General features: G+C 62.6%; 42 protein-coding genes, 1 pseudogene and 2 riboswitches (1 of these 45 only partly in view). Of the genes and pseudogenes, 18 read left to right on the forward strand and 25 right to left on the reverse strand.

The features are described 5' to 3' along the window. The 3 genes from ACN0X0_RS16785 to cobF all read left to right on the forward strand — a co-directional run. Window positions 1-715 carry the 3' portion of a ThiF family adenylyltransferase gene (locus tag ACN0X0_RS16785; protein WP_417280087.1) on the forward strand. Its footprint begins 200 nt before the window's first position, so the window shows 715 of its 915 coding nt (coding positions 201-915); its start codon lies beyond the left edge, outside the window; its stop codon occupies window positions 713-715. 90 nt (window positions 716-805) lie between these two features. Beyond that, window positions 806-1,033, forward strand: a riboswitch (cobalamin riboswitch). A 30-nt stretch (window positions 1,034-1,063) separates the two neighbouring features. Continuing rightward, window positions 1,064-1,729 carry an energy-coupling factor ABC transporter permease gene (locus ACN0X0_RS16790; RefSeq protein ID WP_417280088.1) on the forward strand — a complete coding sequence of 222 codons (666 nt, stop codon included), beginning with the start codon at window positions 1,064-1,066 and terminating at the stop codon, window positions 1,727-1,729. Window positions 1,730-1,792: 63 nt separating this feature from the next. Further along, entirely contained in the window at window positions 1,793-2,554 is a 762-nt protein-coding gene (cobF, locus tag ACN0X0_RS16795) for a precorrin-6A synthase (deacetylating) (protein WP_417280089.1), read from the forward strand. A 15-nt stretch (window positions 2,555-2,569) separates the two neighbouring features. Here cobF and ACN0X0_RS16800 read toward each other — a convergent pair whose 3' ends face one another. Genes ACN0X0_RS16800 through cbiE form a run of 4 tightly spaced genes read right to left on the reverse strand, consistent with a single transcriptional unit; the run spans window position 2,570 to window position 6,208 of the window. Further along, window positions 2,570-3,901, reverse strand: a complete 1,332-nt coding sequence (locus ACN0X0_RS16800; protein ID WP_417280090.1) for a cobyrinate a,c-diamide synthase — start codon at window positions 3,899-3,901, stop codon at window positions 2,570-2,572. Next, a complete protein-coding gene (gene cobM, locus ACN0X0_RS16805; protein WP_417280091.1) occupies window positions 3,898-4,695 on the reverse strand; it encodes a precorrin-4 C(11)-methyltransferase in 798 nt (265 codons plus the stop codon). The genes ACN0X0_RS16800 and cobM overlap by 4 nt, the downstream gene beginning before the upstream one ends. Next, window positions 4,692-5,021: a cobalamin biosynthesis protein gene (locus ACN0X0_RS16810; protein WP_417280092.1), complete on the reverse strand. Its 330-nt coding sequence runs from the start codon at window positions 5,019-5,021 to the stop codon at window positions 4,692-4,694. Before ACN0X0_RS16810 ends, cobM begins: the two co-directional genes overlap by 4 nt. Beyond that, window positions 5,018-6,208: a precorrin-6y C5,15-methyltransferase (decarboxylating) subunit CbiE gene (gene cbiE / locus ACN0X0_RS16815; RefSeq protein WP_417280093.1), complete on the reverse strand. Its 1,191-nt coding sequence runs from the start codon at window positions 6,206-6,208 to the stop codon at window positions 5,018-5,020. Before cbiE ends, ACN0X0_RS16810 begins: the two co-directional genes overlap by 4 nt. On the opposite strand from cbiE, the gene ACN0X0_RS16820 reads away from it, so the two are divergent. Further along, complete coding sequence (locus tag ACN0X0_RS16820) at window positions 6,207-6,977, forward strand: cobalt-precorrin-6A reductase (RefSeq protein ID WP_417280094.1); 771 nt, start codon at window positions 6,207-6,209, stop codon at window positions 6,975-6,977. The genes cbiE and ACN0X0_RS16820 overlap by 2 nt on opposite strands. Here the strand turns inward: ACN0X0_RS16820 and cobJ are convergent. From cobJ to ACN0X0_RS16860, 8 genes are all read right to left on the reverse strand, one after another. Next, window positions 6,938-7,687 (reverse strand): precorrin-3B C(17)-methyltransferase, encoded by a 750-nt coding sequence (cobJ, locus tag ACN0X0_RS16825; protein WP_417280095.1) that lies wholly within the window; start codon window positions 7,685-7,687, stop codon window positions 6,938-6,940. The two genes, ACN0X0_RS16820 and cobJ, sit on opposite strands and share 40 nt — an antisense overlap. Further along, entirely contained in the window at window positions 7,684-8,430 is a 747-nt protein-coding gene (locus ACN0X0_RS16830) for a precorrin-2 C(20)-methyltransferase (RefSeq protein WP_417280096.1), read from the reverse strand. Before ACN0X0_RS16830 ends, cobJ begins: the two co-directional genes overlap by 4 nt. 3 nt (window positions 8,431-8,433) lie before the next feature. Further along, entirely contained in the window at window positions 8,434-9,063 is a 630-nt protein-coding gene (locus ACN0X0_RS16835; protein WP_417280097.1) for a precorrin-8X methylmutase, read from the reverse strand. Then, window positions 9,063-10,223, reverse strand: a complete 1,161-nt coding sequence (gene cobG / locus ACN0X0_RS16840; RefSeq protein WP_417280098.1) for a precorrin-3B synthase — start codon at window positions 10,221-10,223, stop codon at window positions 9,063-9,065. The genes ACN0X0_RS16835 and cobG overlap by 1 nt, the downstream gene beginning before the upstream one ends. Then, window positions 10,220-13,465, reverse strand: coding sequence for a cobaltochelatase subunit CobN (gene cobN / locus ACN0X0_RS16845; protein ID WP_417280099.1), 3,246 nt, complete (start codon window positions 13,463-13,465; stop codon window positions 10,220-10,222). The genes cobG and cobN overlap by 4 nt, the downstream gene beginning before the upstream one ends. Beyond that, window positions 13,465-14,520 (reverse strand): cobalamin biosynthesis protein CobW, encoded by a 1,056-nt coding sequence (cobW, locus tag ACN0X0_RS16850; RefSeq protein WP_417280100.1) that lies wholly within the window; start codon window positions 14,518-14,520, stop codon window positions 13,465-13,467. The genes cobN and cobW overlap by 1 nt, the downstream gene beginning before the upstream one ends. A gap of 4 nt (window positions 14,521-14,524) precedes the next feature. After that, window positions 14,525-14,893, reverse strand: coding sequence for a DUF1636 family protein (locus tag ACN0X0_RS16855; RefSeq protein ID WP_417280101.1), 369 nt, complete (start codon window positions 14,891-14,893; stop codon window positions 14,525-14,527). Between the two features lie 121 nt (window positions 14,894-15,014). Beyond that, a riboswitch (cobalamin riboswitch) is annotated at window positions 15,015-15,239 on the reverse strand. An 83-nt stretch (window positions 15,240-15,322) separates the two neighbouring features. After that, window positions 15,323-16,021, reverse strand: a complete 699-nt coding sequence (locus tag ACN0X0_RS16860) for a hypothetical protein (protein WP_226553917.1) — start codon at window positions 16,019-16,021, stop codon at window positions 15,323-15,325. Between the two features lie 576 nt (window positions 16,022-16,597). Between ACN0X0_RS16860 and ACN0X0_RS16865 the strand changes: the two genes are divergently transcribed. Next, complete coding sequence (locus tag ACN0X0_RS16865) at window positions 16,598-17,902, forward strand: AAA family ATPase (protein ID WP_226553918.1); 1,305 nt, start codon at window positions 16,598-16,600, stop codon at window positions 17,900-17,902. Then, window positions 17,899-18,996 (forward strand): ParB N-terminal domain-containing protein, encoded by a 1,098-nt coding sequence (locus ACN0X0_RS16870; RefSeq protein WP_417280102.1) that lies wholly within the window; start codon window positions 17,899-17,901, stop codon window positions 18,994-18,996. The genes ACN0X0_RS16865 and ACN0X0_RS16870 overlap by 4 nt, the downstream gene beginning before the upstream one ends. A 68-nt stretch (window positions 18,997-19,064) precedes the next feature. Here ACN0X0_RS16870 and ACN0X0_RS16875 read toward each other — a convergent pair whose 3' ends face one another. Further along, on the reverse strand, window positions 19,065-20,111 hold the full coding sequence (locus ACN0X0_RS16875; protein WP_417280103.1) for a tyrosine-type recombinase/integrase: 1,047 nt from the start codon (window positions 20,109-20,111) through the stop codon (window positions 19,065-19,067). Between the two features lie 126 nt (window positions 20,112-20,237). On the opposite strand from ACN0X0_RS16875, the gene ACN0X0_RS16880 reads away from it, so the two are divergent. Both ACN0X0_RS16880 and scpB read left to right on the forward strand, forming a co-directional pair. After that, on the forward strand, window positions 20,238-21,122 hold the full coding sequence (locus ACN0X0_RS16880; RefSeq protein ID WP_417280104.1) for a DUF1403 family protein: 885 nt from the start codon (window positions 20,238-20,240) through the stop codon (window positions 21,120-21,122). A gap of 2 nt (window positions 21,123-21,124) precedes the next feature. After that, window positions 21,125-21,718 carry an SMC-Scp complex subunit ScpB gene (gene scpB / locus ACN0X0_RS16885; protein ID WP_417280105.1) on the forward strand — a complete coding sequence of 198 codons (594 nt, stop codon included), beginning with the start codon at window positions 21,125-21,127 and terminating at the stop codon, window positions 21,716-21,718. A gap of 438 nt (window positions 21,719-22,156) precedes the next feature. Here the strand turns inward: scpB and ACN0X0_RS16890 are convergent, their stop codons facing one another. The 4 genes from ACN0X0_RS16890 to ACN0X0_RS16905 all read right to left on the reverse strand — a co-directional run bounded on the left by ACN0X0_RS16890 (window position 22,157) and on the right by ACN0X0_RS16905 (window position 24,738). Next, window positions 22,157-22,291, reverse strand: coding sequence for a hypothetical protein (locus ACN0X0_RS16890; protein WP_417280106.1), 135 nt, complete (start codon window positions 22,289-22,291; stop codon window positions 22,157-22,159). A 108-nt stretch (window positions 22,292-22,399) separates the two neighbouring features. Continuing rightward, entirely contained in the window at window positions 22,400-24,037 is a 1,638-nt protein-coding gene (gene groL, locus ACN0X0_RS16895; RefSeq protein ID WP_417280107.1) for a chaperonin GroEL, read from the reverse strand. Between the two features lie 44 nt (window positions 24,038-24,081). After that, on the reverse strand, window positions 24,082-24,369 hold the full coding sequence (locus ACN0X0_RS16900; RefSeq protein ID WP_417280108.1) for a co-chaperone GroES: 288 nt from the start codon (window positions 24,367-24,369) through the stop codon (window positions 24,082-24,084). 132 nt (window positions 24,370-24,501) lie between these two features. Next, a complete protein-coding gene (locus tag ACN0X0_RS16905; RefSeq protein ID WP_417280109.1) occupies window positions 24,502-24,738 on the reverse strand; it encodes a hypothetical protein in 237 nt (78 codons plus the stop codon). Window positions 24,739-24,888: 150 nt separating this feature from the next. Between ACN0X0_RS16905 and ACN0X0_RS16910 the strand changes: the two genes are divergently transcribed. Continuing rightward, entirely contained in the window at window positions 24,889-25,623 is a 735-nt protein-coding gene (locus ACN0X0_RS16910; RefSeq protein WP_417280110.1) for a Crp/Fnr family transcriptional regulator, read from the forward strand. 58 nt (window positions 25,624-25,681) lie between these two features. On the opposite strand, the gene ACN0X0_RS16915 is transcribed toward ACN0X0_RS16910, so the two are convergent. The 3 genes from ACN0X0_RS16915 to ACN0X0_RS16925 all read right to left on the reverse strand — a co-directional run bounded on the left by ACN0X0_RS16915 (window position 25,682) and on the right by ACN0X0_RS16925 (window position 26,915). Continuing rightward, window positions 25,682-25,870 carry a hypothetical protein gene (locus ACN0X0_RS16915; RefSeq protein ID WP_417280111.1) on the reverse strand — a complete coding sequence of 63 codons (189 nt, stop codon included), beginning with the start codon at window positions 25,868-25,870 and terminating at the stop codon, window positions 25,682-25,684. 143 nt (window positions 25,871-26,013) lie between these two features. Continuing rightward, window positions 26,014-26,493 (reverse strand): hypothetical protein, encoded by a 480-nt coding sequence (locus ACN0X0_RS16920; protein ID WP_417280112.1) that lies wholly within the window; start codon window positions 26,491-26,493, stop codon window positions 26,014-26,016. Beyond that, window positions 26,490-26,915, reverse strand: a complete 426-nt coding sequence (locus tag ACN0X0_RS16925; protein ID WP_417280113.1) for a hypothetical protein — start codon at window positions 26,913-26,915, stop codon at window positions 26,490-26,492. The genes ACN0X0_RS16920 and ACN0X0_RS16925 overlap by 4 nt, the downstream gene beginning before the upstream one ends. A gap of 277 nt (window positions 26,916-27,192) precedes the next feature. Between ACN0X0_RS16925 and ACN0X0_RS16930 the strand changes: the two genes are divergently transcribed. From ACN0X0_RS16930 to ACN0X0_RS16965, 8 genes are all read left to right on the forward strand, one after another. Further along, window positions 27,193-27,501, forward strand: coding sequence for a hypothetical protein (locus ACN0X0_RS16930; RefSeq protein ID WP_417280114.1), 309 nt, complete (start codon window positions 27,193-27,195; stop codon window positions 27,499-27,501). Next, window positions 27,498-27,884: a hypothetical protein gene (locus tag ACN0X0_RS16935; protein WP_417280115.1), complete on the forward strand. Its 387-nt coding sequence runs from the start codon at window positions 27,498-27,500 to the stop codon at window positions 27,882-27,884. The genes ACN0X0_RS16930 and ACN0X0_RS16935 overlap by 4 nt, the downstream gene beginning before the upstream one ends. Beyond that, complete coding sequence (locus ACN0X0_RS16940; RefSeq protein ID WP_417280116.1) at window positions 27,881-28,354, forward strand: hypothetical protein; 474 nt, start codon at window positions 27,881-27,883, stop codon at window positions 28,352-28,354. Before ACN0X0_RS16935 ends, ACN0X0_RS16940 begins: the two co-directional genes overlap by 4 nt. A gap of 192 nt (window positions 28,355-28,546) precedes the next feature. After that, the gene (locus tag ACN0X0_RS16945) at window positions 28,547-29,224 is read left to right on the forward strand and encodes a transglutaminase-like domain-containing protein (RefSeq protein ID WP_417280117.1); all 678 of its coding nucleotides are present in this window, start codon (window positions 28,547-28,549) and stop codon (window positions 29,222-29,224) included. Window positions 29,225-29,547: 323 nt separating this feature from the next. Next, window positions 29,548-30,039 (forward strand): hypothetical protein, encoded by a 492-nt coding sequence (locus ACN0X0_RS16950; RefSeq protein ID WP_417280118.1) that lies wholly within the window; start codon window positions 29,548-29,550, stop codon window positions 30,037-30,039. An 82-nt stretch (window positions 30,040-30,121) separates the two neighbouring features. Beyond that, window positions 30,122-31,189, forward strand: a complete 1,068-nt coding sequence (gene hflK / locus ACN0X0_RS16955; protein ID WP_417280119.1) for an FtsH protease activity modulator HflK — start codon at window positions 30,122-30,124, stop codon at window positions 31,187-31,189. Beyond that, window positions 31,186-32,205, forward strand: coding sequence for a protease modulator HflC (gene hflC / locus ACN0X0_RS16960; RefSeq protein WP_417280120.1), 1,020 nt, complete (start codon window positions 31,186-31,188; stop codon window positions 32,203-32,205). Before hflK ends, hflC begins: the two co-directional genes overlap by 4 nt. Window positions 32,206-32,224: 19 nt before the next feature. Then, on the forward strand, window positions 32,225-32,536 hold the full coding sequence (locus ACN0X0_RS16965; RefSeq protein WP_138865809.1) for a hypothetical protein: 312 nt from the start codon (window positions 32,225-32,227) through the stop codon (window positions 32,534-32,536). A gap of 161 nt (window positions 32,537-32,697) precedes the next feature. On the opposite strand, the gene ACN0X0_RS16970 is transcribed toward ACN0X0_RS16965, so the two are convergent. The 4 genes from ACN0X0_RS16970 to ACN0X0_RS16985 all read right to left on the reverse strand — a co-directional run bounded on the left by ACN0X0_RS16970 (window position 32,698) and on the right by ACN0X0_RS16985 (window position 44,410). After that, entirely contained in the window at window positions 32,698-34,479 is a 1,782-nt protein-coding gene (locus ACN0X0_RS16970; protein WP_417280121.1) for an SLC13 family permease, read from the reverse strand. 133 nt (window positions 34,480-34,612) lie between these two features. Beyond that, the gene (locus tag ACN0X0_RS16975; RefSeq protein WP_417280122.1) at window positions 34,613-35,485 is read right to left on the reverse strand and encodes a transglutaminase family protein; all 873 of its coding nucleotides are present in this window, start codon (window positions 35,483-35,485) and stop codon (window positions 34,613-34,615) included. 72 nt (window positions 35,486-35,557) lie between these two features. Continuing rightward, window positions 35,558-44,182, reverse strand: coding sequence for a GH36-type glycosyl hydrolase domain-containing protein (locus tag ACN0X0_RS16980; protein WP_417280123.1), 8,625 nt, complete (start codon window positions 44,180-44,182; stop codon window positions 35,558-35,560). A gap of 96 nt (window positions 44,183-44,278) precedes the next feature. After that, on the reverse strand, window positions 44,279-44,410 hold the full coding sequence (locus ACN0X0_RS16985; RefSeq protein WP_417280124.1) for a hypothetical protein: 132 nt from the start codon (window positions 44,408-44,410) through the stop codon (window positions 44,279-44,281). A 672-nt stretch (window positions 44,411-45,082) separates the two neighbouring features. Between ACN0X0_RS16985 and ACN0X0_RS16990 the strand changes: the two are divergent. Beyond that, window positions 45,083-46,242, forward strand: a pseudogene (locus ACN0X0_RS16990) (transposase). Window positions 46,243-46,425: 183 nt separating this feature from the next. Here the strand turns inward: ACN0X0_RS16990 and ACN0X0_RS16995 are convergent. Then, complete coding sequence (locus tag ACN0X0_RS16995) at window positions 46,426-47,964, reverse strand: Fic family protein (RefSeq protein ID WP_417280125.1); 1,539 nt, start codon at window positions 47,962-47,964, stop codon at window positions 46,426-46,428. Between the last annotated feature and the right edge of the window lie 373 nt (window positions 47,965-48,337).

The raw sequence follows: 48,337 nt of genomic DNA on the forward strand, positions 1-48,337 counted from the left end.
GCTTTTCCGGATGAGCGATCTCGGCCAGCCCAAGGCCCAGATCGCCGCAGATACGCTGACCGGTCTGAACCCCGATGTCACTCTGGAGGCGCATGTCGCCCGGTTGACGCCTGCCAACCTGCCGCACTGGTCGCGGGATGTCGATCTGATCGTGGATGCCGCCGACAGTTTCGCCACAAGCTATGCGCTCTCAGATCATTGCCACCAAAGCGGACAACCGCTGATCAGCGCCTCCGTGACCGGCAGGCAAGGCTATGTCGGCGGCTTTTGCGGCGGGGCCCCCAGCCTGCGCGCGGTGTTTCCCGACCTGCCGGACGTCATGGGGTCCTGTTCGGAGACGGGTGTCATGGGGCCGGTGGTCGCCAATATTTCGGCACTGCAAGCCCAGATGGTGCTTGCCGTTTTGCTGGGCCAAGACCCCTCGCCGCTGGGACAGTTTCTGTCGGTGGATCTGATGGGCTGGCGCGTCAACGGGTTTCGGTTCGACAGCGCGCCGGAGCCGTCTCGGGCCAGCCCCGCCGTTTTGGCGCTGGAACAGATCACGCCAGACGATCTGGTGATCGACCTGCGTGACACGCCCGACGTGGTCCCGACCCCCGCCCCCGGCCAAAGGGTCGTCCTTGTCTGCGCATCGGGCCTTCGGGCCTGGCGCGCCGCGCGCGGCTTTGCCGAGACGTCTGAGGCCCATGTCGCCATCGTCGGGGTCGGCACATAGGACCTTAGCGTCGGTCACCTTATGGGAAAATTTCGAACATCTATCGCCCGGGAACGCGATCTTCACTTGACCTCATTCCCCGTCCCGCGTTTATCTGAACCCCTGTTTGGTGCCTGATGACGCGCAATGCTGAGGGCTCAATCGGGAACGGGGAAGGATGTCGCGACACGCAGCACCCAAAGCCCCGGCCGCCCCCGCGACTGTATGCGGTGAGCGCGCTCCCACACACCACTGGAGAGCCCCGTCGGGATCTCTGGGAAGGGGGAGTGGCGCTTTGACCCGCGAGCCAGGAAACCGGCCAGCAGCCACATCAACCGCCGTCGGGTGTGACGGCAAGGAGTACGCGATATGCATATTGAACCGGGCATCGTCACGGGTGCCAAAATCGTCTTGAGCTATGCCACTGCGGCAGGCGCAGGGCTCTATACCCTCAAATCCGCCATTGAGACGATCCGTCAGCAAGGGCTTGTCTCTCTGGCCGGGCGGGCGCTCATTGCCACCGCCGCCGTCTTCACATTCTTTCAGGTCCTGCCACATCATCCGGTTGGCGTGTCCGAGGTGCATTTGATCCTCGGCTCAACGCTGTTTCTGATCCTGGGCGCAGCGCCCGCCGCCATCGGTCTGGCGCTTGGGTTGCTGGCGCAGGGGCTGTTCTTCGCGCCCTTCGATCTGCCGCAATACGGGATGAATGTGACGACGCTTCTGGTGCCGCTCTTCGGGCTTCAGATGCTGGCCAAACGCGTGATCGCGCCCGGCACCGCCTATGTCGATCTGAAATATTCACAAGCTCTGGCGCTCTCGACCGCCTATCAGGGCGGGATCGTCCTTTGGGTGGCTTTCTGGGCGATCTACGGTCAGGGCGTGGCCAATGTGAGCCAGGTGATGAGCTTTGGCGCCGCTTACATGACGGTGATCCTGATCGAACCGCTTCTCGATCTGGCCGTTCTGGCGCTGGCGAAACGGGCAAAATCCCTGCAAGGCAGCGGGTTTGTTACGCCGCGCCTTTATGCCTGAACTCAACCGTGAAAAGACGGAATACGAGGGGGGCTTCGGCTCCCCTTTTTTGAGAGGCCTACCATGATCGACTTGAGCTTGATCGGCATCGGCACCGGCAATCCCGATCACATCACCCATGAGGCCATCGCGGCGATGAATGCCGCCGATCTGATCCTCATCCCTTTGAAGGGCCCGGAAAAGACCGAGCTTGCCGAGCTGCGCCGCGCGCTTTTGGCACAGCATCTGACCAATCCCGCCACGCGTCTGGTCGAATTCGATCTGCCGCACCGCGATGCCGAGGGCGCGCCCTACGCGCGGCGCGTCTCGGACTGGCACGACGCGATTGCCGAAGCCTGGGAGCGCGCGATCGCGGCGGCTCTGGGACCGGACCCTGAGGCGAAAGTGGCGCTTTTGATCTGGGGCGATCCGATGCTTTATGACAGCAGCCTGCGCATCGCCGACCGGCTCAAGACGCGACGGCAAATCACACCGCGCGTCATCCCCGGCATCACCGCGATTCAGGCGCTCTGCGCCGCCCATGCCATACCATTGAACAGTGTTGGAGACCCCGTCACCCTCACCACCGGGCGGCAAATCCGAGATCACGGCTGGCCCGAAGGCGCGCAAACCGTTGTCGTCATGCTCGACGGCGATTGCGCCTTTCGAACCCTCGACCCTGAAGGGATCGAGATCTGGTGGGGCGGCTGCGTGGCCATGCCTCAGGAACGTCTCGTCGCCGGGCCGCTGCGCGAGGTGGGCGAGAAAATCGTCACCACCCGCGCCACCCTGCGCGCAGACCTAGGCTGGGTGATGGACATTTACCTCATGCGGCGAAACGCGTGAGCCAACCGTTTCACCTCACTGGCTGGCCTCGGCGATCAGGTGGAAAAACGTGCCGGTGACGCGACCGCCCTCAGGCATCACGCGGACAGACCCCGTTTCGGGCACCTCCGCACCATTCGGATCAACGACGCGCGCCAATGGGGCGTCGGGTTGCGACAGAATATTCGCATAGTGGAACTCATGCCCGCGCAGCGCGTGGCCTGTGGCGAACCCGGGCATCGGCGACATCAGATCGGCACGGCGATACCCCAGATGCATCTTGCGCTTGGCAAAGCTGGTCTCCAGACCGAAAAGCCCCAGCATTTCGTGGCGCTGCCCCTCGGCATCGACGATCCCGGCGCCAAGCGCCATATAGCCCCCGCATTCGCCATGCACCGGGCGAGTTTGGGCAAAATTCCGCACCCCCTCGATGAAAGTGCGATTGCCGGAAAGCCGCCCGGCATGCAGCTCGGGATAGCCGCCGGGCAACCAGCAGACATCCGCGCTTGGATCAGGCGCCTCATCGGCCAGCGGCGAGAAGGGCAAGATGCTGGCCCCGGCGGCACGCCAAGCTTCCATCAAATGCGGATAGACAAAGGAAAACGCCGCATCCCGCGCCAAAGCGATGCGCTGGCCGGGCGGAGGCGCGGGCCTATAGGGGGCAAACGCCCCCCCTTGCGCCGTGGCACACCCCATGATCGCGTCGAGATCGCAATGCTCGGCCACGATCTCGCCCGCATGAAACAGCAATCGCTCCAGTTCTCCGGTTTCCTCCGCCTGCACAAGGCCCAGATGCCGAGACGGCAGTTCGATCCCGGCGGCGCGCGGCAGAACGCCCAACACAGGCAGTCCAATGCTCTCGAACCCACGCCGAACCAAGGCCTCATGCCGGGGCGAGGCGATTTTGTTCAACACAACACCTGCCACCGTCACGTCCGCGCGAAACTGCGCGAGGCCCAAGGCCACCGCCGCCGCCGTCTGCGCCTGTCCCGAGGCGTCGATCACCAAGATCACCGGCCAGCCCATCAGCGCGGCAATATCGGCACTGGCGCCTGTCCCGGTTTCGCCCGGCACGGCCACGCCATCGAAAAGCCCCATCGAGCCCTCGGTCACGATAAGATCGACGGGGAAATCGGTGGTTCGCGCGGCGAGCGCAGCGATCTGCGCCGGCGTCATCGCCCAGGCATCGAGATTGACCGAACTGCGCCCCGCCGCCGCCGCGTGAAACGCCGGATCGATGTAATCCGGCCCACATTTCAGCGGTTGCACCGCAACACCACGCGCCCGCAGCGCCGCCAATAGACCCAGCATCAGCGTGGTCTTTCCCGTGCCCGAAGAGGCCGCCGCAATCACCAGACCGGGCGTCATGCGTCACCGCCTTTTGCGGTTTCAGGAAAGCGCGGATCGGTGCCCACGGGACGATAGCGCCGGTCGTAATCCCCCGCATAAAGCCGACTTTCGGAAAACTCTTCGGCCCCGATGGACCGCCCCACCAGAATGAGCGCCGTGCGCTCCATCTCCGCGCCGATGGCTGTTTTCAGGGTGCCAAGCGTCGCGCGCACCACGCGCTCGTCGGGCCAGCTCGCGCGCCAGACCACCGCGACCGGACAGTCCGCGCCGTAATGCGGTGTCAGCTCTGCGATCACCTTGTCGAGCACATGCACCGACAGGTGAATCGCCAGCACCGCGCCGGTCTTGGCAAAATTCTCAAGCGTCTCACCCGGCGGCATCGCCGTCGCTCGCCCCGAGGTCCGGGTCAGCACCACGGATTGCACGACACCGGGGAGGGTCAGCTCAGCACAAAGCGTCGCGGCGGCGGCGGCGAAACTCGGCACGCCGGGGGTGACGTCATAGGGGATGTCCAGCGCCCTCAGACACCGCAGTTGCTCCCCCATCGCCGACCAAACCGACAGGTCACCGGAGTGTAGCCGGGCCACGTCGTGCCCCGCCCTATGGGCCGTGGCGATTTCATCGATGATCTCATCAAGGCTCAGGGGCGCCGTGTTGACGATCCGCGCACCTTCCGGGCAATGGGACAACAGGGCCTCGGGCACGAGGCTCCCGGCATAGAGACACACCGGGCAGGCGGCGATCAGGTCCCGACCGCGCAGCGTGATCAAATCCGCCGCTCCCGGCCCCGCACCGATAAAGTGAACCGTCATCTTCCGTCTCCTTCTGCGACAGCGATGGTCACGCCGCCGATGATTTTGCGTGTGTTCAAAAGTCGCGCGTTCCGCCCCGCCACCACGAGCGCGGCGGCTTCGGCCACCGATCCTGTGCCATGGGCGGCAAGGGAAGCCTGCGACATTGTCGGCGTCGAGATGCCCGCGACCTCGGCGCTCTCGACATCGCGTCCCAAAGCCTGCGCCAGCGCCGCCGCTTTCGGGGCTGCTGTGGCCACACGGTCGACCGCCTCGACTGAGGCAAGTGCTGTGCGCAAGGTCTGAGGCGTCGCGGTGCTTTGAAAGCCCATGCCCGCGACCCTCATCGTGTCACACTCCACTGCACCACAGGTCGCGCCGCCGACCAGCCGCGCATCCGGCCAAGCCCTTCGGCACGCGACAGCTCGATGCGCATAAGCGATCCGCCATGGCGGGCGTGCAGCCCCGCCAAAAGCGCCTCGGTCTCAAGCGTTACCCCATTGGCCACGATCCGTGTCTCCTCGGACAGATGCGTCCAAAGCCAATCGTAGAGCGCCTTTGTGCCGCCGCCTCCGATGAAAACGGCGTCGGGCAAAGGCAAATCGGACAGGACGTCGGGCGCGCGACCTTCAAGGACGCGAATGTGCCGCGTCAGGCCAAAACTCTCGATATTGCTTTGAATATTGGCGATCCGGTCGAGACGCGGCTCAATGGTGATGGCCCGCCCACCGGTCAGCCCCCACTCGACCGAGACCGAACCGGACCCGCCACCGATGTCCCACAAAAGCTCTCCCGGACGCGGCGCGAGTGCGGCCAGCGTAAGTGCCCGGATCGGGGATTTGGTGATCTGGCCGTCGTGGGAAAAGCGCTCTTCGGAAAGACCCGGCACATGCGGCAGACCTGCGTCACGGGGCAAATCCACCCCATCGAGCGCGACCGCCACGGGGGCCTCAATGGCGGACAGATCGAAACGCTCCGCCTGCGTGACCCGCACCCGCTGATGCGGCCCGCCCATGCGTTCGAGCACATACATCTGAACTGTACCAAAGCCCTCTTGCACCAACCAGTCGGCCAGCGCGCGCGGCGTGTCCCCACCCCTGAGCGTCGCGACGACTTTTGCGCCGGGATGCAACGCCCGGCGCAGCGCAGCGAACCCCGCCGCGTGAAGCCCCAGCGCCGTGACCTCTTCGATCCGCCACCCGAGATGGGCGCAGGCAAGTGACACGACCCCAGCCACAGGGAAGGCGCGCCATTCGCCGGGCGAAAGCTGCGCGGCAAGCGACCCACCGGCGCCGAACCAGAACGGATCGCCAGAGGCCAGAACCACCGCCTTTTGCCCGCGACAGGCCAGCACCGGGGCGATGTCAAACGGCACGGGCCAAGCCTGCCCTCGCCCCCCTGCCCCAGCCAGTTCCAGATGGCGCGGCCCGCCGAAAATGACCTCGGCCTCCTCCAAGGCGGCGCGGCTTGCATCCGACAGGCCATTCAGGCCATCTTCGCCCAGACCGACGATGCTCAACCACGGATCAGCCATGACGCGTCTCCTTTTGCTGGGCGGCACCACCGAGGCCAGCCGACTGGCGCAACACCTCGCGGACTGCGGGATGGATGCGGTGTTTTCCTATGCCGGGCGCACGGCCCATCCGGTGGCGCAGCCCTTGCCGACACGGATCGGTGGCTTTGGCGGCGTGGAGGGTCTGGCGGCCTATCTCGCACATGAACGCATCAGCCATGTGATCGACGCCACCCATCCCTTCGCCGCGGGCATGAGCCGCAATGCGATCCTTGCTTGCGAACAAACCGGGGTGCCTGTGTTGGGCTATGAACGTGCGCCGTGGCGGGCAAAAGAGGGCGATCACTGGACCCATGTCGCCGATATGGAGGCTACTTGTCAGGCCCTGCCAGACCGTGGCACGCGGGTGTTTCTGGCGATTGGCAAACAACAGTTGGCGGGGTTTGCGACGAAGCCTGAGAACCATTACCTGTTGCGCCTTGTGGATGCGCCAGAGGACGCCCTGCCCCTGCCCGACGCCGAGGTCATTATCGCGCGAGGTCCCTTTGACGCGGCGGGCGATCTGGAGCTTTTGCGTCGTCATCGGATCACCCATGTCGTGGCGAAAAACGCGGGCGGTGCGGGCGCGGAGGCCAAATTGATCGCAGCGCGCAGGCTTGGGCTGCCGGTGATCATGGTCGATCGTCCGGTGCTGCCCGCGCGCGAGGTTCGTGACACAGTGGAGGGCGTGATGACGTGGCTCAAAAAGCATCACGCGGTTCCTGCCAACACAGTGCCGCGCGGCGTGTAGACCCAGCGGCCGACCCGACGCGTGCTGGCATTGCCGACCAGAACCACCGTGCGCATATCGGCCATCTCCGGGCGCGCCTCCGACAAAGGCACCACGGTGATGTTTTCCTCAGGCGTTGACACAGCGCGGGCAAAAAGGATCACCCGCCCGGCCTCGCATTCCTCGCGCAGAATCTCGAGCACGCGGGCGAATTGATGCGGGCGCGATTTGGAGCGCGGATTGTAGAAGGCCATCGCGAAATCGCCCCGTGCGGCATGGCGCAAACGGCGTTCGATGAGATCGAAAGGCTTTAGATTGTCGCTCAGATTGATCGCACAAAAATCATGACCCAGCGGCGCGCCCGCGCGGGCGGCGGCGGCGAGCATGGCGGTGATGCCGGGCAGGATGCGAATGTCCGTCTCGGCAAACTCCGGCGCGGCCTCCAGCCGCTCAAAGAGCGCAGAGGCCATGGCAAAGACCCCCGGATCACCCGAGGAGACAATCACCACACGCCGCCCTTCGGAGGCCATTTCCAGTGCCTGCAACGCGCGGTCAAGTTCGACGCGATTGTCGCTGGCGTGCAGCGTCAGCCCCTCGCGCCGGGTGACGCGGGCGACGTAGGGGATATAACCCACGATATCGGTGGCCTCCGAAAGCGCGGCCTGCACCTCCGGCGTGACCAAGTCCTCAGCACCGGGCCCAAGCCCCGCAACCGTCACCCAGCCGCTCATTGCGCGGCCTCCATGCGCACGGCCTCGGGTCGCCGTCCCTGCCCATGCACCAGAACGATGGCGAAATAGGGACAATCCGTCACCTCCGTCTCGGTCAGCCGCACGATGCGTTCGCCCGCCATCGTGCCACGCTCGACCAGCCAAGCCGCGTCAAGCCGCCCGGCGCGGGCCAAGGCACATTTGACCTTTGGCAGATTGCGCCCTGTCTTCATAACCACCAGCGCGTCCGAGGCCGCCATGCGCGCGACCATATCCTCCTCATCCATCGTGCCCATCAACACCGTCAACACGTCATCGCCCCAGGTGATCGGCGTGCCGGTCGCGGTCCAGCATCCGGTCATGCCGGTGATGCCGGGAATAACCTCGATCTCCACCCGGTCGCGCAGCCGCGTATAAAGATGCATGAACGAGCCGTAGAAAAACGGATCGCCTTCGCAGAGCACGACAATGTCCGTGCTCTGCGCCAGCGCCTCCAGACGCGCCGCCCAATCGTCGTAAAACGCGGACAAAAGCGCGTTGTAGTCGGGGCTGTTGAACGGCACCTCGGTGGTGACCGGATATTCCATCGCCAGCTCAATGGCACTCTCAGCGAGCAGCCCCTCGACGATCTGACGCGCCTGCCCCTTGCGGCCTTTCTTGCGGAAATAGGCCACATGGCGCGCGTTCCGCACCGCACGTTCGGCACGGCGCGACATCAGATCGGGGTCGCCGGGGCCTAGCCCTGCACAGATGATCCGTCCCATAGCTTACTCCTTTCGCGAGGCAAGCGCGTTGATCGCCGCCACGGTGATGGCCGAGCCGCCCAGACGGCCCTCGACGATCAGCGAGGGCACGGGGGCGGCTTGGATAAGTGCATCTTTCGATTCCGCAGCCCCGATGAAGCCGACCGGACAGCCGATGATCGCCGCAGGCCGTGGGCAGGCGGGGTCTTCGAGCATGTTCAAAAGGTGAAACAGCGCGGTGGGCGCATTGCCGATCGCCACCACCGCGCCTTCGAGATGCGGACGCCAAAGCTCCAGCGCCGCCGCCGAGCGAGTGTTGCCCATCTCTTTTGCAAGCCCCGGCACAACGGGGTCGTGCAGGGTGCAGATCACCTCATTTTCCGCCGGCAAGCGCGCCCGCGTGATGCCTTCGGACACCATCCGCGCGTCGCAGAGGATCGGCGCGCCGCCTTCCAACGCGGCCCGCGCCGCAACGGCCATGCCGGGGGTAAAGCGAATGTCCCGCTCCAGCCCCACCAAGCCGCAGGCGTGGATCATCCGCACGGCGACGATCTCTTCTTCCGGGGTAAACCGGGCCAAATCGGCCTCCCGGCGGATGGTGGCGAAAGATTGTTCGTAAATCTTCGCGCCATCCATTTCATAGGTGTAGGGCATTAGAAAAACTCCGAAATATGTCTTGGTTCAGAGGGGGAAATCACGGCTGTCTCAGGCGTGTCCGAGGCTCGCCCGTCCCGGATCACGGACAGTCCCGCAGGCGTTGCCACAAGCGTCAGATCGGCAGACAAAGGCCAGGCACAGCCCTTAGAACAGCCCGAAACATGCAGCGTTCTGCCCTCTGGCAGATGGGACGCGAGACTGCGGGCCAGATCGCGGGTCGGGCCATGCGCCTGAAGACAGCTGGGCGCGCCGGTGCAGGCATGGACACGCAAAAGCGGATCGGTCGGATCGGAGATCAGCCCCGGCAGATTGGGCATCCACGGCAGGCCTTCGATCAAGATCATGCGCCACGGGGTCACCCGCAGGGGCCCAAGCGCGGCAAGCGCCCCCAATGTGTCCGCGTCGATCTGGCCAAAGGCGAAGGCGACCAAAGCCCCCTGTTTCACGATCCCCGGCACAGGCTGAGACTGCGCCTGAGATTGGGCCTGAAACTGGGCGGACGCGGGTGCAATCGCGGGGGCAAGCTGGCCTTCGGGGCGGGCACCCGTTGCGATCAGCTGCGCCATGCGGCCGCGCCCGTCGGTGACGCCGCCCGCCTCAAGGAACCACTGCGCCAGAGCCAGTGCGGCCTCCGCCGCCGCCGCCTCAGTCACGGGCGCGCCCAGATCACAGCCCGCCGCACGCAAAAGCAGCGTGCCATCCGCCGCTCGCTCAAACCGGATGTCGGCCTGCACATCCGTCATCACCGGCGCAGCCCCGCAATCGAGGATGAACCCGAATTTTCCGGGCAGCTCAGGCGCGTCCCCCAAGGCGCGCTGCAAGGCCTCCGCCAAACGATATGTTCTGGCATCGGCAAAGGGCGTGACGATGATGTTCCGCCGGGTTTCCGCGGCGACATCAGCGTCGATCAGATCGTGCTTTCGGAGCGTCGAAATCAAAGGGGCATGGGTCTCTGGCGTCACGCCCCGGATTTGCACATTCGCCCGCCCCGACAGGTCGATCACCCCATTGCCGTAGCGCTGTGCCACCTCCGCAATGCCGCTCGCCTGCCTCTCTGTCAAACGCCCGGACGGCGGGCGCACCCGCACCACCAAGCCGTCGCCAGACGCCATCGGACGCAATGCGCCGGGGCACCAGCCCTGCACCTTGAAACTCATCTGTCCTCCTCCAACGTGGTCGCGATGGAATTGCGCCGCGTCTGCCAAAGTCCGGCCTCCGCCAGCCGCGTAAAGAGCTCGCGCATGGCCTGCAAAGCGCCGGGATTTTCGCGATCCAGAAAAGCCACAACCTCCGCGCGCCCTAGAGTGGCCTCGTGATAAAGATCGAACAAATGCGCGGGCACGACCTGTGCCAGATGCGCGAAAGCCGCGAGATGATCCAATGTGGCCGCGATCTCCGCCCCACCGCGAAACCCGTGCCGCATCATGCCCGCCGCCCAGGCCGGATCCGTGGCGCGGGCGCGCACCGTGCGGGCGATCTCTTCGGTCAGGCTGCGCGCGCGGGGGCGGTCGGGCTGGGTCGCGTCCAAGTGGTAAAGCGCAGGCCTCTGCGCCCCGAGCCGTGCCAGAGCGGCGGCAAATCCAGCCTCATGGGCGGCATAATCCGAAGCCATGAGCACATCGCTTTCCGGCAGGTCCTGCGCATGGACAAAACTGTCCGCGCCCCGCATACGGGTTTCGAGCGCTGTGCGATCAGGCGCAATCTCGCCCGTTTGCGAAATCGTGTAAGAAGACGCGGCCAGCCACGCCTCTCCCGCCATCTGGCGCGCTTCGGGGGTAAATTGATCGAGGGAGCCCCCCATGCCCAGACCGTAGTGCCCGGGTTTGGGGGCAAAGACCCGCGCGATCCGCGTCAGGTAAGGATTGTCAGCGACATCTTCATCCCGCCGCGCCAGAGCATCGGCGCCGGTTTCGAAAAGCTGCGCCAGACCGGGGAAAATATCGCGAAACAGGCCCGAAACCCGCAGGGTCACGTCGATACGGGGGCGGTCCAAAAGCGCCAGCGGCACGATCTCAACGCCGGACACGCGGGCCGCATTCTCGTCCCAAACGGGTTTCAGCCCCGCCAGATGCAACGCCATGGCGAACTCTTCGCCGCCTGTGCGCATCGTGGCCGAGCCCCAGAGATCGACGACCAGCCCCTTGGGCCAGTCGCCATGATCCTGCAAATGTTTGCGCAACAGCTCCTCGGCCAGTTTCACACCCTGCGCATGGGCCACGCGGGTCGGCACGGCGCGTGGATCGACCGCGAAAAGATTGCGTCCGGTGGGCAGGACATCCGTCCGCCCGCGTGCCGGGCTACCCGACGGCCCCGGCGAGACACGGCGACCAGAGAGCGCGGCGCTGATCCCCGCACGCTCCTCTGCGGCGCACTCCCCCTGCCCGTAGACATGCAAGCCGTCGCCGAACTGGCTCTCCTTGATGTCGCAGACAAAGCGATCAATCCGGGTGAGCACTTCGGCGGCATTGGCCTCATGCGGGATTCCGAGGTCTTCGGAAACGCCGCTGGCCTGTGCCTCAAGCTGAATATCGGCGATCAAGCGATCGCGGCGCGCCGGGTCGAGACCGTCTGCGGTGGAATATTCATCGAGCAACTGTTCGAGATGTCGCAGCCCGGCGGGCACTTCTGCCGCACGCATCGGCGGGGGCATGTGTCCCAAAGTCACGGCCCCGATCCGCCGTTTGGCCTGTGCCGCTTCGCCGGGGTCGTTGACGATAAAGGGATAGATCATCGGCAAAGGCCCCAACAGCGCCTCGGGCCAGCAGGTCGCACTCAGCGCCACCGCCTTGCCCGGCAGCCATTCGAGCGTGCCATGCGCGCCCATATGCACCATCGCGTGAAGCCCCTCTGCCCGCAGCCAGAGATAAAAGGCGACATAGGCATGGCGGGGAATGCGGTCGAGGTCGTGATAGCTGTCGTCGCGATCTCGTGGATCGCCGCGTTCGGGTTGCAGCGCAATGAGGACATTGCCACGCTTCATCGCCACGAAGTGGAAAGCATCGTCCTTGACGGCAGGATCGCGTTCAGGAAGGCCCCAAGTGGCGTTCAGATCCTTCTGAAGCTGCTGCGGAAGCTGTGCCAACGCCGCATGATAGGCGCTCAACGGCCACGACAGGCGCGCGGTGGAAAGCGCCTCTGGCCCCGGCCCGTCACCGACCAGATACCCCTCGCTCTGCACCTGCTCCAAAAGCGCTTCCGTCGAGGCCAACGCGTCGAGACCGACCGCATGGGCCATTTGCCACGGACGCCCCGGATAGGTCGAAAGCACCACGGCCAACTGGCGGTGCTGCGCCTCCGTCGAGGCCAACCGATGCCAGTTTTCGATCCGGTTCAATGCGGCGGCGATCCGCTCTGGATCGGCACGATGGACAAAGCGGGAATATTCGAGATCGGGATCGCGCGGCTCTGGCGCTTTGAACGACACGACGCCCGCGTGCAGCCGCCCGTCCACCTCCGGCAAAACAACATGCATCGCCAAATCGGCGGGCGACAACCCACGCTCGGCCCCGGCCCATTCTTTGCGCCGCGCGGTGGAAAGCGCGACCTGAAACACTGGGCACTCAAAGCCGTCGAAGGGCGTTTGTCCCTCCGGATTCTGCGCAGAAAAGGCGGTGGCATTGACGACGAAGGCGGGCCTGCGCGGGCCGAGGGATCGGCTCAGCCAAGCGCCAAATCCCGGTGCTTTGAGCGACTGCGCAAAGACTCCGTAGGCGGCAAATCCCCGCGCGCGCAGGCCGGTGATCAACGCATCAATCGGCGCAGTGTCGGCGGCGGCCAGATAGGAGCGGTAGAAACTCACAAGCACCAGCGGGCCTGTGTTTCCAAGGGTTTCTATCGGACCCGCGTCGGGACAGTAAAACCCGTGGGGGGGAATTTGCGTTTCCCCCGTCACGGGCGGGACTGAAAGCTCCGAGGCCCTTGCAAGTTCCGCCAAAGCCGTCTGTGCCGCGACCGCACCGCCCGCATCGCAGAGGGTTTTGAGCCGTCGCAAAACCGGGATCGGCACCGTCGACAGCGCATCGAGCCGCGGATCGTCGCGCCCGTCGGCGGGCAGGATCGCCAGCGCAATCCCCTTGCGTCGGGCGAGGTCCTGTAGACTGGCAAGGCCATAGGGCCAATAGGCCTCGCCGCCGATCAGCCGCACGAGAATGCCTTTGGCCCCCGAGAGCGTATTTTCCACATAGGTGTCGACCGACACCGGATGGCGCAGATTGACCAGATTGGCGAGGCGAAGCGTTGGCAAGCCGCGCTCGGCCCCTGCCCGCCGCCAGCCCGCCGCGAAAGCCCCCAGATCACTGTCAGAGAACGACAGCACCACCAGATCGGCAGGGCGTTGCCCCAGATCGGTCGGCACCTCGGTCTCCTCAAGGCCGTGGCTTTCGCGGAAGGTAACGTGCATCAGGCGGGAAACCCAAGCAGTTCGGCGCGGATCGCCGCTTCGTTCACGTCGTCATGTTCGCCGATCACCACCAGCGCAGAGCGGCGCGGGTCGGCGCCCCAGGGTCGGTCGAACTGGTGGCGCACCCGCGCGCCCACCGCCTGAACCAAAAGGCGCATCGGCTTGCCGGTGATGGCGATATGACCTTTGACGCGCAGGATGTTCTGCTCGCGCGCGAGGCGCTCGATGGCGGCAATCAATGGGGCCGGATCGTCGATCTCCGGCAGGTCGATCACCACCGTGTCGAAATCGTCATGCTCGTGGTCATCCGCCCCGTCATGATGCGAGGGGCGCGCGGCCAGATCGTCTTCGGCAGCGGCGTTGAGGCCCAGCACGATTTTCGGGTCGATCACACCTTCGGTCAGCGGCAGGATCGGCAGTTTGCGCGGCACTTCGGCCTCGATCACCGCGCGCGCCGCCGCAAGACCCGCCTCCCCTGCCAGATCGGCCTTAGACAAGAGCACCAGATCGGCGCAAGAAATCTGATCCTCGAACACTTCAGAGAGCGGGGTCTCGTGATCGAGACTGTCATCGGCCAGACGTTGCGCATCGACGGCGGCCACATCGGGCGCAAACCGTCCGGCGGCGACAGCTTCGGCATCCGCGAGCGCAATCACCCCGTCCACGGTGATTTTCGAGCGGATCGCAGGCCAGTCGAACGCCTTCAGCAGCGGTTTGGGCAGCGCAAGCCCGGAGGTTTCGATCAGAATGTGATCAGGCTTTTGCGGCCGCGCCATCAACGCCTCGATCGTCGGGATGAAATCATCCGCCACAGTGCAGCACAGGCAGCCATTCGCCAGCTCGACGATGTTCTCATCAGGGCAATTCTCGTCAGCACATTGCCGCAGAATGTCGCCATCGACGCCCACGGTGCCGAATTCATTGACCAAAACGGCCAATTTGCGCCCGCCCGCATGGGCCATCAGGTGGCGCACAAGCGTGGTTTTGCCCGCGCCGAGAAAACCGGTGATCACGGTGACCGGGATTTTGGCCAAATCGGAATTAGGATTGGTCATGACATTACTCCTGCTCAAATGTCGGGAAAGGGGGGATGCGCGCGAGGCTTTGTTTGCGAAAGATCACAGGGCGCTCGCGCCACGGGACAAGGCCGTTTTCAGTGGCGGCATAGGCGGCGGCGCCGGCCAGAATGTCGGGGGCATCGGCGGCGGTCATTCGACCGTAGACATAGGACCATTTGCCCGGCTCACTGAGCGCCACAGCGCAGCCGTTTGAACAGGCGGAGAGACAGGAGACTTCGCGGATCACCACATCGTCCGGGGCGCCATGATCACGTAGAGCCCGCAACAAATACGTACCCGGCCGCGTCTCGTCCGTGGGATCGGCATCGTCACGCTTGCAGGTGGTGCAAACAGATAAAATCGTTGGCATTTTGCCCGTTCCTCTCGCCAATGGCCTTCCGGTGGCTTTGGGAGAAACGCGCCAGTGGACAGGGAACAAAGGTCAAGATCACGACCGGCCCTCTCCTCCCGGTCGCGAAACACCCCGTTCGCCGGTCATCATCAACATTGGCAGGTCTCCCGGCTTGCGGATTTCGAACGCCTCTGTCGCGTTCTGCGGTTGCTTCACCTTCCCAGCTCGAAAGCCAGTGGCCCAAAGCACCCTTTCCGGTCACGGTCGCGGGGGCGGCTGCGCTTGGGTCCTCGTTTTGACAAAGACCCTGTCACATTCCCTTTTCACCTGCCAAACGGCAGGAACCAATGCACCCTTTGATTGAGTGAGTTGCGTTCTATTGTCAAGCGATCGAGCAATCCGTGGCGTAAACAATAGACGCGGCAAGCCTCTACGGCCCTCTCGGTCTTACCCGAGGATGATCACCTCATCCACATCGCCATCGACCTGTTTGACCGCGCTTAGGCAGAGTGCATTGAGATGGGTGGCCACATAATGCGCATGAAAGCGGCTCGGGGCCGTGAGGTAGAGCCTGCGTCCAACCCTTTCGCCACGGCTCAGGGCGGCGATCCAGCTCGCATAGCGTGCGGGGTCTTCCGCATAGATCAAACTGCGCGCCAGCCCCCATTCCGTTGAGCTATCGACCTCAGGTGCCGCGACCGCCCTGCCCTGCGGTTGAAGCGGCACGACTTTCGCATCGGTCTCTGGCGGGGTGTCCCCTCGCCCTTCCATCCTCTGTTCGAAATCCGGCCCGACGTCGGCCCAGATCGGCCGCGTGTCCTCAAGGATCTTTTCAAAAGCCAGCGCATATTGCGTCACCCGTCCCCGCGCGCCTTGACGCTTGACGAGGAGCCATTCCATGGCGCGGAGCTTGGCCATCTCGCGTTTGACGGTCCGTTCCTCGACGCGCCACATCCGCGCGATTTCACGTTGACCGATGGCAAGCTCGTTGCGCTGCCAATTGTAGCGTGCTGTGATGAGGGTCATGAGACGGAGACAAAGCACTTGTTTGCCCTTAGGCTGAGAGAGCGCATAGGTCCCGAGTGCTGTGAGCACATCGTATTTGACTGCGGCGGCCTGCGGACCCACCGGTTTGATCGACAACATCTGTCTCGCCCTTCGCAGAGGTCTCTCTGCTTTTATCCGTCGCCGCATCCGTGTCTCGTGTCGGGATACGTCTTTGCCTCAATCATTCCGAAGAATGTTTCCCGAGATGTCCGCGTCAAAGGTGAAACCCTCCGAACAATCGCGCTCTCGGCGTTTTTTATGATCTTGAAACAATTTGCGTTGAGTTCGTCGATTCTGTCAAGCGACTCCTGTTGGCATCATCCCAACCAAATTCCTCAAAAAAAGAAAAAGAAAGGTATTAATGGTATAGGGGGACACGCTGGTTGTCCCCTATTTGGGGGCAAAATGTCCCCCAATAGATAGCGGAAGACCCGAAGCTGACCCCCTATTTAGCGGGTTATCCCCGAGAGGTTCCGCCCCTGACGCTCATGCTCACGGCCTCTGTTCCGAATCAGACAGCACCTAGGGAGCGGTAGAAAACACAGGGGTTTTCTTCAATTCAGCGCTTTTGACGCTTTTACTTTAATTTACGCTTTTAGGTTTTGCAATTTTTCTATTTTCCGCGTAAATCCGAAACAGATAATAGAAAGCGTCCCCGCGGGGACAGGAGGCACAATGTTTACCCATGAAGACTTGTCGCGACTACAGGCCCAGTCGCTCAAGATGCAGGGATTTATCCGGCAGCAGACTTATTCCCCTGAGCGCGAGAAGACGCTCCGCAGATTTTCGAGCTGGGAGGTGGCGGAGCTCATCTTCAAGGTCAACCAATCCACCATGCGCGGCCGTCTGGCTGCCGACCCGTCCCTGCCGCAGGGCTATGTCGAAGAGGACGGGCGTCAGCGCTGGTACACACTCGAAGAGATCAACGAGCTGCGCCGCCGTCTTAAGGTGAGCCGCAAGTCCCTCATGCCGACCCGTCCGGCGGGCAAGCGGGCGATCCGCGCGGCGATTGCCAACTTTAAAGGCGGCGCGGGCAAATCCACCGTGGCGCTTCACTTCGCTCATGCCGCCGCGCTCGATGGCTACCGTGTCCTTTGTGTCGACTTCGATCCGCAGGCGACGCTGTCCCACTCCATGGGGCTTTCGGATGTGGCTGAGGAGTTCACCGTTTGGGGCATCATGGCGCGCGACCTGATCAATGAGACAGAGCGCATGAATGCCGCGACCCGTGGCGCAGAGAGCGGTTCCGCCCTGCCCCAACGCCGCCTGCCCTCTTCGATTACCGACATGGGTCTCGCGGACCTGCGCGTCGCGGACTTTATCAAGCCGACCAATTGGCCGACCATCGACATCATCCCGTCCTGTGCCAATGCGGCCTTTGTCGAATTCGCCTCTGCGCAATATCGTCACCTCAATCCGGAGTGGTCGTTCTTTGCCGCCGTGAGCCGCTATCTCGACGCCCTGCCCGCCGACGCCTACGACATGATCATCTTCGACTGTCCGCCCGCGATCGGCTATCAGTCGATGAATGCGGTCTTTGCCGCTGATGTGCTTTATATCCCCTCGGGCCCGGGCTACTGGGAATATGACTCCACCACTTCTTTCATCGGTCAGCTCGCCGAAGCGCTCGAAGATCTCTCCGCCTTCAACGGTGTCGTCCCCGCGGGTACAAGCAATCTGCCGAAGGTGTTTCACGACATCCGCTTTCTGCTGACACGGTTCGAAGCCGGCAATGAGTTGCACCGCGCGATGCGGGAGGCTTTTGAAAAGGTGTTCGGGGATAGGCTCACCCAGAACCCGATTGAGATGACCCGTGCCGTTGAGCAGTCCGGTCGCTTTCTGTCGTCGATCTATGAGACCGATTACCGCGACATGACGCGTGAAACCTGGCGCCGTGCACGGTCCTCTTTCGACAATGCGTATGAAGAATTCCGTGGGCACCTTCTCGAGGCCTGGGGCAATCTGGAGGATGAGACATGAGCAAGAAACGCCGCGTCTTTGATATCGACTTCCCGACCGATCCGGTCGAGGAGGAAACCGCCACGCCTGTCCCCGCGGGGACAGAGGAACCGGACACGCGTGAGGCCCGCCGTGGTCCGATGGCCAGCGCCATTCAGGAAAACGCTTCCGCCCTGCGCGAACGCCAAGCTGCCGAGGCCGCGATCCGCGAAGAAAACGACCGCCTCGCCCATGATTTCGTGCGGATGAAAAAGCAGGGGTTGATCGTCGATCTCGTCGCGATTGACGCCGTGTCCACGTCGAAACTGACCCGCGATCGGAGCATCACGCGCGATCCCGAGTTGGACGAGTTGAAAATCTCCATTCGCGAACTTGGCCTCTCGAACCCGATCCGCGTGGAACAAGTTGGCGAAGGATACGAACTTGTGCAGGGCTTCCGCCGTCTCACCGCCTACCGCGAACTCTTCGCGGAAACGGGGGACGAACGTTTCGCAAAAATACCGGCGGGCCTGATGTCGAGCGGCGAGGCCCTCGATGGACTTTACCGTCGGATGGTCGATGAGAACCTCGTGCGCCGCGATATTTCTTTTGCGGAAATGGCGGCGCTTGCACGGGCCTATGCCGCCGATCCGGAGACCGAATGCACGAGCGTTGAGGAGGCCGTCGCCATTCTCTACGCCTCGGCGAACCGGCAAAAGCGCAGCTACATTCGCCACTTTGCGACGCTCTTGGATCATATCGGTGGCGCGCTCAAATTTCCGGAAGCGATCCCGCGTGCCCTTGGTCTCGATCTTGAGAAAAAGTTCGCGGATGATGCGGCGGCGGTGACGCGCGCGAAATCGCGGCTCGCGGCGGCGATGGCGACGACGGCAGAGGCCGAGATTGAGGTGCTGCGTGGTTTGCTCATCGAGGTGCGCAAAGCCGAAAAGAAAGCGCCGGCGGGACAAGCCAACACGCTCAAAACCACGTTCCGCATGACTGTCCCCGCGGGGACAGTGCGCTGTGCGGTGCAGGATGGCCGGCTTGAACTGCGGTCTGACATGGACTTTGGTCAGATGGAAAAGCAGAAACTGGAGGCCGCGCTGGCTGCGTTCTTTGCCGAACTGGACAGCTAAAGCACCCGATCAGATGACATGAGAAAGGCGGTCCAAGTGGCCGCCTTTTTCGTTTTCCGATCTAGCGTTTAAAGCCCGGCGGCTTTCGTCAGATTGATCCGGAACCGATCCCGCCGCCGCTGATACCTGCGCGTCATTTCGACCGAGGCGTGGCCGAGGTGTTTCTGAACGTACCGCTCGTCGACCTCGGCGGAGCTTGCCAGACCCGCGCGAAGGCTGTGACCGGAGAACAGCGCGAGACGCTCTTTTTCCGGAAGCTCTGCGCGCAGGCCTGCTTTCAGAACCGTGTGCTTGATGAGACGCGCGACGTGTTTGTCGCTGAGGCGATCCTCCAAAGCGCGTTTGCCATCGCGGGAGGTGCGCACGAACACAGGCCCGAAGCCGATCTTCGCGAAGTGCAGCCATTGTTCCAACGCATGAACTGGGCAGGTCGCGTCAGTTGAGCCGCGCCCGATTTCGACCTCACGCCAACCGGTCTTGGAATTGAGTGTCAGGAGCGCACCTTCCTCATAGATCGTGACCCAGCCGCCGCTGTCCTCTGTGTCGTCTTTGTGCACGTCGAGGCAGACAATCTCGGTCCGGCGCAAGCCACCGGCATAGCCCAAAAGCAAGATCGCCCGATCCCGCAGCCCGCGCAGATCATAGGGCAGGGTGGCGACCATGGCCTGAATGTCCTCCGGAAAGATCGCTTCTTTTTGAACCGGCGGCCGGGCGTGTTTGCGTTTGATGCCCGCGAGGATGCGGGCGATGTGGCGTTCCTTGCGGTTCAGAGCCAGGCCGCGCTGCGCGTAATTCCATGAGAGACCGGAAAGGCGACGCTCGATGCTTGCCACCGTCAGAGGGGCGGTCTTGTCCGAGGGATGTGCGAGGTCGGTGAGATAGAGGCCGATGAGTTCCGGTGAGGGGGGCAGGGTGTCCGCTCCTTTCATCCGACACCAGCGCGAGAAATGCGCCCAGTCGGCGGCGTAGGCTTTTGCTGTGTTCTCCGCAACGGTGGCCTCCGCATAGGTGCGCGCGGTTTTCACCAGGCGCTCAAGCGAACCTGATCCTGCCACGTGATCGGGCAAGTCAATTTCCACGTCTTTAGGCGGTGGGTTTGCGGGTGTTTTGGCCATGTTTCGGAGCCTATAACTATTGTGTCCGATAATGCAAATGTATTGGACATAATATGATCGTAAAAACTGCGGCGGTTTTAGGGATATTTTCTGGAAGAAAGCGCCGCGCTGGTCTAGGCTCCGGTCATGAAAATGACTCCGCCAGACATCGCATCAGACCCGAGAACCATAGTGCCTTTGCCGCGCTGGGTCACCGCACGGCGAACTGAAACCTTTGAAGATGTGGCTTTTTTGTCGGGTTATGCCCTTGGACATCTGCAGTTGGTGGCGGGGCAGCCCGAGGTGCCCCATGCCTTGTTGCGAGAACGGCTTGCGTTGCGTGCAGCGGAGGCCTGTGTGGCTTTTTCCGGTCGGATTGAGCGGGCTGCGGATCTGCGCGACAGCTATCATTTGTTGCGTCCCGGAGACCTTCCCGGCCCTGCGGGAGAGGTCTATTTGCAATGGCGTCGGGCAGTGGAGCGGCCTGTGTCCTCGCGGGGTCTGCATCGTGCTTTGCCCGATCTTGATGCGATGGATGTCGCGGTGTGGCTCGATGCGGGAGAGGGGGTGCCGCTTCGACGGGCGGCGGCGGTGTTGGAGACCGTGCTGACAGAGCGACCCCGTGCGCGGGCCGCGGCGTTGATCATGGCCGACGCCGCATTCGCTCAGGGGATGGGGGCCACGCATGTCTTGCCGTTGCTCGCGCTCGGGGTGAAGCGGGCGGATTTTAATGCGACGGGCGAAGATTTGGTCGAGGCCTGCCATCGCGCGGTGCTTTCTGCGGTGCCCGAGGTTCTGACACTTGCCGCCGATCTCACGCGCCGGGCGGCGCATCTCAGGGCGATTGCACCGAAACTTCGGGCCAAAGGGGCAGGCGAAGCGGTTGCGATGTTTTTGACGCGGGATGCGGTGGCCCCTGCGGCGCTACCGCTGCCGGATCGAGCCGCGCGGCGGCTTTGCGATCGGTTGGTCGAGTTGGGCGCGGTGCGCGAGCTCACCGGACGCGACACCTTCCGGCTTTACGGGGTGTAGCGATGGCGAAGGATCGCTCTGACCCCGAACTGGATCGCGAGTTGTCCGACCTGCCACCCGATCTGCGCTGGCGGGAATGGATGCGCCGGATCGAGGCGGTGTTGTTTGCTTCGGCCTCGCCGGTCCCGCGCGAGGATCTGGCCCGGGTCGTGGGGCAGGGGGCCTCGGTCGATTTGCTGGTCGAGGATTTGGCCGCTGATCTCGAGGGCCGGGCCTTCGAGATCGCCCACGTTGCTGGCGGCTGGATGTTCCGCACGCGTGCCACCTACGCCCCCGCGATCCGCGCGGCGGCAGATGTCGGGGATCAACGGCTGGACCTGAGTGAATTCGACGTCGCTGTCCTGGCGGCCATCGCCTATCACCAGCCGATCACGCGCGACGGGCTCAAGGATATCTTCGGCAAGGAGATTAGTCGCGACCTGATCGGGCGGCTGCATGCACGCAACCTGATCGGGACTGGGCCAAGGTCGCCCCGGCGAGGGGCCCCCTATACCTTCGTCACCACCGAGCAGTTCCTTGTTGCCTTCGGGTTGGAGAGCCTTCGCGATCTTCCCGATCGGGAGCAGCTGGTGGATGCTGGGGTAACAAGCTCATAGCCAAAGGATTGCAGGTTCACATCCCTCCCCCGCAACAAATTATCTCGAGAAACCAAATTAATTTCAGTGGCTTGGTGAGCGACGAGAATTTGTTGTTCATTCGGCTCTATCAATATCAATGACTTAGATCCGTAGGTTCAAATCAACTCGCAACCAACTGTGACGGAGTAGAGCAGCGCCGAATCGGCGTCGCTTTCGTGATTGATCGTAGCGATTTAGTTACAATTTCGGTGGACTAAAGAATTTCCTGTGCAGCGTGTGTTCAGATTTCGATCTCGTGATCTCGTGCCTGCTTCGACAGTCTTGTTTATCCGCTGCCGAGCGACACCGCGGGTCACTCGGCTAGAGACTAGACAGCCTTCACGGCGAGGAAGATGTGACGTAGGGAAAGCAAGCCTTAAGGCGGCTCAGCTCATCGTGTGGGACGTCCACAAGCGATTATTTCTTCTTGTGCTCGCCAAGACTGGTCAAAGGTTTGCCCTTTGTTAAGTCGGTTGCTGCGACGACCTTTTCCTTCACCTTTTTGGGCTTCTTCGCTTCTCTATTACCGCGCTTCTTGTCACCTTTTGACACGTTAGATCCTCCTGATCCATATTTCTGTTTCTGATGCCGTTCTCGTCTTTGGTCTTCGTCAGATTGCGATTTGGCGCCCCACGGGCCCTGCCCGTTAGAAGTGGGCGCTCACATCATCCCGCCCATAACACCCATGTCGGACATTTCGGTACCGGCCCCTGCTTTCTCAGGCTTTTGCGCGACCATCGCTTCGGTCGTGATCAATAGCCCAGCGATCGATGCGGCGTTTTCGAGTGCGAACCGGACGACTTTCGTCGGATCAATGACACCGGCCTTCAGCATGTCGACGTACTCCTCGGCCTGCGCGTCGAAACCGAAGCTCCGGCTGTCGTTCTCGATGACCTTGCCAACAATGACCGATCCGTCGACCCCGGCATTTTCGGCAATCTGGCGCAGCGGTGCCTGGATCGCGCGGCGGACGATCTTGATCCCGGCATCTTGGTCGCCGTTCTCGCCCGTCAGCGTCGCCAGCACCTTGCCAGCGTGAACCAGGGCCACGCCGCCACCGGGCACGACACCTTCCTGAACCGCAGCGCGAGTAGCATTGAGCGCATCGTCGACGCGGTCCTTGCGCTCTTTCACCTCGATCTCGGTTGCCCCGCCGACCCGGATCACGGCGATTCCTCCGGCAAGCTTGGCCAGCCGTTCCTGCAGCTTCTCCTTGTCGTAGTCCGAAGTGGTTTCCTCGATCTGCGCGCGAATCTGTGTGACGCGCGCCGCGATCGCATCCTTGTCGCCGGCACCGTCGATGATCGTCGTGTCATCCTTTGTGATCGTGACCTTTCTGGCGGACCCGAGCATGTCCATGGTGACATTCTCCAGCTTGGTGCCCATTTCCACGGAAATCACCTGACCGCCCGTCAGCACGGCGATGTCTTCCATCATCGCCTTGCGGTGATCCCCGAAGCCCGGTGCCTTGACGGCCGCCACCTTCAATCCGCCGCGCAGCTTGTTGACGACCAGCGTCGCCAGCGCCTCGCCTTCGATATCCTCGGCCACGATCAGCAGTTGCTTCTCGGCCTGGATCACGGCCTCCAGCAACGGCACCATTGAGGCGAGCGAGGTCAACTTCTTCTCGTGAAGCAGGACGACGCAGTCATCCAGCTCGACGACCATCTTCTGGGCGTTCGTGATGAAGTAGGGACTCAAATAGCCGCGGTCGAACTGCATGCCTTCGACCACTTCGGTCTCGGTCTCCAACCCTTTATTTTCCTCGACGGTGATCACGCCTTCCTTGCCGACCTTGGCCATCGCGTCGGCGATCTGCCGACCGATCTCGACTTCGCCATTGGCCGAAATGGCGCCGACCTTGGCAATCTCGTCGCTATCGCCCACAGGTCGGGACATGGTCTTGATCTCGGCCACGACTGCGGCCACCGCCCTGTCGATTCCGCGTTTGAGATCCATCGGGTTCATGCCGGCCGCAACCGACTTCATGCCTTCCCGGACAATCGCATGGGCGAGTACGGTTGCCGTGGTGGTTCCGTCGCCGGCCTCGTCGTTCGTGCGCTGCGCGACCTCCTTGACCATCTGGGCGCCCATGTTCTCGAAATGGTCCGAAAGCTCGATCTCCTTGGCGACGGTCACACCGTCCTTGGTGATGCGCGGCGCACCCCAGGATTTATCGAGAATGACGTTTCGGCCCTTGGGGCCGAGGGTGATCTTGACGGCATTTGCCAGCGTGTTGATGCCTTTCAGCATTCGGTCGCGGGCGTCGGTACTGAATCGAACTTCCTTGGCGGACATGGGTGTGAGTTCCTGAGACTGGGGTTGACGGAAAGGTTTCGGGCTCAGGCGATCACGCCGAGAATGTCGCCCTCCTTCATGATCAGAAGGTCTTCGCCATCGAGTTTGATCTCTGAGCCGGACCATTTTCCGAACAGGATCCGGTCGCCGGCTTTGACGTCCATCGGGATGCGTTCGCCGTCCTTGCGCCTTCCCCCAGCGCCGACGGAGACAACTTCGCCTTCTTGAGGCTTCTCCTTGGCGGTATCTGGAATGATGAGGCCGCCCTTGGTCGTCTCGTCGCCTTCAATGCGGCGAACTAGGACCCGGTCGTGGAGGGGAGTGAATGACATCGACGTGCTCCTTGTCGAGGATTGTCGGGCGTAAGTGCCTTGTTCGAATGCCCGGCTTCGCTGCGCGCAAGGCGGCGACAACCTGGTGGGGCTATTCTTCGAGATTGCGGATCAGACCGCCGCGGTATTGCATCACGGGCGTCGAAAGGAGTTCCCGCCAGCTATGATCGAATTGATCATTTCGGCGACGGCCCGGTGCATTTCCATTTCGAGTTCGGTGCCAACGGCATTTTCATGGGTCGCTGCGGCGTCGCGAAGAACCCCCACGATCTCGTGCTCCGGCAGCAGTCCGCGATCGTTCAAGGCAAGCAGGAGCGCCTCGCAGATTGACAGGGCGGCCTGGCCTGCATGTTCGCTCACTGTGGGCATCTGAGTTACCTTCCTTGGCATCCTGATCCCCGTGGAAGGCGAGGTTCAGATACATCCGTACTTCTCGCAGGAAGTGCTCTATGCTGGACTGATCCAGAGCAGTGTCCGGTCCGATTTCCGCTCCTGGGTCACGACACGCGAGGAGCCTCCATGACATCAGCCGAACACAGCCCTTTGACCCGCAAGCTCTCGGCCTTCGTCGCTCTGTCGGAGGTCGAACTGGCCGTCCTTGAACGACTGCACCAGCGTCGCCGCTCCTTCGTCTCGGGGCGTGATATGGTGCATCAGGGCCAATCGGCCCAGGCCGCATACATTCTGTCGTCGGGTTGGGTCTGCTCCTACAAGCTGCAGGCCGACGGGACCCGGCAGATCGTCGATTTCCAGGTGCCGGGGGATTTTCTGGGATTGCGCAGCGTCCTGTTGCGCACGTCGGATCACAGCTTCGAACCTATAGTGGACATCGTGGCCGCCGAAGTGCTGGCGAGCGATCTTCTCGATACCTTCGCACGGACGCCGCGTCTTGCGACGGCCATCCTCTGGGCGGCGTCGCGTGATGAGGCGATGGTCGTGGAGCATCTCGTCGGGATCGGTCGACGTGATGCGGACGCCCGAATGGCGCATTTCCTGCTCGAACTGGGATCGAGGCTTGCGCTGGTTGGAATAGGCAGCAAGGAAGGATTCGACTGCCCTCTGACGCAATACCATCTCGCCGATACGCTGGGGTTGAGCGCGGTCCATGTGAACCGCGTCCTACGGCAGCTTCGCGAGAGTGGTTTGGTGACCTTTCGGGACGGCCGCGTGACGTTTCACGACTATGGCGGGCTGGTGGAATTTGCCGAGTTCGATCCGGCATATCTGGATCAGACCGGGCCGCTCCTGAAATGAGAGGGCCGCCCTCTCTTGCTCGGCAGGCGGCCCCGGTGATCACATCAGACGCCGGAGGTTAAGCGAGGGCGTGGGTCGCCGCATCGAGTTCCTTGTTGGTCTCGGCGTCGTTCTTCGCGGTGTTGGCCTTCTCGGCTGCCTTGTAATGCTTCAGTGCAGCGTCCTTCTTCGGGCCGGAGGGCGCCTTGTCCCACGCGGCCTTCACGGAGGTCATCTTCTCGGCAGTCTTGGTCTGTTCGGGAGTCATTGGGATTGTCCTTTCCTGGACACTCCGAGAAGAAGAAGCGCGCCGACATGCCAGCCCTTTGGGGATTGGCACGTCCACACGCTTCTCTGGTACTCGGAAAAAACCCACCACACATTCGGCGGGCATTTCTAACCTAACCAATGTCAGCCCTCGCCGCACTGAGGCAGGTTAGTCCCGACGTCTGTGGTCGGTCGATTGCCTTGTCGGCGTTCCATCATCGCAGTTTGCTGGTGGGAAATTCTCAGCCATCTGTCGTCATCGTTGAGGTAGGTCGAGGCACAGAGGGCCTTGTAGGTCGGCACATCGGGTTTTTCTGCCGAGACGCGATAGGTGAGAATGGCGATGTCATGACACCGCATTACGCGCCGTTCGGCCATGACAACGGAGCGCCAGCCAGTCCTCTGCCGAAGATGGTTCCAAATAAGGTCACCCTGGAGGATGCCGGGGGGATAGGGGAAGACCATGACGGCGTTGGACGCAGTCGTTGCCCGCGCGTTATCGGCGCCACTTGTCCAGAACTGTTCCTCCATGTCCCAAAGAACGCCCTGTTCGCGAGGCGATAGCGTGCCGGACTTGTGTGCCGCATGTGCCGGTCTGCCCAAGGTTGTGGTTCGTGAGGTCATTCGCTTGACCCCAACCCGCCGACCATGAACATCTGAAACAGTACAAAGATGATCGTCAGCACCGCCCAGATCGCTCCGCTTGTCCCCGGGCGGTCGCCGGTCACCGTCGGGGCAGCTCGCTTCAGGCTACCTGACGCCCGGCCTTCGGGAAGCAGCTGGCTCAGGTCTCGTGCGACCTTGCGGTGATCGCTTGCGAGCGCAGGAACGTCCCGAAATCGGGCAAGAAGCGTTCCCAAGCGTGCCCGCGCGGCGTCGCGCCCCAGCGTGACCAGTTCAGCTGTTTCATTCCATGGATCGAGGCCAAGCCGCGCGAGCGTGGAGAGCACAGTCACGGCATAGCCGTTCCGGTCCTCGCCGACCGACGCATAGAGAAACCGATCGAACTCGGGCGGGTGCGGGTTGAGAACATTGGGGTCGGCCATTGCCAATCCTTTCAAGGTTTGCAGGAACGCAGATCGCCCCCGTTTCCCAAAGGATACGCGCAGGGCGGTCTCCCCGCCCTTACACAGGTCAGTGCGGACGACTGCCCACTCGGGAAGGTAGCCGGTTCGGTGCCCAAGACTAACATGCGTCAGCACCAGTCGGACGATCCCGAGGTACAAGACACTCAATCGTTCGACTGGTCCGTCCCGGACTCCAAGGGGCCGTCAACAGTGGTGAGCGACGGATCTACCAACATCGCGGAGACCAGAGATGAACATGCGGTCGACCAGATCGACGGTGACGTTTTCGAACCCGTTCACCTTGCCGGGATACCCGGGCGATCTGCCCGCGGGCGATTACGAAGTTCTCGTCGAAGAGGAGCTTCTTCAGGGGCTGAGTTTCGAGGCGTATCGCCGGACGGCGACCTACCTGACGGTGCGCGGAAGGGGCGGTCATGCGGGACGCACAGAGTTACGGGCGATTTCCGACAGAGACCTGAAAGAGGCGCTGAGCCGGGATCGGGCCGCGACTGAGAAGAACAATCACGGCGAGGCGGCGCCTTCTCCGCAGGAGGACTTGAAATGAATACTCCCGAATGGCTCAAACCCGGCATCTATGGTGCCGTGATCGGTGCGGTTTTCGTCGGCGTGGTCGGTTTTACCTGGGGCGGCTGGGTGACCGGCGGAACCGCGAACGAAAGGGCAATGGCGATGTCCCAAGACGATGTCGTCGCTTCCATGGTGCCGGTCTGCCTTGAGATGGCACAGTCTGACCCAGCAAGGGCCGAAAAGCTTGAAACGATCCGGGCCGCCTCGACCTATCAGCGGCGCGATGCCCTTATGGAGGCGGGCTGGGCGACGGTGCCCGGAACAGATGCTCCGAACCGCGATATCGCGCAGGCCTGCCTCGCAGCCCTTGATGTTGACTCGTTGCCGGAGCGCCCGGAAAGCGCGGTCGATGAAGGATGAACCGCGCCATGCCGATAGCTTCACCCGAGACCACCGACCTCGAACGGCGTGTGCTGGCTCATGAACGGATCTTGCAAGCTCTGATCGCCTACATGGCCCGTACCGAGCCGCGTTTCGTGGACCACCTTCGAGAACGCTTCGTCGAGCCGATGAGTATGGCCAGGCACGAACACGACCACCGCGAAACCGACGACTACGCGGCAGAATTCATTCGCGCCGTGATGCTCCTCGGAGAAGCGCGCGTGCCAAAGGCGAAGGAGCCGGAAATGACCGACATGAAACCCGTGCCGCCGAAAAGCAGAGGAGCACAAGATTCTTCCATGAACCGGCCGACGCAGCGCAGTGGGGTTCAGGTGAGCGAAAGAAACGGCATCTGGGAAGTGCAGGTCGACGGCAAGTTCCGCGGCGACTACCACCAGAAGGAACATGCTCTTGCCGCTGCGGCCTTGCACAAATTGTCGCCCCGATGACCGTTAGTACTCATCCGACAGTCCCACAGGACTTCTCGATCCAGGTGGCCGAGAACGAAGGCATGCCATCGAGATCGAACTCCAGAGGCTCCCCGCCACTGCCCGCTCGACGGTTGACCGGAACGCTGACGCTAGGGTTATCGAAGACCCGCGGCAACCCGCGGACTCTGGTCCGTCAAGGAGAAAGCGGCGATGAGGCAACCTCTGGCGAGCCTGATTGCGACTACGGCAGCTATGGCCGGTGTGATCGCGTCATTCGCCTTCCCCGTGCTTGCGCAGGATGGCATCTTCCGCGACACGGGCCAGCCTGATCCCACGATGCCCGGCGCGCGGCAGCACGCGGTTCAGGATCTTCCTTTCGAGACGCTCGTGTTTTTGCAGGGCAGCCGGTATTGCAACACCGACCTTCTGTCGGAGGAGGCGTGGCGCCTTTTCGAGACCACGGACCCCGGATGGTCACGCGTCCAGGCGATCTGCGATTTCGTGCATGGGCATGTCCGTTTCGACTATATGCAGGCGAAGGCGACCCGCACCGCGTCGCAGACCCTCGCCGAGAGGCAGGGTGTCTGCCGCGACTTTGCCCATCTCGCCATCGCGCTGTGTCGTTGCATGAACATCCCGGCCCGCTACCGCACCGGATATCTGAGCGACATCGGTGAACCTATGCCGCATCCGCCGGGGGATTTTGCCGCGTGGATGGAAGTCTTTCTCGATGGTCGCTGGTGGGTCTTCGATCCGCGCAACAACACGCGGCGCACCGCGAGGATCCTGATAGCGCGCGACCGGGATGCAGCCGATGTACCTTTGACGCAGACCTTCGGACCGAACACGCTGCTGGAGTTCCGGGTCTGGACCGATCAAGTGACCTGATCGGGCCTCAATCTAAGTGGCCGGCCATCGTAAATTAGGGTGCCAATCCCCATATCTGTGCTAGGCCCCCGAGTTTCCGTTCAGGAGCGCCCAAAATCGGGGGGAATCGATTTTGCGCCGTTCGAAGCTCTGCCATTCGGTTCGGCGCACCTTCTGCGAAACGCTCTTCCGCTATCTCGACGAAGCCTCGGAGATTCGGCCATCCGACGAGTACGGCTCTGATCCTTTCTGAGGCAAGGCTCTGGATCAGTAGTTCTTCCAATGAAAGGGAGGCCGCTGGCAGAAAATGAGATCACCGTATTGACTGAAAAAGGAGGACGCAGATGGAATACCCCAAACTAAAGAGCGTTGCGGTCTTTTCGAGACCGTTCAAGGTCCCGGGCTTTGACGAAATGCTGCCGGCCGGAACCTATGACATCGAAACCGAGCTGAGTGCGCCGCCCGATGACCGCAACCCCGATGCCTGGAAGGCCTCGGTTCTGGTAAATCTGCGTCCGCGAACTTCACATCCTGGGCTGTCAAGGACGTTGATGGTTTCTCTGGCCGACCTCGATGCGGCCCAGGCAAAAGACGAACTTACCGGGAAAGAACTCACGGAGTTCTTCCTCGAAGAGATGTTGGCCGACCCGATGGTGCAGCTGGTTATGCAGGCCGACGGTGTCTCTGAAATGCAGCTTCGGCATCTCTACTCAGGCAAACGTTCGTCTGAGGTCGGCTCTGATACCGTGACACCCATCCGGGAAGCTAGAACTCCGCAGGACAAGTCTGCGATTCAGGCTGCGGAGAACGAAGGAATGCCGCCGCGGTCAAATTGAGCCGCGCGCCGTAGTATGCACGCCGACACTTCGGCTCCCGGTCTCCCCTGAGTTGGCTGTGGTAGAAAAAGAGGAAAACAACATGCCTGTTCATGATGACGGCCCGGAAGATCAAGGGCCTTGGAACACCCGACAGAAGCGTGCTCCACCAGAGATCGATGCCATTCTTCGCCATGGTCGCGAGCGCTTGGGTGGCCTGTTGCCAGGTGGGCTGCCGCCCGCCACGAGCATCGCGGTGGTGGGGGCCGTTGCTTTTTTCGCAGTTGTAGCCTGGTCGTCCTACTATACCGTTCCAAGCGACTCCGTCGCAGTCGTCCAGCGATTTGGAAAATACACCGCTGAGGTTCCGCCGGGGCTTCATTTCAAATTTCCGCTTGGGATCGATTTGGCGACGCTGGTTCCCGTGAAGCGTCAGCTGAAACAGGAATTCGGCTTCACAACGCCGGGCGCGAGTGATCCGTTTCAAAGTCCGGTCGATGGCCGCCGCGAAACCGAGATGGTAACCGGCGATCTGAACGCCGCTCTCGTGGAGTGGGTGGTGCAATACCGGATTTCGGAGCCGCTGAAATTCCTCTTCGAGGTGCGTCAGCCGGGCGCGACGCTTCGTTATGTTTCCGAGTCTGTTATGCGTGAGGTGGTCGGCGACCGCACGGTCGACGAGGTCATCACCATAGGCCGACAGGAGATCGAAAGCGAAGCTCTTCTGAAGATGCAGGCGCTGACGACCAAGTATGCGATGGGGATCAGCATCGATCAGGTGCAGCTCAAGAACATCAACCCGCCCGAACCGGTTCAGGCCTCCTTCAATGAGGTCAATCAGGCCCAGCAGGAGAAGGAGCGCCTGATCAACGAAGCGCGTCGCGAGTACAACAAAGTCATTCCACTGGCCGAGGGCGAGAAAGACCAGCGCATCCGGGAGGCCGATGGCTATCGCCTGAAACGCATAAACGAGGCTGAAGGCGACGCCGCACGGTTCACCGCGCTTCTGACCGAATACGTGAAGGCGCCCGAAGTCACGAGACGGCGCATCTATATCGAGACCCTGCAAGACGTGCTGCCAGGGATCGGATCGAAGATCATCGTCGATGGCTCGACCGCGAGCATTCTGCCGCTTCTGACGCTCGACCGGGCCCGGGAGGATCAACCGTGAAATTGAAATCTGGAGTTCTTGCAGGTCTCGCCGTTGCGGTTGTCGTGACCGTCCCGGGCGCCTTCTACACGGTTGGCGAGGTCGAACAGGCGATCATAACGCAATTCGGCAAACCCGTTGGAGAACCGACCACGACAGCCGGCCTCAAGCTGAAACTCCCCTTTATTCAGGAGGTCAATCGGATCGATCGCCGGGTTCTCGAGTGGGACGGCAACCCTTCGGACATGCCAACCAAGGATAAGCTCTATATTTCCGTGGACTTGTTCGCCCGTTGGAAAATTACAGATCCGTTGCAGTATTTCCTGCGCCTGCGCGACGAGCGCAGCGCGCAATCGCGGCTCGACGACATTCTGGGCAGCGAGACCCGCAATGCCGTCGCCAAGCACGAGCTGATCGAGATCATTCGAACAACGAAAGGCAGGGTGCCGCTGCGGGACACGCTGCTGACAGATGAAGAACGCGCGCAAGACATCGGTGCGCTGGTTCCCATTCAGAAGGGGCGGGCAATGGTGGAGCAGGAGATCTTCGCGGCTGCCGCAGAGAAGGTCCGTGTCTTCGGGATAGAACTCCTCGATATCCGCTTCAAGCGGATCAACTACAACGAAAGCGTGCGTCCGAAGATCTATGATCGCATGATCTCGGAGCGACGTCAGATCGCCGAGCGTTTCCTGTCCGAAGGCAATGGCGAAGCCGCGCGTATCCGCGGCAACCGCGTGCGCGACCTGAACAAGATCCAATCTGAAGCCTACCGGGAGGTGGAAGAAATCCGGGGCCTGGCAGATGCCTCGGCGGCGGACATCTATGCAAGAGCCTACAACATCACTCCCGAGGCCGCTGAATTCTACGCGTTCACGCGAACCATGCAGGCTTACAAGGATATGATCGCGGGCGGAACGACACTTGTTCTCACGACCGACAGCGATCTCTTCGGATACTTGAGGGCAATGGAAGGAGAAACGTCAGGTGCAGGGGCTGGCCCTGCCCGTGCAGGGGCCGAAGCGTTGGTCGAACGATGATGCCAGGGAGACAATAGCGATGACCGACGATCCGGTTGACCTCGATACAAGGCGAAGCGCCGAAGGCCGGATCGCCGCGGATATCCGGCGACACTCCCTGAAGGATTTCGAAGCCGATCAAAGAGCGCTCCGTTTGCGGCAGGAGGAACTTGAAGTACAGCTCCTCGCCCAACCTGCCGCCAACTGGCACGAGGCAGCGCTCAAAGCGCAGTATCTGATACGGCGCTACTCGGAAACCGCCGAAGCCAGTGATGCCCGGCGACAGGAACTCATCGAGCGCACGCTTGGTGATCTGGCACGGCTGATCGAAGAGGATGGGGCAGGTCAATGACCAAGCTCGTGGATCAGGACAATGGGCCTGCGCGGGCCATCGACGATGTACCGAAAGAACATCTCTGACTCCATTGCGGCACTCCGCTTCCGAGCGAAGGTTTCTTGCTATAGCTCTTGACTCTTCTGGGACCATCCAAGATGGCGCCTTCATCACTTGTCTCAGAAAGGAAAGAACACCGGAATTGTCAGAACTGCGGCGGCTCCCACGATGATGTTCATTGGAAGGCCGATCTTAATGAAGTCCGTGAACTTGTAGTTGCCCGCACCATAGACCAGTGTGTTGGTCTGATAGCCGATCGGGGTCGCGAAGCTTGCGCTCGCTCCGAACATGACTGCGACAACGAAGGGGCGCGGATCAACCCCGATCTGGACCGCCAGTCCGATCGCCAGAGGGGTCACGACGACCGCGACCGCACTGTTGGTGACCGCCTCCGTCAAGGTCGAAGCGAGCAGATAGACCGCGGCCAGGGCGATGATCGGGGGCATGTCCGCAAGCGGCGGGGCAATGGCACCGACGATCAAGGCAATCGCGCCCGAGTGCTGCAGCCCCGCACCGACCACCAGCATCGAGCAGATCAGAACGAGCACGCCCGCGTCGATGGAACTCCAGGCCTCATCGTTGTCGATGCAGCGCAGGACGAGGATGAAGGCCACGGCGACGAGGGAAACAAGGCTGATGTCCGCCACACCGATGGCGGCCAGGGCCACCACCGCAAACAGTGCCGCAAGCGCGAGCGGGGCCTTGCCGCGTCGAAAGGGGCGCCCTCCGGCCATCGTGACGCCAGCCAGGTCCCCGGCCTCGATCAGGCGCTCGTAGCTTTCGTCGGTTCCCTCCAATAGCAGTTTGTCCGCAGGTCTGAGGAGCGTGGTCGAGAGGTCGGGGCCGAGGCTTTCCCCATGACGATGTGCCCCCAGGACACGCATGCCATACCTGAACCCGATGGTCAGCTGCGCGATCCGTACACCGCGGCTGCGATGCGAGAGCGTGACGATCGCCTCCGCGACTGTTGTTTCGGCACTATCCCCGGCTGTCGGCCCCTGACGCAGTCCGACATCCCATCCTTTCCTGTTTCTCAACGTCAGCAGTTCGGAGGTGCGGATAACCGCGATCAGCCGGTCACCAGCGGCAAGGATGTGATCGAGCACGTCGTCACGCCTAACCTCTGCACCGGAACGTATTCCGACTACCGTCACACCCGGGCGGGTCAGATCATCGATATCCCCCAAGGCGTGACCCAGCCCCCAGAAATCATCCTTTGGGCGCAACTCGGTCAGGAAATCCGCCTCACCTGCCGCACCCAGATCCGTCTGATCCTTGCGGTTGGGAAGCAGAAGCGGTCCGAGTAGCAGCAGGGTCAATCCGCCGGTAGCCGCGGCCACCAGACCGACCGGTGTGATTTCCAGAATCGAGAAGGGCGTCAGCCCGATCTCTCTCGCAACGCCATCTACCAGCAGATTGGTCGAGGTTCCGATCAGCGTGCAAGTCCCGCCGAGCACCGCCATGTAAGAGAGCGGGATCAACAGACGTGTCGCTGCGAGGCCCAGACTTTGGGCCAGTCGTATGGCGACCGGGATCAGCACCAGCACGACCGGTGTGTTGTTCATGAGTGCCGAGGCCACGAGGGTCGAAGCCAGAAACACGCCCGTTGCCGCAATGGGGCGCTGGCCGGCGGCGGCTACGACCCGGTTTGCCAGTACATCGAGTAACCCGGTGCGTACGAGGGCGCCGCTGAGGATAAACATTGCGGCGATGGTAATCGGCGCGGGATTCGAAAAAACCGACAGAACAGTGTCTTGAGGCACCAGTCCAAAAACGACAAACAACGCCGCGACCGCTGCGGCCGTCACCTCGGGGGCGAACCGCTCGTAAAGGAAGCCCGCGAAGAGAACCAGAAGAAGCGCGAGCGCAAGATAAGGCTCGTAGGTGGGCAGGTGTGTCATTCCGGAGTCTCCATTGCATTGACGGCGGAGAGGTCCTGACGTCGCGCAATATGTGGTCTTTCGTTCTCACTCTACCCCGAAAACCGACGCAGGGCGCTCCTTGATTGGTCGCTGCGGACCGGGGGGGCGGTGATCAGTATTCGATGACCGCGTGGCGCACCTCGACGGTCATGCATCGCTGGGTGTTTCCCCGCCCCGTGAAGCTCCCGGTGACCGGGACGACCTGATGAATGCCACGGGCGACCGCCACGGGAATGAGGTTCTTTGATCCGACGCTCCGGTTTGTAGGGTCGAACGCGACCCAGCCGGCACCGGGAATGAAGACTTCGGCCCAGGCATGGGTGGACCCCGCCCCCTCGGACCCGACAAGGCGCATTTCGGGATCGAAGAGATAGCCGGAAACGATGCGGGCACCGAAACTGAGCGTGCGCGCGGCTTCGGCAAACAACACCGCAAAGTCACGGCATGAGCCCCAACCGCGGGAAAGTGTTTCCAGCGGCGACTGTGTCCCTTCCATCTCTCGCCCCTGATATGCGATCTGCGTCGACACCCCGTTGGCGATATCCTTGAGCAGAGACAACGTATCCGTGGGGCGCTTAAGGATGAAGGCCTCGACCCAGCTGGAAAACCTGCCGTCAGGGTCGGGATATTGTGGCGCCGTCAGGGCGCCGAGGTCGGCCCAGTCGTCGCCTGAATAGAGGAAGGGAAAGCTGATCGCCTCCGCCGCTATGGCGAATACCGGCCAGACCGCGGCGGTCAGATCGACCGTGGCACGGCTTTCGATGATCAGATGGTCGCTCGGCTGATTAAACTGTGCCGTGGCGACCGCATTGCCCGCAACGTCATGGGCCCAGGTGATATCGGCATGGGGCGTGAGGGTGATCTCATGCGACACCAGCCGCAGGTCCCGGGCTTCGCGCGGGCGCAGCATCATCCGATGAGGTCCAAGCAGAACGGGTTCGCCGTAGCGGTATTCGGTCTTGTGATAGGTCGTCAGCGTGGTCACGTTAGGTGCCTTTCGGCTGCAATGCGGTCACCCGGAGTCGGGTCGCTTGAGTGGCGTCGGTTAGACAGGCGGTCAATCCGGCGGGATCGGGAGCACAGAACTGTCGATTTCGGCTGACGTCTCGGTCGACACAAGGGGGCCGAGAGTCAGGTTCAGGTCGTGAGACCCGCCGTCGAGGGGCAGGAACACCACCGGCCCGGCCGTGATGGGGTGGCCATCCAGCGTGGCTCTCGGATAATCCGCTCTCTCGATCCGGATCCTGCACGACGTGCACGCCACCCTCAGCGTCATGGAAAATCCCGGCCAGTCGGGTGGTATGGTGGGGGCGATCCGCAGACGGTCTCCGTCCCGGGTCACGCCGAGGATGCCTTCGATGGCCGCACGGTGCATCCAGGCGGCCGCGCCCGTGTACCAGCTCCAGCCGCCGCGTCCGATATGCGGGGCAACGGAATAGACATCGGCGGCGACCGCATAAGGTTCCGTCCTGTAGCGCTGTACGTCCTCAGGCGACCGGGCGTGATTGATCGGATTGAGCATCGCGAAGAGCTCCGCAGCGCGCGCTCCATCCCCCAGTCGCGCCCAGGCCAGAATGGCCCACATCGCGGCATGGCTGTATTGCCCGCCATTCTCGCGCAGCCCCGGCGGATAGCCGGCGATGTAGCCCGGATCCTGCGAGCCCGAGTCGGGACCGATCCCGAAGGGCGGCGTGAACAGCCGCGCCAGATCGTTTTCGCGATCGACCAGAAGGCTGTCGACGGACTCCATCGCGCGCCGCGCGCGATCGGGATCTGCCTGTCCGGACAGCACCGCCCAGCTTTGCGGGATCGAGTCGATGCAACAGGCCGGGGAGCCGGCCGCTCCCAGCCATGTTCCGTCATCGAAGGTTGCGCGGCGGTACCAGTCCCCATCCCAGGTATGGGTCTCCATGGAGAGGCGCAGCGTTTCGGCCTGCTCGCGCCAGCGCCGTGCCCGGGCCGGATCGCGCTTTTCCGCAAGCGGCACGAAGGCGCCGAGCGTCTGCAGCAGCAGCCAGCCCAGCCAGACGCTTTCGCCGCGGCCGGCGGCGCCGACGCGGTTCATCCCGTCGTTCCAGTCGCCGCTGCCGATCAGCGGCAGACCGTGCTCCCCGGTCAGGCTGAGTGCGCGGTCCAGCCCCAGGGCGCAATGATCGAACAGCGCCGCACCGTGGCCCGCATCGTCGGGCAGGAAGAACGCGTCGTGCTCGGTCTCTCCGAGGCGATGCCCTTCGAGGAAGGGCACCTGTTCGTCCAGTATCGCCCTGTCGCCCGTACTCGTCACATAGGCGGCGACAGCATGGCCGAGCCAAACGCAATCGTCGGAAATGCGCGTCCGTACCCCCTGGCCGGAATGCGGCAGCCACCAGTGCTGCACGTCGCCTTCCGGGAACTGGCGGGCGGCGACCCGCAGCAGATGCGCGCGGGTGCGGTCGGGGCGCGTCAGCATGAAGGCCATGTTGTCCTGCAGCTGGTCGCGGAACCCGTAGGCGCCGCTTGCCTGGTAGAAGGCCGCGCGCGCCTCGATCCGGCAGGCGAGCGCCTGATAGGGCAACCAGCCGTTGACCATGATATCCATCGCCCGGTCCGGCGTCTCGATCCGGAGATCGCCCAGCGTGTCGTCCCAATAGGTCTGTACCGCGGCCAGTTCGGCCTGCATATCGGCGGACCGCAGCCTTTTCAGAAGCGGGACGACCGCCGCCGCGTCTGCGCATTGGCCGAGAAGATGGACGAGCTCAATGCTCTCGCCAGGGGCCAGGGTCAGGGTCTTCATCATCGCGAGGCAGGGATCGAGCCCCGCTCCGACCCGCCCCGACATGACTGCGCCCCGGCGTAGTGCGGCGGGATCGGCATGGCTGCCGCCCGAGCCCAGAAATTCGGTGCGATCTCCTGTCCAGGCCTCGGCCGGACCGGAAGGCGCGTTGAGCGCCGCGAACATCACCCGGCCGGGAAAGGTAGTGTTCCATGGATTCTGGACGAGAAGCGCGCCGGTTTCCGGCTCGTGCGAGGTCACGAGGAACGGGGCCGAGGCGGCGCGCGATTGACCCATGACGGGCTCGCTATAGGTGACGGCGCTCAACCTCCGGGGGTGCGTCCCGGTATTGCGCAGGAACAGCCGCGAGACCCTGACCGGGTCGGCGCGCGGCACGAACTGTACCAATTCGCAGTCGATGCCATTCGCCCGATGCTCGAACCGGCTGTAGCCGAAGCCGTGGCGTACGATGTGCGGACCGGCCCCTGCAGAAGGCGACAGAGGGTGCGCAGTCGGTGAAAACAACACGCCGCTGTCGTCGTCTCGGATATAGATTGCCTCGCCCGGAGGGTCTGCCACAGCATCATTGGACCAAGGCGTTAGCTGGTTGTCGCGGCTGTTCTCGGCCCAAGTAAAACCGCTGCCGCTTGCCGACACCTGGAATCCGAAGTCCGGATTGGCGATCACGTTGATCCATGGGGCAGGCGTACTGTCTGGTGGGCCAAGGCGGATGACATATTCTCGTCCCTCCCGGTCGAACCCGCCTGTGCCATTGTAGAACTCGAGGTGCGGGCGGTCGGATAGCGGCCTGGCCTCATCCCGCTGCGGGGCGGTTCTGTCACGTCTGTTCGCGCGCAGTCGGAGCGCATTGGCGGGTTGCGGGGCGGGGCCAATCTGTCGCGTGTCTGCGATCATGGTGTCAGCCGTAACAGGATCGGCAAGAAGGGCGTCGAGCTGTTCGCCGATCATGCCGCGCCGGGCCAGCATCACAACCCGCGCTGCAGCCAGGAGAAGCGCCCGCGTATCTGGTGCGATCAGGTCGGAGCGCAGCGCAAACACGGCGCCCCGGGCCGGTCGCGTGTCGTCGCCGGGACGGGAATGGCTGCTGCGCAAGGCGATGTCGATGGCGGTCTGCAGATCCTTGACATAGGAGGCCGGGTGCTCGTTGAGGATCACCAGATCGACCGCAAGCTGCCTTCCCAGCCAGTACTCATGGGCCTGTAGCAAGGCACGAACCTGTCCGATATCGGCGGGATCGTCGATGCGCAGCACCACGATCGGCAAATCGCCGGAAATCGCGAGCGGCCAAAGGCCGGATTGACGTCCGGCGCCTCGTACCAAGGTGGCAGACGGCAGGCGGAAACGGCGATCATGATAGAGGACAGGGGCGGCGAGGCGTTGGAAGTCGGCGGCTTCGGTCGGCGAGATGCCTAGATGGCGCAGTTGCACCTGAGCCTGGGTCCAGGCCAGAGTCCGTGCGCGGTCATAGGCGCTGCGGTCGTGATGCCGGTCGATCAGATCCATCAGCGCTTCGCGGCTGCCGGCAGCCACCATCCAGACCAGGATCCGTGCGGTGCGCCCAGGCGCGATCAGGAGCCGGTTGCGCAATGCGAAAACCGGATCCAACACCGTGCCCGTGGTTCCGGCGAGAGGCGCCGGATCGGTTATGGCGCGCGGCTGGGCCTGGTCATGATCGCGGCCGAAAGCGCTGTTGCGATCACTGTCATATTGCAGCGGCGCGACGGTCGTCCCCTCGACCACGGAGAACTGCGCCACCCAGATTTCCGGTTCTTCCGGGCTGCGCCGCCTGCGCCACGCAATCAACGCGCCGTATTCGGGCAGGAACTCGGTCTGAACGACCATCCGCGAGAAGGCCGGGTGCGCCTGTTCGGCGGCCGGATCCGCTAGCGTCAATTCGACGTAGGAGGTTACATCCAGTTCTCGGGGCTTGCGCCCGCCATTGGTCACCGACAGGCGTCGCACCTCCGCATCCGCCTCGCCCGAGACGAGAACATCCAGCACCGTTTCGAGCTGGCCTGTCCGGGCGGTGAAAGTCGCGTGATCCTCGAAGAACTGCACGTCCTGCGCGTCGGCAGTATCCGGCGCGCTAGGTCCGAACCTCTGGTCAGAGCCGTCCGAGAGATTCCGGATGTGGAGGATGGCGCCATGCGGATCCCGGGTCGCGTCCTCGCGCCAGCGGGTGAGCGCAATATCGCCCCAGCGGCTGTAACTCCCGCCCGTGGCGGTCAGCATAACCGCGTAGCGTCCATTCGACATGAGATGGGTGACCGCGGGGCCGCCCGGGGGGCCGGCAATCCGGCGGCCCCGGTCCGCTTCGGACGGCGTCGGACCGCCGGACCTGGCGTCCTCAAGCGGCGGCAAGGCGCGGTCGATATCGCGCGGCAGCCGTTCCTGGAGCAGCAGTTCGCTGGCATGGATCATCGGTTCATGGTGGAACCTCTGGCGCATCAGGCCGCCGGTCAGGGCGTTGGCGATGGCTACGATGGTCATCCCCTGATGATGCGCCATGTAGCTTTGCACCACGGCAACGCGGCGACCCGGCAGCACACGGTCGGGGGTAAAGTCGAGGGCTTCATAGAAGCCACAGAGCCCAAGGCCACCCATGGCCTCCAGGTCGTCGTAGTTCCGCCGTGCAGCACCGGGATCCAGCATCGCCGCCAGCCCGGTTGCATAGGGCGCGATCACCAGATCCCCGGCAAGCCCGCGCTTGAGCCCAAGTCCCGGAACACCGAAGGTGGAATACTGGTAGTTGAAATCCACATCCCGTGCGTTGAAGCCGGATTCCGAAATGCCCCAAGGGACGCCTTGCGCCCGTCCGTAGGCGATCTGTTTCTCGACGACCAGTCGACAGGTGTGACCCAGCTGACCGCCTTCGGGTTCTCGCATCACCAGTCCAGGCATCAGGTATTCGAACATCGAGCCGGCCCAGGAGACGAGAACGGCGCCGCCACGGGTTGCGGTGACCGTCCGCCCCAGGCGGAACCAGTGGCGCAGCGGCAGATCCTGTTTGGCGACGGCGAAGAGACTGGCCAGACGCGCCTCTGAGGCCAGGAGGTCATAGCAGGACGGATCGAGACTGCTCTCATGGACCGAGTAGCCAATGGACAGCAGCTTGCGCTCGGGGTCGAGCAGGAAGCCGAAATCCATGTCCACTGCGAGCCGGCGGGCCTGCACTCCCAGCCGATGCAATTCTGCGGCCAGAGCGGCATGGTCGGCCTCGGTTGACGCGGTATCTGTCGCGGCTTCGGCCAAGCCGTCGCGAAGCAAGGACAGCCATCGGGGCGCATGGGGGAGCATAGCCGCCGGCGGCGGAGTGGCGTGTTCGGCCTTGGCCGCCATGCGTTGCAGGAAGGGCCAGTTCACTTCAGCCTGTTTCAGGCCATCGCGCAGCGATCCAATCGCCTCGGAGCGGGAGTCACTGAGCGGGGACTTTAACCGCTCTGCGTCACGCTCCACCAGGTCAAGAAGATCGGTCAGCCCCTGAGATCTCTGACGTGGCGTCGCGCCGGAATGGGCGGCCCAGTCCTCGCAGGCGTTGGCCAGTGCGATCAGGTGGCCGGCCAGATTGCCGCTGTCCACCGACGAGACATAGGGCGGGTCGAGAACCCTGCCGTCTCGCGTGTCGTACCAGTTGTAGAAATGCCCCTTTACCCGCGGCAGCGCTTGCATCGTGCCAAGGGTCGCGGCGATCCGGCTGGCCGCCTGACGCATGCCGATCCAGCCGAGATCGCAGGCTGTGACAGTCGACAGAAGGTAAAGCCCCATATTTGTGGGCGACGTGCGGTGCGCAAGCATCGCGTGTGGCTGCTCCTGAAAGTTGTCGGGGGGCAGATGGCTGTCTTCTGGCGTGACGAAGGTCTCGAAATAGTGCCATGTCCTGCGTGCGATCAGGCGCAATTCCTGGGCGTCTTGCGGGGTAAGGGCGGCGTCGGGTTGTGCGCGGGAAGGCTGACTGACCCGAAAGGCGATGAGCGGCGCGGCAAGCCAGAGGGCTGCAATGGGAAGGATCAGGGGGAGCGCACCGGGGGCGGCCAAGCCGGCCAGGCCTGTGGCTGACAGTCCCAGCAGGATCCCCGGCGCCATGGCACGGGAAAATCCCCGCAGATCGGGGCGCGGAGCGGCCGAGGCCGAGGCCGCCGTGGTCCATTCCAGGAGATGCCGCCGTGAAACCGTCAATCGCCAGAGTGTGCGGGCGATGGCATCGAGCGCGCGCCAGGCGGCGTCGGCGAGAAAGCTGACCGCCAGCCCGGTTTGCAGTACGGCAAGCGACAGGTCTTCCTGCATCAGGCGCAGGTGGTTGCCCATGTGAAGGCGGCGCTGATGCGGAACGGCGGAAAGGGCTGCGTGCAGGAAAGCGGGCAGGCTCATGGCGACCAGCGCCAGAGCCGTCGCCAGCAAGGCCGCCGGGCCAGGCAGAAGCCACCCCAGTGTCAACAGGACAAGCGTGGCCGGGGCCAACAATGAGCGGCGCAGTGTGTCCAGCACCTTGACCCGTCCCAGCGCGCCCAGCCCGCCTTCCCGGCCAAGCCAGGGCAGCAGTTGCCAGTCGCCGCGACACCAACGATGGATGCGCCGCGCGGCGAGGTCCTGTCGGTCGGGGAAGGACTCGATCAGTTCCACGTCCGAGACGAGCCCGGCCCGGGCGAAGATGCCTTCAAGCAGGTCATGGCTGAGAAGGGCGTTTTCGGGCACGCGCCCGGCCATCGCCGCCTGTAAGACATCGACGTCGTAGATACCCTTGCCGGTAAAGGAGCCCTCGCCGAAGAGATCCTGATAGACGTCCGACGCAGCAGCAGCATATGGATCCATCCCGCCCGGACCCGAGGTCGCGCGCTGAAATGCCGTGCCGTGCCGTTCCGGTGTCAGGGCGGGGGTGATCCTCGGCTGTAGAATGGCGTGACCGGCACTGACCCGGCTGAGGGCCGTATCGAAGATCGGCTGGTTCAGCGGGTGCGCCATCTTGCCGATCAGCCGCAAGGCCGCGTCACGCGGCATCCGGGTGTCGGAATCGAGCGTCAGGACGTAGCGCACACCGGGGGGCACGGCTGGCACATGACCCTCTGCCGTGCGGTAGTCGGTATCATCGGCACCGCGCAACAGACGGTTGAGCTCGTGCAGCTTGCCGCGTTTGCGCTCCCATCCCATCCAAATCTGTTCGGCGGCGTTGTAACGGCGGTCACGATGCAGGTGCAGAAAGCGGGCACCGGCGGGACCCGCGACGTAGACCTGGTTCAGTCGGGCAACCTCGACGTCGATCAACGCGACAAGTGGCGCATCCTCCGGCATGTCCTGTCCGGGGGCGTCCAGCCCGTCGGTCAGGATTGCAAAAGTCACGTCTCCTTGGGCGCCGGACAGATAATGGACTTCCAGCCCTTCGAGTTGTTCGGTCAGCTCTGCGCCATTTGTCAGCATTGTCGGCACAACCACGAGCGTGCGCAGCGAAGACGGCACGCCGCTCTCAAGCGCCAGTCCCGGCAGTGCCGTGGCAGGTACGGCCCAGGCCGCCATGCGATCAACGATAAGTTGAGCGACGGCGCTGGCCGGGATGACCGCTGCGAGGAGCCAGAGCGCAAGCATGGTCCATGACGCGGATGGGCCGGAAAGAGCCACCAGACTCCATGCGCTCAGCGCGAGCAGCCCAAGAGTGACACAAAGAATGCTGCCAAGGTATCCTGCGAGACCAGGCCGGAACTGCGGGCGATGCCATCCCCTATATTGATAGCCGATCTGGCGTTCGAACGCCTCCCGACCCTCGGCGAGGAGATGCCAGCCCGGATCGCTTCTCCGCAGGATTTCCGGCTCGGAAATCCGGTCGCCATCCGCTTCCGGCGCAGCCACCGCCGTCGCCAGCACCTGCTCGGCCAGATCCAATTCGCTGTAGTCACTGTGACGAGCGAGATCCTCGAGGGCATCGCGATAGAGGTTGCGGCTGGCGAAATCCATCGCCGAAAATCCCGGATGCTCCCGCAGCTTCGCATCGACCAGGCTGACACTTTCAAAGAGCTCTGGCCAGTCCGTCTCAGCGATCGTGCGCAGGCTGGTGATGACGTTTCGAACCGTGACGTTCGAGGCGCCCTGACGCTCCTGTGCATGCCGGACCGCCAGGTCGACATTCGACCCCTGCTTTGCCAGCCGATCCTCCAGCCAGCCGATGGCCGGTGTTGTGACAGGGTCGCAATCACGTAGCCGTTTTGCCAACTGCGCGGCAAAGATCTCAGAAAGTGGCTCGGACGCGCCAATATCTGCAGGCATCCCGATCCCGGTCTGGCCGGCCTCCAGGAGCCGATCCGCAAGGGCATCCGCCGACAGGCGCATCCTGTGACCGAAGGTGATCTGGTCGGCCAGCCGCCGCAGGTTTTCCAGAAGGACTAGGCGGAGCGTTATCGGAACCGCCCAGAGCTCTCCTATCGTTAGGGGCTGGACCTGCTGATAGGCGCGCAGAAAGCGGGACAGTGCGGGGGCGTCGAGATGGCTGTCCGTATGGGCGACATAGGCCCAGATCAATTCGAACACACGCGGATAACCGTGAAACGGCCCTTGGGCAAGTTTCGGCAGAAGCTTGTAGTAGCTGGGCGGCAAATCCGTACGGCAGTCGCGCACCTGCGCCTCGACCCTGTGAAAATTGTCCACCAGCCATTGGGCGGCGGGGACAATAGGTTTTCCCGACGCCAACTCTGAGAGACAGGCCTTGCGAGTGGCCCTCAGAGCCGTCGCATTGTCGTCCAGTCGCTGGCGCAGTGATGCGACACGCGGTGAAGAGGCGCAGATACGCTGCACCTCCGCCAGGCTGGCGGCGTGTTGCTCCAGCCTTTCGATACCGAAAAGCTCCGCGCGCACCGGCGCGACGCTCTTCCAGGGTGAGGTGCGGGTGCCGCGGAGGTTGAGTTGAGGTAGCGCCCAGGCCCTCATGCTAGAATCCTGTCGGCAAGTGGGCAATTTTGCCGACTTGCCGCTTGGATGCATGTTCTGCGCCCAGGCCCAGGCGATCACGCAAGACGAGCCGGGTCAGGCCTTTTTCCCCTTCGGCTTTGTGTCGATCGTCAGGCCCTTGCTGAAGGACGGCGCCGGCGCCGGTTCAGCCTTCTTCTGCTTCGGTTTCTTGTCTTCTCGGCTGCGACGGCTTTTGCCCTTCGCCATGGTGTTCTCCTAAGTGTCTTGTGTACGTGGAAAATTCTCTCGCCTCGACGAGGCGAAGACCGCATGTGTCGCGGGCCAGGATTCCGAGGGCCACGCAACTCCGCATCGGTGCAATTTAGGAGTATCGCCGAGGTCAGCCGCTTCCATGCTGATCCAGATCAGCGTTCAACGGGGAATCTATCTGCTGCGTGTCTCTATGAGCTAGTGGTCGGCCGTCATCCCCTGGGGTCCCAAAGACGCCGCCTAAGCTATCGGCCAGATCGCTCCAGCGGTCTGGCTACTCCTCGTTTTGAGGAGTGACAGCGGTTCGGGTCTGAAGCCAGTGTCCGAGGGATGCCGCATTTTTCGGACGCGTTCACAGTGGTGGGTGGTCAGGCTGGATAGGCCGCCGATGCCCGCTCCGATCTTTCCGTTCAGTGGCAGCGTGGATCGCGCGAACCCGAGGCGAAACCGAATGTCATTAGGGAGAACTGGGAGCCCATTGAGGGGTAGATTTCGGTAGGGGGCCTCAGGGCCTTGTGATACGGTCGTGCCCCCTACCGGAATCTACCCCTCAATCAGGTTGCTCTTGCCGACCTTGTTTTCGCCTGTCTGACGTCAGCACCCTGCGGAGAGATTTAGGGGTTTGAGCAACGGAGGGTTCTGGTTCATCGAAGCAGCCAAGGAGCGAAGATGAACAAGACACCCGGAACATCGAAGGATTCCGCTGACAAGCTGGTCAGGGGGATCAAGCGCAAGACTCGCAAGCACTACTCGGCCGAGGAGAAGATCCGCATTGTGCTGGCGGGTCTCCGTGGCGAGGAGAGCATCACTGCGGTGTGCCGCCGCGAGGGGATCGCCGAGAGCCTGTACTACACCTGGTCCAAGGAATTTCTGGAGGCCGGCAAGAAACGCCTGGCCGGCGACACGGCCCGCCAGGCGACGGCGCCCGAGGTCAAGGAACTCCGCTCGGAGGCCGCCGCCCTCAAGGAAGTGGTCGCCGAACTGACGCTCGAGAACCGACTTCTGAAAAAAAGCATGATCGGGGATGGGGGCAACGAGGAATGAGGTATCCTGCGCCTGAGAAGCTCGAGATCATCCGCACGGTCGAAGCATCGCACCTGCCGGTGAAGCGGACCTTGGCCATGATCGGCATTCCCAGCAGCACTTATTGCCAGTGGTATGCCCGCTGGGTCGAAGGCGGACTCGATGCGCTGGCCGACCGGTCGCCGCAGCCGAAATCGGTGTGGAACCGCATTCCAGACGAGATCCGCGAGGGCGTGGTCGAGTTCGCCTTGGATCACGAGGACCTGACAGCACGAGAACTGGCGGTCAAATACACCGACGAGAAGCACTACTTCGTATCGGAATCATCGGCTTACCGCATTCTCAAGGCTGCCGATCTGATCACCGCGCCGGCGCATGTCGTCATCCGCGCCGCGGACGAGTTCCGAGACAAGACCACCCGGCCCAACGAGCTCTGGCAGACCGACTTCACCTACCTCAAGGTGATCGGCTGGGGCTGGTTCTATCTCATCACGATCCTCGACGACTACAGCCGCTACATCGTCGCGTCCCACCATCCACAGACCCAGGGCAAGATCGAGCGTTGGCATCAGACCATGAAGAACCGCATCCTGCTGGAGAATTACTACCTGCCTGGCAAACTGGAGCGGCAGATCGAAGCCTTCGTCGACTACTACAACAACCGGCGTTACCACGAGAGCCTGGGCAACCTGACGCCCGCCGACGTCTACCACGGCCGCGGCGCGCAGATCCTGTCCATGAGAGAGGAGATCAAGAAGCAGACCATCAGGAAACGCCGCTTGCAGCATCAGAGCGCTGCCGCATAACCTAAAACGGAAACCGAACCGGGACCCTCGCTACGAGAAACCTCGCGCTCTCCGAAAAACTCTGACGACGGACAGTTTTCGCCAACCACAACGACGTTCCCATCGAGAGCAACGCCCAGTTTTCAAAAGTTCCGGAAGTTCTCAATCAAAATCCGTGACAAGTGCATGCAAGGACACCTCGATCTAAATCATTGTTTCTGCAAAGACGTGCTCGATCCGCGCCGTTTCGTCGTCGGTCAATGCCTTGAACTCATTGGTTCGGGCGCGACGCGACAGGGCGCCTCCGTTCTGTTGAAGGAAGCGAAACAACAGATCGATGGTGCGGTCAGGCATATCAACAATGGCTTCGACCTGGCTGCGGAATGCATCGTAGTTTCGAAGGAATGCCGTCTCGGACGGCAGGTCTTCGTCGATTGTCTTTTGGACGCATGAATAGAGGAATTCTGCGTGTGGGGTCGCGTCGAAGAAGCGGTAGAAATCGCCTGTGTCGTTCAAGACCCGAACGTTGAATTTTTCCGTCGGCTCCCACTCGATGAGCGGCAGCAGTCGTGCTGAATAGCTCTCAAGAACCGTTCTATACTCATCTATGCGTTCTAGGATCGCGGCGGACACCGGAAAGACCACCCCTGGTGGGTTGAAGCCGCGTTCCGCCAGAACATGGTGGATCAGGTAACGGTGCAACCGGCCGTTACCGTCTTCAAACGGGTGTATGTAGACAAAACCGAATGCGAGGATTGCAGCGGACACGATCGGGTCAGAGTGCCGAGACGCATAGTGATCAAAAGCGATCATCCCGTCAGTCAGGGACGGAAGATCTTCATGCCGGGCACTTATATGATCAGGCAGCGGCATCCTTGTTTCGCGGTCATGCTCGCCAACAAAACCGCCCTCGTCGCGGAAACCCAGCTTGATGAACCGGGCATCACCTATGACGATCCGTTGCAGTCGTAGCAGTTCATCGCGGTCGAGCGGCTGGCGACCGGCCTCGCCGATCGCACGGCCCCAACGCTGAATTCGGTCTTGTGGTGGACGCTCGCCTTCGATCGCGTAGCTGGAACGTGAGTCTTTGAGTAGAAGGAAAGCAGCCGTGCGCGCGAGCAAGTCCCGGGGGACGTCGGCGATGACCGCGCGGGCTCGACTCGCCAGGTCCATCGCGATGAACTCGTCTAGCTTTTGCGTGCGAAAGACCAGCGGGCAGAAGTCTCTGGTTCCCGGCAGATTATTTTTAACGCGATATCGGGGAGCGTTTTCCCCTTCCGTCGCGAACTGTTGGTCGGGATCAACGACAGGCACGTAGCGACCGCCCTCTGCATCTGGCAGATTCAGTCGGCTTCCCGTTAGCCATTCAAACAGAAACCAGATGCGCCTTGCGTAGCTGCCGGTCGGCTTTTTGCGCACGATGTCAACAATGCCGTCAGGCCCGGTGGCCGCGAACAGCTTCGCGAGGACAGCAAGGTCAAGCCCTTCATATTTGAGAGCGAAGGTGAGGTGGCCATCCAGGTCTGCACTCGGGGCGTGGCGCGGCGTCAGGATGCGCCAAACCTCATCCTCAACGACCCGGTGATGGTTCCCGGTTGCCGAAAGTTTGCGGGGCAGTGGCACAGATAATCTGTAGGCGTCGATCAGTGCGCTGTAGCCTGCCAAGGTGGCGGTCTCAGGAAGGCGACGCTCCTGAAAAACGGTTCTCGGGCCCGAAAAAAGTACCTGTTGGTCCGATGGCATGAATTTCGTTCCCTTGGCGTGAATTTTTGCTGCAGAGCATTGCGTCCATGAAATCCGTTCCTAACATATGAAAAATGTTCTTGAATAGGTGTTATTCATGAAAAACGGTTCAAATTTACGCCGCAGTCCGGGCATGTCAGATCACGGATCGATCTGCGGCGATCGACCGACGATATTAAGAGGTCCTCCAACGAACTACGCCGAGTAGAAGTTGTCTTCGTCAAAAGGACATTCATCCCGAAGCATGACCGCTCTGTATAGGGCGGTTGCAAATTAGGCCACGGTAGCGCCGGTATTTTGCCGGGGCGGGCGGCGCAAAAGTCGTCCACTTTTGCTCTCACTGTCTTTGCAGGGAGGGCCGGAGGATTTTCAC

The organism is Celeribacter sp. (assembly GCF_048270365.1).
Taxonomy (GTDB): domain Bacteria; phylum Pseudomonadota; class Alphaproteobacteria; order Rhodobacterales; family Rhodobacteraceae; genus Celeribacter.

Bases quoted from the DNA above. Each gene is read 5' to 3' on its own strand.
- ACN0X0_RS16965 (WP_138865809.1), top strand. From the start codon at position 32,225: ATGACCGACGATCCGGTTGACCTCGATACAAGGCGAAGCGCCGAAGGC.
- ACN0X0_RS16820 (WP_417280094.1), top strand. From the start codon at position 6,207: ATGACGCGTCTCCTTTTGCTGGGCGGCACCACCGAGGCCAGCCGACTG.
- cobW (WP_417280100.1), bottom strand. From the start codon at position 14,520: ATGACCAATCCTAATTCCGATTTGGCCAAAATCCCGGTCACCGTGATC.
- ACN0X0_RS16945 (WP_417280117.1), top strand. From the start codon at position 28,547: ATGAGGCAACCTCTGGCGAGCCTGATTGCGACTACGGCAGCTATGGCC.
- ACN0X0_RS16900 (WP_417280108.1), bottom strand. From the start codon at position 24,369: ATGTCATTCACTCCCCTCCACGACCGGGTCCTAGTTCGCCGCATTGAA.
- ACN0X0_RS16930 (WP_417280114.1), top strand. From the start codon at position 27,193: ATGCGGTCGACCAGATCGACGGTGACGTTTTCGAACCCGTTCACCTTG.
- ACN0X0_RS16985 (WP_417280124.1), bottom strand. From the start codon at position 44,410: ATGGCGAAGGGCAAAAGCCGTCGCAGCCGAGAAGACAAGAAACCGAAG.
- ACN0X0_RS16835 (WP_417280097.1), bottom strand. From the start codon at position 9,063: ATGCCCTACACCTATGAAATGGATGGCGCGAAGATTTACGAACAATCT.
- cobG (WP_417280098.1), bottom strand. From the start codon at position 10,223: ATGAGTTTCAAGGTGCAGGGCTGGTGCCCCGGCGCATTGCGTCCGATG.
- scpB (WP_417280105.1), top strand. From the start codon at position 21,125: ATGGCGAAGGATCGCTCTGACCCCGAACTGGATCGCGAGTTGTCCGAC.
- cobJ (WP_417280095.1), bottom strand. From the start codon at position 7,687: ATGAGCGGCTGGGTGACGGTTGCGGGGCTTGGGCCCGGTGCTGAGGAC.
- ACN0X0_RS16860 (WP_226553917.1), bottom strand. From the start codon at position 16,021: ATGTTGTCGATCAAACCGGTGGGTCCGCAGGCCGCCGCAGTCAAATAC.
- ACN0X0_RS16915 (WP_417280111.1), bottom strand. From the start codon at position 25,870: ATGACTCCCGAACAGACCAAGACTGCCGAGAAGATGACCTCCGTGAAG.
- hflK (WP_417280119.1), top strand. From the start codon at position 30,122: ATGCCTGTTCATGATGACGGCCCGGAAGATCAAGGGCCTTGGAACACC.
- ACN0X0_RS16810 (WP_417280092.1), bottom strand. From the start codon at position 5,021: ATGAGGGTCGCGGGCATGGGCTTTCAAAGCACCGCGACGCCTCAGACC.
- groL (WP_417280107.1), bottom strand. From the start codon at position 24,037: ATGTCCGCCAAGGAAGTTCGATTCAGTACCGACGCCCGCGACCGAATG.
- ACN0X0_RS16880 (WP_417280104.1), top strand. From the start codon at position 20,238: ATGAAAATGACTCCGCCAGACATCGCATCAGACCCGAGAACCATAGTG.
- ACN0X0_RS16905 (WP_417280109.1), bottom strand. From the start codon at position 24,738: ATGCCCACAGTGAGCGAACATGCAGGCCAGGCCGCCCTGTCAATCTGC.
- ACN0X0_RS16855 (WP_417280101.1), bottom strand. From the start codon at position 14,893: ATGCCAACGATTTTATCTGTTTGCACCACCTGCAAGCGTGACGATGCC.
- ACN0X0_RS16935 (WP_417280115.1), top strand. From the start codon at position 27,498: ATGAATACTCCCGAATGGCTCAAACCCGGCATCTATGGTGCCGTGATC.
- ACN0X0_RS16790 (WP_417280088.1), top strand. From the start codon at position 1,064: ATGCATATTGAACCGGGCATCGTCACGGGTGCCAAAATCGTCTTGAGC.
- ACN0X0_RS16970 (WP_417280121.1), bottom strand. From the start codon at position 34,479: ATGACACACCTGCCCACCTACGAGCCTTATCTTGCGCTCGCGCTTCTT.
- ACN0X0_RS16800 (WP_417280090.1), bottom strand. From the start codon at position 3,901: ATGACGCCCGGTCTGGTGATTGCGGCGGCCTCTTCGGGCACGGGAAAG.
- cobM (WP_417280091.1), bottom strand. From the start codon at position 4,695: ATGACGGTTCACTTTATCGGTGCGGGGCCGGGAGCGGCGGATTTGATC.
- ACN0X0_RS16980 (WP_417280123.1), bottom strand. From the start codon at position 44,182: ATGAGGGCCTGGGCGCTACCTCAACTCAACCTCCGCGGCACCCGCACC.
- ACN0X0_RS16910 (WP_417280110.1), top strand. From the start codon at position 24,889: ATGACATCAGCCGAACACAGCCCTTTGACCCGCAAGCTCTCGGCCTTC.
- ACN0X0_RS16925 (WP_417280113.1), bottom strand. From the start codon at position 26,915: ATGGCCGACCCCAATGTTCTCAACCCGCACCCGCCCGAGTTCGATCGG.
- cbiE (WP_417280093.1), bottom strand. From the start codon at position 6,208: ATGGCTGATCCGTGGTTGAGCATCGTCGGTCTGGGCGAAGATGGCCTG.
- ACN0X0_RS16875 (WP_417280103.1), bottom strand. From the start codon at position 20,111: ATGGCCAAAACACCCGCAAACCCACCGCCTAAAGACGTGGAAATTGAC.
- cobF (WP_417280089.1), top strand. From the start codon at position 1,793: ATGATCGACTTGAGCTTGATCGGCATCGGCACCGGCAATCCCGATCAC.
- ACN0X0_RS16865 (WP_226553918.1), top strand. From the start codon at position 16,598: ATGTTTACCCATGAAGACTTGTCGCGACTACAGGCCCAGTCGCTCAAG.
- cobN (WP_417280099.1), bottom strand. From the start codon at position 13,465: ATGCACGTTACCTTCCGCGAAAGCCACGGCCTTGAGGAGACCGAGGTG.
- ACN0X0_RS16920 (WP_417280112.1), bottom strand. From the start codon at position 26,493: ATGACCTCACGAACCACAACCTTGGGCAGACCGGCACATGCGGCACAC.
- ACN0X0_RS16995 (WP_417280125.1), bottom strand. From the start codon at position 47,964: ATGCCATCGGACCAACAGGTACTTTTTTCGGGCCCGAGAACCGTTTTT.
- ACN0X0_RS16940 (WP_417280116.1), top strand. From the start codon at position 27,881: ATGAACCGCGCCATGCCGATAGCTTCACCCGAGACCACCGACCTCGAA.
- ACN0X0_RS16870 (WP_417280102.1), top strand. From the start codon at position 17,899: ATGAGCAAGAAACGCCGCGTCTTTGATATCGACTTCCCGACCGATCCG.
- ACN0X0_RS16830 (WP_417280096.1), bottom strand. From the start codon at position 8,430: ATGGGACGGATCATCTGTGCAGGGCTAGGCCCCGGCGACCCCGATCTG.
- ACN0X0_RS16950 (WP_417280118.1), top strand. From the start codon at position 29,548: ATGGAATACCCCAAACTAAAGAGCGTTGCGGTCTTTTCGAGACCGTTC.